We start from the raw sequence: 57671 nt of genomic DNA on the forward strand, positions 1-57671 counted from the left end.
GGTCTTAAAAATCGACTTGAAGGCTGACATAACGGATCTTTATTATTTAAAATCTCTTTCTCGTATGACTTTGTTCCTAAAGAAAAGTAAGCATCGGCAGTTCTAAAAACTTTAGTTGCCATTGTTTGTGGAGTCATTGTATTCCAATACCAAAAATTAGGATTGGAACGAACTGAACTTAACCCTTTTTCAGCACAACATGCTAAATAGGATTCATTAAATTGGTTTCTAGGAAATACTAGAGATTTAAGATTTATGTTGAATTTAGCAGCCATTTTAATTGCCGTATCAATATCATTTGCAAATTGATCTTCATTTTGCCCTGATTCTAAACAATAATAATGAGAATATGTATGAGTCCCTATTTCTTGACCTTTAGCTTGTTGAATCTCTTTAATTAAGTTTGGAGCGAAAAAAAATCGATCTAAACCTGATTTTTTATGCAATGCTCCATAATTATAAGCATCTAACTTAGAATTATGATAAGTTGGCTTGTTTTTAGGTTGATTTGATTCCCACTCTTCCCAATTATCATTAAAAAGCATACCTACAGTAGCCCAAGTGGCCTTTACTTCTTTCTTTTCGAAACTCTCAATAATTTTAGGGATTACATGTAATGTATTGTCAAAATATTCTTTTTTATTATCTATATCTTCATGATCAAAGACACCCCAAATAAGTTCAAAATCAAGAGAAATAACTAGCGTTCCATTTTTCATTTTAATATTATTAAACTGTGGTAACCGATTCAATATTTTTCTGCTTCATTTTTTCCAAATACTTCCATTTTTCTAAACCGAGAAAATAATAAATTACAAAAAACCCAAAATACATTACCATTGATTTTTGTCTCATTATTATACCTAAATTAGACATCACAAAAGTTAAAGCGAATGACGATAATAAAAAAACAATAGCAGACATTTTAACCATATAAGGTGCTTTTAATATAAAACGTACAAAACGCATATTGATAATTTTTGCAAATAATAATAAATAAATTAAATTTTCTATTGAACTAAATTGTCCAACTATCCCAGGTGAATCTATAAATAAGGGTCGAAACCAGAACGTAAACAATTTTAAGGGTAAGGGATAATTAGACATTGAAACTCCTGAATCTGCTGATGACTTTAATTTTGCAGCTGTTGCTCCTGTAAACTCTTCAAAATCTTCTACTACATTTTCAGAATTTTCTAATTTAGCGACTGCTAAAATAGAACTACTTGCAGCGGCTAAAAAACCTATTGAGGCAACTATTACAAGTAGTTTAATACCAATACTGGTCTTTCCTTTGCCAAACAATATTCCAACCATTACACCAACCAAAACAAAAAGCATAACGTGAGGACGAACCATGTAAATAAAAAAACCTCCAATAATTAATGTAAATATTCTTTTTTGAGGAAACTTAATAGCATAAGTAAAAAGCATTAAACCCATAAAAATCATTGATCCTTTTCCTATTGATGCTGTCCAAAAATGCATATTTGGTAAAAAAAGCAAAAGTGTTAGCAAATCAAATCGTCCAAAAACTTTTACATCAATCGGTATGTTTTCTTTAAAATAGACGTAGGCATAAACAAAACCAATATAACCCATCCATGAAAATATAAATGATACTGATAAAAAAGAAAGGCCTATGTTTACTAATGGAGCGGCAAAAAAACTTATGAAAACGGTTCCAGATCTAAATTGACTCCCCCAACTTTCCCCCATATTCAAAGCATCAAAATAATATTCGTAGGAGTCTGATCTATTTGCTAACCCATATATAAAATAAATTACAAAAAAAGCTACATGAAACCAATATAATTTGTTTACTAAGCCTTTATTAAAAAAAGAATGCTTTTTTGCCAAACTATTCAGCAAAATATAATTCACTGCCAAGATGAAAATAAAAACTATGAGAAAATCAATATCTATCATCTAAAATAATTCTAAGTCTCCCAAACTATATTTCCAATTATTAATATCTAAAGCTTTATTTATAAACAAAGTATCTTTTGTAAGTGACTTAAATGTCAATTTTGGTCCGAACTTACCAAAAAATCTAAAAGGAAATAAATCTTTATTTGACAAAGTAGTAATCCAACATCTATTTTGAATTGCATAATCTATGATGGCATTTTGTATCACCTTTTTATGTATGCTCTCATTGGAGCTAATAACCTCAACTACTCTTAATTCTTTAAAAAATCGGCGTTTTTTAATGTACATTGCCACATACGAATCATTAGTAGATACTACTTTATATTTTTGCATAGGATTCTCTTCAAAACGCCACTTCAAATATGTGGCAGACTTTGGTGTAAAGATGCTTTTTTTTTCTGATAAATCATTATTATGAACTTTACAAAGTTCATCTAATTTTTCATTTTGAATTTGGTTTGAATATAGCATTTTTTTTCTAAGAAAAGATAGAAAAATATACAGTATTGTTGGTACAATTGCAATTGGTAATGAATCAACTACAACCCAACCCATTTTTAGATATCCTGGACGGCTTTTGTCATTAGGTGTATTAAAAACAAAAGTTTCTTGATTTTCTTGAACATCATCTAAAGCTTTTAAAGTCAACTTCTTAAAAACCCCTTTTCCTTGAAAATCTGGATGAGTTGCAGTATCAACTGCTCTATAGGCAACCCAAACATCATTACCTAATTGCCAATTCCATTTCATTAAGGCCCTAACTCCTACAAACTTTTCATCATCGGTAGCTACCAAGACATGTGACGAACCAAACGGATTGTCAGCATGCTTGAAATTCCAAATAGTTGAAGATTTTCCTACAACACTTTCTCCTAAACTCAATTTTAGTAATTCAACAATATTGGGAATATCATTTATAGACGCTTGTTTTACTATCATATTTTATTAGAGAGATATAAAGTTTCTAATTCTTGAACCATTGCTCCTAAACTAAATGAAGTCTCTACTCTGCTTCTAGCCTTAGATTGCAAATGAGCCATTTTTGCAGGATTTGCTGCTAACTCTTCGATTGAAGTCGAAAGCTCTTTCCAATCATCAACATCAACCATAAGACCATCTATTTCATGGCGGAGTACTTCTTTGATTCCTCCCGCATTTGTCGAAACTATTGCGCAGTTCATACTCATTGCTTCAAGTAAAGCTATTGGTAGACCCTCAAAAGAAGAGCACATCATAAAAATGTCCATCGCTTCATAATAAGGTTTGACCTGAGCTTGTAAACCCGCAAAAAACACTTTCGATTCTAAATTTAGCTCTGTATGTTTGGCTCTTATTTCATTTTCCAAAACTCCTGCACCAATTACAATTCCATAAATATTTGGATTTTTTTCTATTGCAGTATGCATAATTTCCATCCATTTATCCAAACGTTTTTGAAAACGAAAAACAGCAGTTGTTCCTACAACTATTGCATTTTCAGGAATACCAAATTGTTTTCTGATAGTGATTCGTTCCTCTCCATTCAATCGCACAAAACTTTTTGTATTTACTCCATTGAGAACTGTTTTGCAGGCTAACTTGGGTTGGATATTTTTTTGTATAGATTGAGTAACATCATTAGAAACTCCAATAGCAAGAGTTTGAAAATTAAATGTCCATTTATTAATGTACTTGGTTATAAAATGATACCGTTCCTGAAGATTATGCTCCGTATAAATAACTGGTATTTTAGTTATACTATGAACCAATCTACTCAAGAAGCCAGCCCAAGGTAAATGAGCATGAATAAGCTGTATTTTATGTTCCTTACAATATTTTATAATATTCGAAAAATGTAATATTAATTGAACATTATTTTTAGCAGAAAAGCAAGTCACTTTTCCACCTGCATTTTCAATACTTTCAACTAATTGATTTTTCCACGGTAAAAAATAGATGTAATGGAATTCAAATTGCTCCTGATTATGTTGCTTTAATGTCTCTGGCAATAGCATTTCAGCTCCACCACGACCAAGTGATTTGATTATATGAAGTACTTTAATTTTTTCCATTACTAATTTTTAGATAGGTCTTTTCAAATTGTTGAGCAATGTAATCATTGCTGAAATGTTCTTCAACTAAGTTATAAGCTTTATTAGTAATAGCATTAGTATTTAAATCAATCGCGTTTTTCATTAATGATGCAAATTCCCTTTCGTCTCCTTTTTCAGCTAAGAATCCAGTTTCATTAGATTGTATAATTTCCGAAATACCTCCTACATTATTCGCAACTACTATTGTCTTACAAAACATTGCTTCCAAAAGCACTCCAGGTAAACCTTCAATGATGCTTGGAAGCACTAGCACATCCGCTTTAGCAATATAATCAAGAGGATTAGCAACCCATCCATAAAAAATAACCGAAGATTGTAAGCCATCCAAAGTTACTAAATTCTCCATTTCTTGTCTTAAAGGACCGTCTCCAAAAAGATGTAAGTTGGCATCGGGTTGTTCTTTTAAAAATAATTTCCAAATATTGAGTAATCCTTTGTGATTCTTTTCAAAAGTAAAACCGCCAACATGAATAATATTAAAGGAACTATTTTCAGCTTCTTTCCAATCAACTTTATGAATAATCTGATTCTCTACTCCTATAGGAATTACCGTTGTTTTATTTTTGGTAGCTGGAAATAATTGATTCAAATCTTTTTTGGAATATTCAGAAACCGAAATAATTGCATCTGTCTTAGAATAAAGAAATTCATTAATCTTCCTTGTACTATTTGATTTAATGTAACCGCTAACTGTACTTGCATTTCTAGCTACAATTGAAGATTTCCAACCAAATATTAGCTTAGACAAAACCGCAAATTTTAATGTATCTCCAGCATTACACTGAACTAAATCGGGTTTGTATTCTTTAACTAATTGTGCTAATTTTTTCCAACCCGAAATGTCAAACCAACGCTTCGATAAAGGTCTATTCAAATGAATAATTTCGCCTGAAAAAGGCAAATCGCAAACTCCTTCAAACAAACTAATTAGCACCACTCTATGTCCTAATTTTTGTAATTTTTCAGAAAGCTGGGCTGCAAAAATCTCCGCGCCTCTTTTCTGTGGTTTTTGTATCAGTTGAAAGACAATCATTTTTGAATCAATTTTTGGTACAAATCATACATTTTTTGGTGTACCGATTCAATTTGAAAATTGTCCTTAAAAACTTCTTTACTTTTTTTAGCAAATTGACTTCGTAAATCTGCTTGAGTGACTAATTTCTCTATTGCCTCAGCCAATTGAACTGAATTGTTTAATTCAAATGTTAATGCATTTTCATTCGCTTTTACTACTTCAAGCATCATCGATAAGTGTGTGCAAATAATTGGCAAACCAGAAGCCTCAGCTTCTATTAAAACACCAGGAAGTCCCTCAAATCTAGATGGAAAAACAAAAACATCGGACATTTTTAAAAGTGCAGGAATATCTGTTCTGTGTCCTAAAAAAGAAATAAAAGAACTTATGTTTTTATCTTGAACTTGTTTTTGTAACGATGAAGTTGCTTTACCTTCTCTTCCCACAACTAGTAGATGGATTTTGTCCCGAACATCTTTTTGTAGAATCGCAATAGCATCAAAAAGAACATCTTGACCTTTCTGATATTCCTGACGTGCCACATTAATCAATATCAATTTATTTTCAGGAATTCCAAAATCAGATTTAGATAATGAAGCTACTTCATAATTTTCTCCTCTTCTTCCTCTATGAACTACTGTCATTTTTTTAGGAGAAATTCCGAGAGCTTTCTGATAATGTTCTGCTACAGAAAATCCATTTGGATGAAAATGATCAGTACCAAAAATACTGGTTATTCTATCCAACCATCTATAAAACTCTAATTTATATTTTGTAACACCGGGTTCATTCAAACGATTAGAACTGTAGGTGTGATTGACTAAACTTTCTATATGAACGAATGAACTGTCAAATACTCTGATGGTGCGAACCAATAAATTCGAATTAAAGAGCACCGAATGAACTATATCTGGTTTAAAATCGGCGATGCTATTTTGTAATGCTTTTCTTTTTGCTTTGAATCCTAATTGCGGTAGCGTTTGAATCAAGTTGTTGTCTAATCCAAAAGCATTGGGTTGGTATTCTGGACGCATTTCTTTTGTTTTGCAAATAAGAATAGCTACACCTTTATCTTTTAAATAACTAAATAATTCTAAGGTAGAGAACTCTGCTCCACCCGTAAAAAAAGAATCAATGACTAATAGTATTCGCATATTTATGTTTTCCTTACCAATTGTTGGCTATCGATAAATTGCCAACCATCAGCTTGATTAAAAGTATGTGTTGCTAAATTTTCTTTTCTCCAATTAGGGAAAATGGTATCTACCAGACATTCTTCATATTTGAATTCATCTAAATGTAAAATCTCATACATCTGGATGGCATAACCGTATTTAGGCGCTCCTAATTGAGCCGGTCGAAATGTTCTTCCGTTTTTTGTAACTATTTTTCCTGCTGAACGACCACCTCTAACATCAATTTTTATTGGACTTGCAGGGTGTTCTTTCCACGAGCCTAAAGGTCCATCTTCTAAAATGTAAAGTTGTAATAAATCATTTGGAGTTAATGTAGCTTTGGAACGTTCTGAAGCAAAACAATACCACTTCCCATTGTGCTCAAATGGAGTAGCATCGTACATTTTTTTGTTTTCAACAACTGTCTTTTCTTGCGTCCAATTGTAAGGAAATGATGTTGATTTATATAGGATTACATTACCTGAATCACCAGTTTCAGGCATCATATACCATACGTTTTCATACTCAAAAACAAAAGGATACGACAAATGAAACGATTCTTGTATCACTGTTTTTGGGCTTTGAAAACGTTTCTCTTCCTTTGAATATTTAAAACAAACTATTTTGCCCAAGCCTTTACCAATTATTTCTTCTGCGAACAACCATAATTCATTATTGTGATAAACTGGAAATGGATCCGCCCAACTTATACCTTTAGGAGGAATTAAATTTTGAAATCGATATAAAGACTCCTCAGAATTATTTGTTTTAGAATGACTAATAATCCATTGTTCTTCATAAAAAAGATTTTCGAATGTTCGTTTCAGGATTCGAATTCCAAAATGAAAAATAATACTTAATGATTTTTTATTATCTGGATTTTTAAAAAGTGGATTACTGTAAAAATCGAATGGCTGTTTTTCAGGTATTAATTCTCCCTTAGACAAACGAATCAACTTTTCTTCAAAAAGGCGAACTCCAATCTCGAATAAGTTAACTTGATTTCTATGAAAAGAGAGTAAATCGGTTTTGGTAAAAGCTCTACCAATGACTTTTCCTCCATCTAAATCTTCTGTTATTTGTTGCAGTGTAACACCAGAGATAGGCTCTTGTTGCACTACTTCCCAAAAACCTGGAGGACCTCCACGGTTTACTTCATTATCTCCGTGATGCAAAGACCAAATTCCAAATTTAGGCATTGATAAAATGGGGCCTCTTAAAATCCTAAAACCAAATCGTAAAATTAAATCGGGTTGTTTTTCTCTCAAAAAAGCAACACAATCGTCATCCAACCAATCACTAAATTGTTTCTGAATAGGTGTAGTTGGATAAATAGTAGTATCTAAATTTAAAGTTACTGTTTGAAACGGATTACTTTTAGCTTTAAAGAACTTGCTATCTAAATAGCGTAATCCTCTATATAAAAATGAAGAATTAGAATGTTTTTTTCCTTCATTTACAATAACTCCACTTACAATAAAATGGGGTGATTTAGAGACAAAAGTAACAATATCCGCGACCCATTTTTTTACCTGTTGTCCGTCGTTTAGAATAATTACTTTTATTGGTTGATTCATTGAAATTGGTAAATTATGCTTTACTTGTAATATTCTTTAAACCATTTGATAAACTTAGGAATCCCAAGCTCCAATGGCGTAGTTGCTTTATAACCTAATTTCTCTATTTCGCTTGTATTGGAGTAGGTAGTAACTACATCTCCTTTTTGTGGAGGCATAAAATCGTATTGAAATGGAGTTCCCAATTCTCGTTCCAATAAATGTATAAAATCCATGAGAGCAACAGGACTACCCTTTCCAATGTTTAAAATTTGATACTTTTTATCATTTAACTCACTTTGAGAGACTAAAACAATCCCTTGAATTATATCATCAATATAAGTAAAATCTCGACTTTGTTCGCCATTATTAAAAACCTTGATGGGTTTATGGTCCATACCTGCTTTAGCAAATAATACTGGTGCCATATCTGGTCTACCCCATGGTCCGTAAACTGTAAAAAATCTTAAGCCTGTTATTTTCAATTGATATAAATCAGCATAGGCATGAGCCATTACTTCATTGCTTTTCTTGGTAGCAGCATAAAAACTTACGGGTAAATCGGTATTTTGATTTTCAGAAAACGGAATAGCATCTGTATTACCATAAACGGATGAACTTGAAGCAAAAACAAGGTGGTTTACTGGAAAATTTCTGCAGGCCTCCAATATATTATAAAAACCAATGATGTTACTGTCGATGTAATCTCTTGGATTAGTAATGGAATACCTCACTCCTGCTTGAGCTGCAAGATGAACTACTATATCAAATTTTTGAGTTGCAAATAAAGAATTCAAATTTCCAGCATCTTGAATATCTAATAAAACAAATTGAATATTGTTATTTCCAGAGACTTTTTTATTGTATTCCAAATCATCACGATTAATTCCCAATTGATTCAATCGAGCATATTTCAAGTCCGTTTCATAATATGCATTGATATTATCTAAACCTGTTACTTCATGTCCTAAAGAAGCAAATTTTGATACAGCATGCATGCCAATGAACCCTGCTGCTCCCGTTATTAGTATTTTCATGAGTTGTTTGTAATTACTTTTTGTAAGTTTCAGGCAGTATATCTGCCCATTTTTGAGTAAAACAAGTCAGAAATGGATTTGGAAAAATTTTTTAACCTTTGCTTTCCTTGATTTATTCCAAATTTAAAACTGATAATCTGTTTTATCGCGTAGTATAGGAAAAAAATTATCGAAGCCGAAACCAATCTGTTTTTGCTATAAATATACAATCCGTTTCTAATGGAATAATATTCTCTAACAAGAGCATTATCAGATTTAACCTTTAGAGTCTTATTTGGAACGGCTACCCTATTCCACCGCAAACGATGTTGATAATAAAACGGTCTATCTACCAATAAACTATATCCGATTTTTTTAATTTTCAAATCAAAATCCAGTTCTTCCATGCCAAAGAACAACTTGTCATCAGGAAAAATTTGATGTTTCCTAATCATTTCACCATTTACAATTTTTGACATTCCTCCTGCAATGGTATCTACTTTTAAAACTCCCTCTGATTGTAACAATTCATTTGGAACTCTTTTTACAAAACCTGTATATCGATTAAAATATTGTCCAACTACACCCACACATCCACACTTTTCATCAGATAGAGCTGTATGTAAAAGTATTTTAAAAGTATCTTCAAAAATAGGAGCATCATCATCGTCTCCCCAATATATCCAATCAAAACCTTCTTTACTTAACAGTTCTAACCCTACTTTGGCTGCACCGGCTGGACCTGAATTTTTTCCTACTTTATGATACACCAAGATTGGATTTCCCAATCTCTTTATCATTAATTCTGTCGTATTTGTTACACTATTGTCAACAATGAGTAATTTTTCAGGAGCAATAGATTGTGACAGTATTTTTTGTATGGTTTGTTCTAAAATATCGGCCCGTTCATAAGTCATTAAAAAACCTGCAAACTTTATATTTGATAGTTCTTTATTTACCATCATTCAACCATTTAATTGCATCAAAATAGTTACGGTAAATCCATCTGTATTTGAATGCATCACCAACAAATCCATTTTTTTCAAACTCTTTTAAATGAATAAAATTGGCTAAACCCCCATACTTTTTTGAAACAAATATCACTTTATTTTTTAATGGTAATTTTTCAAATTCTATTAAATCGTTTGGATCTATAAGGTAAGCGTCTGAAAATTTAAAAAATAAGTTATTATAATTCAATCGCGTTTTTCTATAATTCCATTTTGTCATTGCATCTTCGTTGTCTTTTGAATGCAAAAAATGAACTTCTATATCACCTAACTTACCTATAGGATAATGCTTTCCCGAATTCATTATTGATTGATTGGCTACTTCATACTTTGAAACGGATATAAATTCTAAATCTTTTTCAATATAGGTTTTTAAATCTTGTACCAATTTCAAAAAGCAAGACGAATAAAAAAAGAGATTTACCGTAGGCGAAGTATAAGAAACACCAACATCTGTATATACTCTACCTCCCCAACAATCATCAGAAATAATAGAAAAATTCTTATTTTTCAATCGAATTTTAGCTAATCTTTGATGCAGCTGCTCTCGTGAATAATTGAAGATTTTCTTTAACATTATTGAAATTTTAAAGTGTCTGGTCGTAACGTTTTTCCTTTTTTACCTATCAAACCATGATAAATTCCGATCAGTCTGAACTTTATTCTTGTGAATCTATCGGGTGCTGAAAATGACCCGAAAAGGTATTTCATTTGCATCAAAACATAATGAATCATCATATTCCAAGAAAAATATTGACGAAGAATTATCATGTGATTTCTGGAATGATAATACCCTCTCCAAAGTGTCGCTTTAGAAAATTTCTGAGAACCTAGGTGCAAACGATTCACATGATTATTTTTCATTACTCCTATCTTAAACCCTGCTTTTTTAATTCGAAGACAATATTCATAATCCTCGCACATCATAAAGAAGTCAGGATTTGGAGCACCAACTTTCTCTGCTACTCCTTTTCTAACCAAAGCATTATCTATTAAAATATAGTCTACCGTTTGTACTTCTTCTTGAGGTTCAATAGTTACTTTTGTTGTGGTAGTCATCTTGAAACCTGACAATCCAAGCATATCATATTCATAGGATGAAATACCTTTAACTAAAAGCTCAAGTGCATCTGGAATTGGATAACTGTCATCATCCATCATCCAAAAATAATCCGTTTCGAAATCACTAAGTCCCCATATAATTCCTGTTTCTAAACCAGCTGCATATCCTCCATTCTCACTTCTCATGCGAAATTGAATCCTAGGGTCTGCCGATTTCCTTTTTGACAAAACGTCTAAGGTATCGTCTGTACTACAATTATCAATAATAATGATGCTTTCTAAAGGATAGGTTTGTTTTTGCAAACAATCTATTGCTTCGCTTACAACTTTACTTCTGTTGTAAGTTACCATTACTACTGTAATTTTAAGAGATTTCATTTTTTTGTTTTTTTATTTCAATTATTTCCCAATTAAAGGACAACCTTCAATGATCTATGCTTTGTTTACAGAATATTTAATTGCTCTAAACAATGATTTTATATGTTTTGGATTGCTAAAATATCCTTTCCAAATCAAATTTCTACCTTCTTTTTTTCTACCCAACTGCATACAATTTACTCCAGCTATTTGATAGACTAATTGTGCCCATCTTTTGTTTTTTTTGAATAAATTTTGATGTTTACTTAAAACATAATAGGTGAATTCAATTTGATTTTCTTTCTTTTTATCAGTATTACTTGTGAGGTCGTTATCATAAAAAAAATTAAACTTTGAAATATATGAAAATATACCTTTTCGTTCTTCTAGCCTCCATTTTAGTTCCGTATTTTCGCCAAATTTCAGATTGGGGTCGTATTTCCCTACTTCTAAAAACAAATCTTTTTTTACGGCAAAGTTTCCAGATAATAAATCTTGATCTTCATTTTCTGAAATATTATTAATAAGTGTTTTACATCTTACAATATCAGCATTTGATTTCTGAATTTCATTATAAAAATCGATTAACCATGTTTCGCTAACATAATCATCGCTATCTAAAAAAGCTATATAAATTCCTGTTGACTTTTCAGAACCTAAATTTCTTGCAGTACAAACACCTTGATTTTCTTGTAAGTAATATTTTATTCTAAAATCTTTTAAAAAAACTTGAACAATTTCTTTAGTATTATCATTACTCCCATCGTCTACAATAATCAATTCCCAATCTGAAAAACTTTGATTTAAAATAGAATTTAAAGCCCTAGTTAAAATCTCGGCTCTATTGTATGTTGGTATAATAACTGAAAAAAAAGGCATTTATAAATATTTTAAGACTTGAATGAATTATTTTTTAAGTAACTCAGATAACAAATTTACAATAAAATCATTTTTTTCTTTTGCATTTGGGGTAGAATACCAATTAGATATATTTACAAAATGTACCCAATTATCAATTTTTTCATAATAATCAGTTTGCACATTACTAACTTTTGAGTCTCTAAATTTCACAGCACTATAAGTGGCTAATTGACCTGGATAAAGAGTTTTACTCATAAAAACATCCCACAATCCTCCTCCTGTATCTAAATATGAACCTTTTTGAAAAGATTTCGGATTAAAATTAAATCGATAAACATTGACCCTGGACAATAAATCAGATTTCAAAAAATAAAATCCAGCCCATAATGACCAATAAGGATATTCTGAAGTTACTTCTTCATTATATCCATTTGGTAAATAAGAATGAATGACCCTACCGTAAATATTGTTTTTCATTCTATTTAATATTGAATACGGTTCTGTTGGAAAAATATCATGGTCTAAAAATCCAAAATAGAGATTGTTTCGTTTTTTTACAATATTTTTATAAACCCAATGCATAGCTGCAGCATGAGATTTATTTCGAAAATACATATTTATAGGTATACTAACATAATAAACATTATGCGATTTGCATAAATCACTAATTCGCTTTCTAACTTTTAAATCATTAGAATTATCGGCAACAATATAGCTAAACTTATCTGTTATATTTTTCCTTAATAATTGTATTTGGAATTCAATCATTAAAGGATTATTGAATGCTATTGTAACTAAATCTATATCAGAGTTATTTCTATCTAAAAAAAGAATGTCTTTTGACTGATCGTCTGAGGTTTTATTTAAAAATATAAAATACTTAACTTTACTAATTAAATCAAGAAAAAATCTATAAATCAGTTTTAGTTTTTTTATCATTTTCACAAGTTTTATTGAAAAAAATTAAATTATAGCCTTGAGTTTACGAAAATGTTTGTAGGCTGGTATTGCATTATTATAGAAGGATATCATTTTCGCTTTCAGGATAATTTCACCGAGTTTATCTTCAGAGGCTAACATTTTTTGGCTAAATAACATTCTTATTTTATAGTTCAAATACAATAGAGTAGCAAATGATGTTTGTTTAAACCAATTAATTAAGTATTGTGACTCTCGCATATTTTTATTTATAAATAAGCAGCTATATGGTAGCAACTGCCCTGTTCCAGAAGCAATTCCTTGTTTTAATCTTAGATAATATTCCCAATTCATTCTTCCTTTAGGCATAGCATGTGTGAATATTAATCGATGATCATACCAAATTTGGTACCCTGCTAACTGAATTAAATAACACCATTCCACATCTTCTCCAGACACTAAATTATTTCCTGTCCTTCCAGACAAACCCGATTTAAAGCCTTTCTCTAAAAACTGAAGCAATACTGATTTCCTGAAAAATGCACCAGCGCCATAAAGCTCTGCCGGATATTCTGAAATAAGACCATCATTTATCGCTTGTGGACCAACAGCAAAACTATGCCCATATTTATCAAACCATTCAGGTTTCTTATTTTCAAAAACTGGAGTACCACAACCACCCAATGCACCAATAATTGGATTCATTTTCATCAAATCATAACCAATTTGCATATAGTTTATATCAAGTGTATTATCGTCATCACAGTATAACAAAACATCATATTTAGAAGCTCTAAGCCCGCATAATCTCGCCTTAATAAGTCCAGGTTCTGCTTCATGAAGAATTCTAAAGTCAATAGTTGAATCACTTAATAATGATGATGTAAATGCCGCAGTACCATCAATCGAAGCATTGTCAACAACCAACAACTCCCATGAAAATGTAGCTTTTAATTTCAAAATAGCTAAAAGTGTCTCTTCTAGTTTTTGTTTGCCGTTATATGTACAAATAATAATACTGATTCCGTTCATTGCGGTGATGTATTTTCAGAAACTTATTTTATAAACTTTTTTACAGCTTTTTTTATTTTGTTTTTTAAAGACATCGGTTTCTTTTGAACCCCATAACCAAAATTGAGCTTTGGTGAGCAAACGGTTAATTTTTCAAATCCGTTTTGAAACAACAAATCCTTATATTCATTAAAAATCCCAACTAATTCCGGTCTCTTTTCAAATCTATATTCAGGATCATCATTGTTTCTTCCTGTAAAGTTTACACTTCCAGGCTTAAATCCGCTGAAGTGGAAAAAAATCAATTCCTCTGATGTATCATTGACAAAATATTTCCCTTTTGATTCAACTAATTTTCTTTCCGATAAATTCCACCACGCCATATTTAATCCTTTGTGACTTGCTATGTGCAAACCTTTAAAGTAAAGCACCGCTATGTCTACCCATTTTTGATCGACAAATATTCCTCTTGGTTTATCAATCAAACAATGATTTCGTAATCTTTTTTTCCACCAATCTACAAACTGAAGTCCTTCATCGCTATACTTTACACCTATAAAACCGAGATTGAATAAACCATGTCTAAGAGAAGCTAATTCCCCTAAATCAACTTCATTGGGCATTTCGGTTAAATTAGGTGTCAATACAATATCGTTGGCATCTAACAAATTATTTAAATGATTGATATTTGAATACAATTTAATATCTGGATCTATATAATATACTTTAGTTCCTTCACCATGTTTATTTAAAAGATATTGTAAATAATAAGGTTTTACAGCTGTATTAAATTCAATTATATTGTATTTTGATAACATGTCTTCAAAACAATCGTAGCCTATTTGATCGTATTTAATAACCTCAAAACCACTGTAGTCAATGGCTGCATCAAATTGATCTACTAAGCCTATAATAAACTCTGTTTCTGGCGAATATTGTTTTACAGAATCCCCCAATGTTTTGGCATGAGCCAGGTAATTATTAGAGCAAAGAGTAAATATTATTGTTTTCATTTTGTTAATTTTTGAATTGAAAATTTAATTTTAAGCTATTTAAATTGGACTATTTTCTAATTACTTTTTTAATTAAAGCATTTATTTTATACTTTAACCTTTGTATTAAATTGGGCTTGTATTTTTGATATAAATGAGCATATTTTACTTTTCTTTCTTGTAGAAAAGGTTCTGTAATTGATTTTCCAGTAGAAATTCCTCCAGCATTAAAAACGGCAACAATAGTATTTATAAAAGTAAATTTAGACTGTAAACGGCAAGCAATATTAAAATCCCAATCTGATGAAATAGGATATTTTAAATCATATTCAAGTTGGTTTTTTAGTATAAAACTTTTTCTGTAAAACATACTTTGATGGCAAATATTGGACTTCAACAATTTTTGAAAGGAAAACTCTCCGTTATAAACCTGACCGTCAGTTGCCCAACCTGTATTTCCCTTTATCAATACATTGCCATAAAGCACATTATTTTTCATTTTATTTAGTGTTTTAGATAGCGTTTGTAAAACATCATTATTGTATAAATAATCATCGCTACCTATAAAATACAACCATTCGCCTTGAGCATAATGAATACCTTTATTCATTGCATCATAGACTCCCTTATCTTTCTCACTATAAATTTTAATGCGATTGTCGTTTAATTCCTCAACAATTTTTATTGTATTGTCAGTAGATAATCCATCAACTATAAGAATTTCAAAACCTTCATAACTTTGTTTTAAAATACTTTCTAAGGCTATTAAAATAGTATTTTCTGAATTAAAAACGGGTATGATTATTGAAAATGTAGTCATTTAAAAAAATTGAAAATTGTAAAGTTTGTATACTGAGTTGTTTTTTTTACTAATAATTAAATTAAAAACTGAAATAAATATAGAATATTGCATTTTAAATACTTAAAACAGGAGTTAAATAAATTAATAATTTAAAAGTAGTTCGTTGAATATTAACGACGATTTTCATTAAAACCATTTGTATTTTAAGTTGAACTAGGAGAAAAATAAAATGATTGTTTAAATTTTCTAAGCTAATATTTACGCATTATTCTTATAAATAATCTGAAAAGTTTTTTTAAAAGAAACCTCTGTATCCTATATTTTTTTTCGCCACGATACATAAATGCAGGATAGGGTTCAAACATATAATGCCTAACACCTGAATTCCATACATTCTGGAACTTTCCCGACAATTGTAAAACCCACATTTCACAAAAATACCTCCATTTATAATAATCATTGTCAGGAATAATTAGGTAAGGATTTGGCAATAATTTGATATAAGAAGATTTACTCCACCAGAAATTACCACTGTAATGCGGTGGTGGTCCAGAACGAAACCATTTTTCGGGCTGATTTAACTGATTTTTATAGTCGCCTTTAAAATTAACGCCAGTACAGTCATATTCTTTTAAATCATTAATTCGATCCTGCCATTTTTCAACATTAAAGTATGTTAGATATGAAACCCAATTTTCTATAACTTTATTGTTAATATGAGTTACCCCTTTTGTATGAAGATACAATACATAAAAATCATGTTTTTTTGCATCTGACCATAATTCATGTAAGCCAGGGAATTCACAATGATTTATTGATGGTTGTGCATGTATTATTCGAATTTTACCCAAAACATCATTGTAATCAAAATTCAGCAAGTTTTTATCACCATTAACCACCAATATAATTAAATCACAAGCTTCATATAGTCCGCTAGCATTAATCTTGTTAAGCAATCTAAAGAGGATTTTGTTAAACCTGCCAATTATTGCGACATTAATATAGATTCTAATATTCACTTTATTTATTAATATCTTAAATTTAATGGTTTAATAGCAATTATGTAATAACTATTTTAAATTATATTTTGTCGTTATAATTTTAAACTATTTATTCAATAATTTGAAAATAATTAATTCAATTTTGAAAATAATTCAATTAATTAGGAATGAGTTTTTTATAAATAGTTATATAACTAGAGGCTTGCTTTTTATTATTGAATTTATCATGAGCGGCTTTACTTATTTTATCAGAATTAAAAGATGAAATGTTTTGAAAAAATTTTTCAATTGTTTCGTACAAACCATCAATTGATAATTCTGGGCATAAGTATCCGTTGAATCCATTTTCAATAGTTTCTTTAATACCTCCTATTGGAAAACCAATTATTGGAGTTCCGCAAGACAAAGACTCAAGCATTGTATTTGGCAAATTATCTTCTCTTGAAGGCAATATAAATACATCGGCAGCAGCATAAGCAAGTGCCATTAGTCTTTCATCATTTATAGAACCTAGATATTTTACATTTTCTTGTTTATTTGTAGCTGAAACATTACCAATTGCTACTAAAAGAAGATCTTCTTTATCAACAATTTTTTCAAAAGCTCCACTTAATAAATCAAACCCTTTTCTTTCGTTGGTTACTGATTCAGCCACAAAAAGTGCTATTTTTTTATTAGTTGGGAGATTGAATACTTCTCTTGCAAATTCTTTATTTTGAATTTTAAAAACATTAAGGTTTAAACTGTAAGGAATTATAGATACATTAAAATTATTAAAAATTTCTGAATTAGCCGCTAAACTGCCCAACCATTTTGAAGGTGTCACAACATGTAAATTTTTGAAGTCCTTTAGCGTATTTTTTTTTAATAAATATACTTCTTCATCTATTTTTTTAAGCTCATTTTCCTTGTTTGAAACTTTATCTCCTGAATAATGAAAAATACCAAGGAAAGCATTTTCATCATGAAAAGTCCAAACAATTGGTTTTGTTACATTTTTAAAAAAAGTTGAATAATCAATAAAATCAGCAACCCAATGAAGATGAATTATATCGGCTTTACTTATTTCTGACAACAAGTGAAGCTCATCAAATTCTGTATTTGGGAACGATATTACACCTCTATTTGTTATATTTCCAAGATGACGAATTATTCTTTTCCTCTTGACTTCTGTTAAATATTTTCCATAATTTCTATCAAATTTTATTTTCAGATATTTTTTTAAACTAAAGGTTTCATTTAACTTTAGTTTTACAAGATGATTAGGAACAATTATATGATTAATAATGTTAGTTTCTGATTTTTTTATTGTTAAAAAACTTGATTCAATATCGTTCTCTAATAAAGCATTATGTAATCTAATCGCTGCTGTTGCTGCACCTCCAAAATCTATGGTGTTAATATGAAGTACTTTCATGATTTTATAGCTAGTGTATTGAAAAATTTGTTTCGTTTAAATCAACATTAGTAGACTTGTTGAAAAAAAGTAAATTATAGTAACTGCTTATGATTTATCGAGTAAATTTAAAATATTTTATATAATAGGAACATTAATTTAAAATAAATAATTTTTCCTAATAATATATTTATGATAATTCAAAAATATGATAAAAATTGGTTTATTCCGCTTTGGCTCTAAAATTGAATTAATTGATGCTATTCAAATTGATTTTTATAACTACTATATCGGTTATAATGAAATAATCTGTTGACCCAAATTATTTTTAATAAATAATTATTTTAATTTATTTTTTAAAATTATTTTTAATACTTTTAAATACTTTTTGTCTTTATAAAATCGTTTTGAAAAGCTAAAGAAAGAAAAATAAGAAGAACATGGTAATTTATTCATAACTAAATCAGGCACCCAACGAACCATTGCTGAGATAAATATCTCCTTTTTATGCTTTTCAATTACAAGCTTATCTGCACCATTCTTAATCATAATATCATATAATGATGGTAGAATATGACTCATATAAAATGGCATATACTCACCCCAAGAAATATTTGCTGATGAAATTACTAATGGATCACCAATATAATATCCTGGTTTTTTCATTAAATTCAAGGCAATATATAAAGCTTGTGGTATAGAATTTCCAATACTTGAGAAAAAAGGAGCTTGATGATTATATAATAAAAAAACTTTCTCCCAATGTTGTTTGTACATTATTGAATCATATATAGGAGTAAAAATATCAGTCCTTGTTTCTACTAAATCTTTAATATTATTAACATATTTATCCTTAATATGATTTGACCTTACAAATGAATCGGTTAAATCTATCTCGTCAACCTTGTAATTATGATTTGAAGGTGTCCAATAAATATTATTACATAAAATCAAATCAACATTATATTTTTGAATTACTGACAATACCTTTTGTATGGCATTTTTATTAAAAAAATCATCACTACCCATTAACCAAACGTATTTCCCATTTGCTTTTTCGATTGCAAGTTCCCAATTAGGAATCATTCCAACGTTAGTAGGATTTGAAAAAATCTTAAGTGGAATTAGGTGAGTAAGAGTATTAAGATATTCAACAGTTCCGTCATTCGAATAGTTGTCTGAAACTACTACCTCTAACAATGAAAAATTATCTTCGGTGATTTGTTCAACTATTGAGTTCATCAAAACTTCTACAGTATTTCTCTTTTTAAAAGTAGGAATACAAATTGTAAGTAGTGGCTTATTTATCATCAAATAATAATATAGTGATAGGAGAAATAAATATGTTGAATAATTCTAATGTTTGATAATATTTGTTTAATTAAAGTAGACGTCTAAATTATCATTTAACTTGATAAAGTTAAAATTATGTTTCAAAAATATTTCAGATGATTTAATTTTTAAAATTTTCATAGAATTATCTTTAAATTCACCTTTAATTTTTACTAATTGTTTTGATCTAAAATGACAAGCTATCATATAAATAATATCTTTAATTTTAAATGTTTCAGCATATGGTGCATTATAGACATTGTTTTCTATAGGTTCGTTTAATACTGACCACAAACAAAATATTAAATCGTTCACATAAATGTATTGTCTTATTTGCTCGCCTTTACTTACATGAACTTCTAATCCATTCTTTAAATTATTAATCAAATATGGTATGATTCTATTTTCATCTTCGTATTCTCCATAAATAGTTGGTAAAATAAAATGAATAGTAGATTTTGATATATAATTGAAATAGGAGAATGCTTTTTTTGTTAAAATGTAATTTCCCGTAAAACTATTTCTTGAATAAATTATTTCTTCCTCAATCCATTCTTTGTTTGAATCACTATCTCCAATTTCAAAATAAGAACCAAACGTAACCAACCTAACTTTTGTATTTCTCAGAAAACTTGATAATCTAATTGGAAATAGTAAATTAACTTCTGTGATTTCAATAATATTAGTATTACTTTTACTCTGCACACCACAAGCAGCACAATAAAAAACAAAATCATATTCTTTAAAACAACTCAAATCGCTGATTGAAGAAATAGTATACTCCAACCAATTACAATTTAATCCGATAGGTTTTCTTGAAAATGCTGATACATCAATGTTTTTTTTTAATAAAAACTTAACTAATGATTTTCCTAAAAATCCATTTGCGCCAACCACAGCAACATTCATAAAAACACTATTTATTCAAATACTTATTGATGACTTCAACTATATAGTCATAATGATTTTCATTTAGTCCTGGCCATACACCCAGCCAAAAAGAACGATTCATTATAATATCTGTGTTGGTTAAATCTCCTACAACTCTATAATTACTATTTTTATAAGCAGGTTGTTTAATCACATTTCCTGCAAAAAACAAACGTGTACCAATCTTATTATTTTCCAAATATTCTACAAATTCTTCTCTGTTTATATAACTATTTTCGCGTAAAGTTACCATAAAACCGAACCAAGATGGTTCACTATTTGGCGTAGCTTCTGGCAAAATAAAATGATCTTCAAATTGCTTTAATTTGGCATACAACAACGAATGATTGTCCTTACGCCTTTGTACAAAAAAATCAGCTTTTTTTAATTGACTCAATCCAATAGCCGCTTGCATATCAGTAACTTTTAAATTAAATCCTACATGAGAATAAGTATACTTATGGTCGTACCCATGAGGTAAGTCTCCTAAATCCCAACCAAAACGTTTGCCACAAGTGTTATCACAACCAGGATCACAATAGCAATCTCTACCCCAGTCACGGAAACTTTTTGCGATAGCACCAAGTCTTGGGTTATTCACTAATACAGCTCCACCTTCTCCCATTGTAATGTGATGTGCGGGATAAAAGGAAACCGTAGCTAAATCTCCAAAAGTACCCGTCTTTTTTCCATTGTATGTAGCCCCCAACGAATCGCAGTCGTCTTCAATTACCCATAAATTATGTTCTTTAGCAATTTTCATCACTTTTTCTATTTCAAATGGATTTCCTAATGCATGCGCTATCATAATAGCTTTTGTTTTAGGAGTAATTGCTTGTTCAACTAAATCAACCTTAATATTATATGTAGGGAGATCAACATCTATAAAAACGGGAATACAACCGTATTGTATCATTGGATTAATTGTTGTTGGAAAACCTGCGGCAACCGTTATGATTTCATCGCCTGGAAGTATTTGTCTTTTACCTAATTTAGGAGATGTTAGGGTATAAAATGCAACTAAATTTGCAGAGGAGCCCGAATTGACTAATAAAGAAGAACGGGAACCAAACCATTTGGCAAATTCTTTTTCAAATTCTTCTCCAAATCTGCCAGTAGTTAACCATCCATCAAGAACAGAATCAACCCCAAATAATAAATCATCAGCATCTAAAACTTTTCCGGTTACAGGAATATAGTTTTCACCAGGAACAATTACTTGCGTGGTATTTTTTTCTGCAATTTTTCTTAATACATCTAACAGTTCTTGATTTAAATGTTTGATTTCCATATGTTATAATTATTTATTTTGTCCATATTATTTGTTTTTCTACCGCATCTTTTACATAAGTATTCAAATCGTCTTCGGTATTTATTTTATTTATAGTATAAAAATCTTTATACCAGTTAATTGTTTTTTTTATGGATTGATTCATATCCCAAACAGGGTACCAATTTAAATTAATATTCGCTTTTGAGCAATCTAATCTTAAAAAATGAGCTTCATGAGGTTGGTTTTCTAATTTTGGAAAATGAAATTTTAAATTTTCCCATACTAAACTAGATTCTTCTAAAACTTTTTGAACTGTCAAAACTTCACTTTTTTTTGGCCCAAAATTCCAACCATCTGAAACAGAAATATCACCTTCTAATACTTTTTGTCCTAGCAACAAATAACCAGATAAAGGTTCCAAAACATGCTGCCATGGTCTTGTAGCGCTAGGATTTCTTATTTCAGTAGTTTTATTGGCAATACTGTTTTTTATCAAATCAGGAATTAAACGATCTTTTGACCAATCTCCACCTCCAATAACATTACCGGCTCTACCTGAAGCCAAAATGAAATGATGTGAATTACCAAAACTATCAATATTAAAAAACGATCTTCTGTATGATGAAACAATCAATTCGGCAGCTCCTTTTGAAGCACTATAGGGGTCGTAACCGCCCATTCTGTCGCTTTCATTGTAAGCCCAGTCGTTTTCAAAATTCTCATAACACTTGTCACTAGTTACATTTACGATACCTTTTATTGAAGCTAAGCTGCGACAAATATCAAATATGTTTGCTGTACCAATTATGTTTGTAGTAAAAGTTTCTATAGGCTCTTGATACGAATAACGAACCAATGCCTGTGCCGCTAAATGAAATATAATATCAGGCTGAATTTCTTGCAATTTGTTTGATAACTCTTTATAGTTAATAATATCTATAAAACTTTCATCAATATTGAGTTGTAATAACTCAATATGTGAAGGATTTGTGTATATCTTGTCAGAAATACCATATACAATTGCTCCTAATTTTTGTAACCAAAAAACTAACCATGAACCTTTGAAACCTGTATGTCCAGTTACTACTACTTTTTTTCCTTGATATATATTTCCGAATAATTTCATATTATATAATTTACCAAACTTTCCATTTTGCATCTCCTGAATACCACAAATTTTCTAATTCTTCCTTATCTCTCATTGCATCCATGCACTTCCAAAATCCATAATGCTTATAAGTCATTAATTGACTGTCATTTGTTAATTGAATTAACGGATCCTGTTCCCACATAATATTTGTCATGTCCTCTTTTAAATAACTAAAAATCTTTTTATCTAAAACAAAGAAACCACCATTTATCCAATGATTATCATCTTTTGGCTTTTCTTTGAAGTTATTTACTAATCCGTCAGTAGCTATATCCATTGTTCCAAATCGTCCGTCAGGAATTATTGCTGTAATAGTAGCCAGTTTTTGATGTGATTTATGAAACTCAAGTAGTTTAGTAATATCTACATCTGAAACTCCATCCCCATATGTAAGCATGAAAGTATCTTCATTAATATATCTTTCAACTCGTTGAAGTCTACCAGCAGTCATAGTATCTAATCCTGTATCAACTAAAGTAACTTTAAAATTTTCTGCATTTGTATTATGAACTTCTACAACATTATTTTGAAGCTCAATAGTAATATCGGCATTATGAGAAAAATAATTTACGAAATATTCTTTTATGGCATACCCCTTGTAGCCAAGACACAAAATAAAATCAGTAAAACCATGTTTCTCATAAATTTTCATAATATGCCACAATATTGGTTTTCCACCAATCTCAATCATAGGCTTGGGTTTCAAATGAGATTCCTCAGAAATCCTAGTTCCTTTACCTCCTGCAAAAATTACTACTTTCATATAATTAAATTTTTTGGGTTTCCCAATATAGCTTTGGTCTGATTTGTCCAATCCAAACTCCTGTATAATCTTTAGTCATTTCACCTGTTTCATTAACCCCAAAAGACAAAACTTCTTGCACCATAGCCATTTCTGAATTTACTGGAGGAACTAAAAAAGCACTAATTTTATAACTCGATTCGTTTAAAAAATTTGCAGGTATTTTACAAACTGTTCTATATTTTCCTTTTGATAAGGGTTTATTATAATATTCATCAAAATTTATTGAGGATGAAGGGCTATTAAATGTAGCCAAAATACATGTGCCGAGTGAATCTAGTAAATGGATGCTAGGCCATAATTGAATACCTTCCGTAGTAACAGTGTATTCAATTTCAATAACTACATCTTTATCAATCCTAACTGAATTTGATATTTCCCCATCGGAGACAATACGAATTGCGTCAAAATAAGCGTGAGGACATTTTTGCTGGTAAACAATTTGGTCTTTTAAAACTTCCGCTCCACTATTATTACCATCATTAATGTATAAATCAATTATTTTATTACAAGTATCTTGCTTAATTAACAATCCGTTTTTTAAATACATTGCTTTACTACAAAGGGTCGATACCGCTGCCATATTATGGCTAACAAACAATACGGTCCTACCTTCACCTTTAGAAACGTCACCCATCTTACCTAAACACTTTTTTTGAAACTCAGCATCTCCTACAGCCAGTACCTCATCAACAATTAAAATTTCACTTTCTAAATGCGCCGCCACTGCAAAAGCCAAACGGACATACATCCCCGATGAATAACGCTTTACAGGGGTGTCAATATAACGCTCTACACCTGAAAAATCTACTATTTCATCAAATTTTCGAGTAATTTCATGCTTACGCATACCTAAGATAGCTCCATTTAAAAAAATATTTTCCCTACCAGTCATTTCAGGATGAAACCCAGTTCCTACTTCCAGCAGAGAGGCAATTCTACCTTTAGTATAAATTTTACCTGTCGTAGGCTGAGTGACTTGACTTAATATTTTTAGAAGTGTGCTTTTACCTGCACCATTTCGTCCAATAATACCCACTGAATCCCCTTGATTTATTTCAAAATTTATATTTTTAAGACTCCAAACATAATCACTTTCTCCCTTTAAAGATCTATCGTTTGAATCTCCGATTTTTAAAAAAGGATCTTCTTTACCTCTAACATTATAGTACCATCTTTTTAGGTCATCTTTTACAGTACCTGAACCAACTGACCCTAAGCGATACTGTTTAGATATATTTTCAGCTTTAATTACTATTGACATGTTTTTATTTTATATTTAAATTTTATACTTTATTTACGATTTAGGTTCTAATCAAAAATTTTAAACGGTATCCATAAAGGTCTTTTGAACTTTATTAAATATTACTACTCCTATGGCTAAAATAAATACAGAAAACAAAAATGAATATATTAATGATAATGGATTGAAATGACCTACACCTAAATAGGCAAATCGCATATATTCAAAAATTGGAGCTAATGGATTAATTTGTACTAACCATAGATATTTTTCTGGTACTGTAGAAACTGGATAAATTACTGGAGAAGCATACATAAAGAGTTGAATTCCAAAAGAAATTAACATAGACAAATCTCTATACTTTGTTGTTAATGAAGATAATATCAACCCTAATCCAAGAGACAGAATTGCCATAATTAACAAAATAAAAGGAATAAATATTACCCAAAGATTTGGATGCACCAACCCTTTTAAATAAAAATAGACAATAAAGCACAAAAACAGGATATATTGAATAAAAAATCTCATCAAATGAGAAACAATAGTCGTTAATGGCATAATTAATCTAGGAAAATAAACTTTACCAAAAATCGATGCATTGCTTTGAAAAACGTTTGAAACATCAGTAAGACAAACTGCAAAATAATTCCAAATGGTTATTCCGGCCATATAAAAAACAAATTTAGGCGCACCATCTGTAGAGATTTTTGCTAAGTTCCCGAAGATAATTGTAAATGTAATTGTTGTTAAAATTGGTTGAATAAAAAACCACAATGGCCCTAAAATGGTTTGTTTATATCCAGCAATAAAATTTCTTAATACAAACAATTGTAATAAATCTCTATATCGCCAAACTTCTTTAAGTCGTAAATCAAAAAGCTTACTTTTTTCTTGAATTATTAAATCCCAATTTTCATTATCTTGATTCATATTTTTTTTTTGAAATGATTAATTTTATTGATTTTATTTGTGAATTTTAACTTCTATTTATCTCCTCATCTTATTTTTATAATAGTTTAAGCAATAATCAGGAAATGATAATTGTCTCATTTTATTTAAAACTAAATCTATATCATAAATTAATGATTTCATAGCTACCGATTTTAAATCAGCATCATAAACTAAATAATTAATTTCATTAATAAATTTTCTATTTTGTCCTACACTTCCTGAATTAAATAAAGTAAAATTATTATTTGAATATTTGAACTGATGATGTGAATGACCAATAATATAATTGTTGTCTAAGAAAACTTGTGTTTCAGGAAAGATGTAGTTATCATTGATAGTATGCGTGCAAATAAATGTATCTAATTTTGTTTGTGTTACAAAAGATGAAATGATTTCTTTTTTTTGAAAACTTGGATAAGTCATTTTAAAAAAATCTTGAACTAAAGGATTTGTTCCTGGATAGAATCCGTTTATAAATGCTTCTTCGTGATTTCCCATAATCAGGGTTGAGTTAGGCAACGAGATTGCTAACTCTACACATTCGTTACTCCATGGCCCGTAATTTACTAAATCACCTAAGCAAATATACTTTTCACAGGCTTTTTCTTTTTTTATCATTTTTTCAAACGCGGGTAAATTTCCATGTACATCACTGTAGATTAACACTTTCATATTTTTTTGAGTTAAACTATATTATTTTAAAATTTCATATTATTGTTTAAAAAAATTATTGATTTGTATTTTTACAATAGCCTAGCACTACAGTTTATAACAAAATAGCCCCTCTGAATTTTTTTTAAACAATTTGTTTCATAAACCACAGTTTAAGTTTATAAAAATATTTATATTTTATTTTTTTTAATCCTCTAAATTCTACCTCTTTTCCGTTTGCTCCATTAATACCGCTATACAAAGGATATTCTGGCCAAGGTTCGTAAATTCCTCCCTCTGCCATTAATAAGTGTACACTTCTTGCCAATACGCTCTCAAAATACAATTTCGACGGCTCATCCAAATATTTTTCTAGGGTTGGTTTGAAATAAGAAGAGTAAAAATCAGGTCTAAAAATAATCATTCTACTATCACTTCTGGTGGTATTCAGGCCAAAATTTACATGAACATCCGCATTAGAATGCTGCACTTTTTCAATTATTTCTGTCAAATTATTGATGCGGTATCTACCTGTAATTTTAATAATAAGATTCGCATTGGAAATTAAAATGGAGTGCTGGATTGCATAATCTAAAATCTCTTTTTCGCCATGGCCTTTGCCTAAATGGCTGTTTAAGGAGGTAAACGTATGGTACTCAAAATTCTGTATAGATTTCCCGACATGCTGTATAGCTTGAGAAAACGTATTACTGCTATCTACAAAAACAACGGGATAGCCCAAACCTGCATAATATTTTAACGCATACAGATACTGGCTTTCCCTTTCTTTATTATCCTGTATAGCAACATCAGGAGTATTTGTAGGGTTTATACTTGAGGTAAGAAGTAAAACTATTTTATGCTGTGAATTCATGTATTAAGTCGTTGATATATTAATTCTTAAAGTTGGTAAAAAAAATGTGTTTGATTTTAATTTAATCTGATATAGAAATAATAAATTATATCCTAATTACCTAAGTGTAAATTTTATTATAAATCAGAAATATGATATTTAAAAACGTCTACAGATTAAAATAATCTTTTACAAAGAATATTTGTTATTTAATGTTACTTTATTAACTTTAATTGCAATATTATTAAGAATACATTCAATTTTATTATTATTGAGTAGAAATTAATTATAAAATTGAATGTATTCTTAATAATAATGAACCAAGGAAATTATGCTATTATTTTCACTAACAGTAACTTTAAATTTTTGTAGTTCGTTTAAAAAATTACACATTATATTAAATAATAATAAGCAGGCTAAATATAATAAAAACTGCATTATTGTAGGGATTATTTAAACTAAATATGAATCCCAAATTTTAATTCTATAAGTTAAATATCTCTTCTATCTCTTTATAAAATTTATCTTTCTCTAATAATACTCTTCTTTTATAAAATTGAAAATCTTTTATATTTTCTTCATAATTTAGAATTGTATCTGTAATTCTTTCTGTAATAAAATTAATTTCATCCTCACCAAATTTATACTTTTGGGGTATAGGTATATCTTCAAAAAAAGCTGATGCGCCTTTTTTACCAACAATTATACAACAATCATAAAGTGCTGCTTCTCTTGGCAATCTATCTTTTCCGGGATGATTACCAAAATCAATATAAATTTTAGAAATTTTAAAATAATTAGCTAACTCTTTTCTTGAAAGATTTACTAAAGGAATAAATCTATATTGAGAAAGTAATTTTATAATTTTTTTTGTAAATTTTAATCCTTTTGCTGGATTATACAAAATTATATCTTGTTTTTCACTTTTAATATCGCCCTCTAGAAAATCCGAATTAATATAATCACTCAATGGTAAAATATCACTTACTTTATTTTTCAACAAAGTACATTTTGCATAAGTTGACTGATATACATGTAAAAAATTATTTTCAAGATTATTTAAATCTTTAAATCCTATCCCTGTTAAAATATTTTTTTTATTTATTAAACGACCATATATAGTTTTAAAAATAATTGATGGATTCGAAAATTTAATCATTTCATATAATGAAGATCTGTAGTAAAAATTATCAACTGACATCCACCATAGAATAAACTGAATATGTTTAAACTTTTTAATAAAATGAAAAGTTGTTTCAGGAATTATTATAATATTTTTCATATTATCTATGGGTTGAGAAGCAATAGAAATATTATATCCCTTAAACCCAATTGGTATTTCTCCAATTGTAAAATCTCCATTTTTTAAATACACAATAAATGCATCAATTTTTCTATTAATTAAAAAATCAACTAATTGATGTGCTAATTCAGTTCCTCCAGTCTCAATTTTTTCTGGACATAATACAAAAATTTTACTTTCTTTTTCGAAATTTATCATAATTTTTTTGTCATTTGTAAGGCATTATCAATTACTTGATGCATGTCGTAATATTTATATTCAGCTAATCTACCACCAAATATTACATGAACATCAGTAATTGAAAGCGCAAGATATTTTTCGTAAATTGTTTGATTTTTATTATCATTTATAGGATAATATGGCTCATTATCTTTTGAATACTCATCAGGATATTCCTTTGTAATAACTGTTTTTAATTGCTGTCCAAATTCAAAATGCTTATGCTCAATAATTCTTGTATATGGAATCTCTTTTTCGGTATAATTAACAACTGCGTTACCCTGATAATTCGGAATGTCCATAATTTCATGCTCAAAGTGTAGACTTCTATATTCTAACTTGCCAAATCTAAAGTCATAAAATTCATCTATTTTGCCAGTATAAAGGACTTTATTTGCAAGATTATTCCACTTTTCTTTATCATCAAAGTAATTGACATTCTGAATAACTTCAATTCCCTCTAACATTTTTTCGATAAGTTTGGTATATCCATCAATAGGTATTCCTTGATAAATGTCATTAAAATAATTGTTGTCAAATGTAAATCTAAATGGCAATCTTCTAATAATAAAAGAGGGGATTTCTGTAGCAGGTCTGCCCCACTGTTTTTCTGTATAACCTTTAATTAACTTTTCATAAATATCTCTACCTCCTAAAACCAATGCTTGTTCTTCAAGATTTTTTGGATCAATAATATGTCTGAATTCTGCTCGTTGCTCATCAATTTTATTTTGGGCTTCTTGTGGAGTTTTCACCCCCCACAACTGATAAAAAGTATTCATGTTAAAAGGGAGATTATACAAACTTCCCTTATAATTTGCAACAGGTGAGTTAGTAAATCTATTGAATTCTACAAATGAATTAACATAATCCCAAATTTCTTTATTACTAGTATGGAAAATATGTGCCCCATATTTATGAACATTAATACCCTCAATTTTTTCAGTAAAAATATTTCCAGCTATATGGTTTCTTTTATCAATGATAAGACATTTTTTTCCTTTTTTCGTCATTTCATAAGCAAAAACGCTGCCAAATATTCCAGCGCCTACAATCAAATAATCATATTTTATATTTTCCATTATATCATCTAAGTATTAGTTAAAGTTTAATATTATATCTAGCTCCAAAAATATCTATTACAAAATTAAATTCTTCTTTGAGATTTAAAAACTTTTTAAACATCGTAATAAAAAATTGATGTTTTATTATTTTCTATAGAATTTTTAAAAGGTTTAATTCTGTAATTTATATATATAAATTTCTTTCTATACATTTATTCATAAAATACTTTCGTATTGACGAATTTTCAAGAATAATAATTGAATTTTACGGTTAGTTCTACAAAACGATTAAAAAACAGTTATTTCCCCTCAAGGGCCCCATCGGGCAATATAACATTTAAACCAGACAAACTCCATTTCAAAACGATTTGTCCGTAAACTGTAAAAAAAAGTTTGCCGAAAATGTAAAAATAAGGATTCATTTTATTCTGTGTATAGAAGTGTTTAAACGAACCTAGGATTGACAAAGGTTCGCTTTTGTATAATTTATCTTTTCTATTCTCATAGCCGATAACGGATAACCCAAAACTGATAATTCATAACCCGTAACTCACAACCCAAAACCTAAAATAAAAAATCCTCTATATTTTCCCTTTGGATAATTTGAAATTGGCTCCCTTTATATGTGTCTAAAAACAATTTTGGTGTCTTGGATTTCGCTTTTGGATTCCACTTGAATTCAAAATCCATTAAACTGGTTTAAAAATATAAACATAACCGTTTTTAAAATACTTAACTGAATCTACCACTTTATAATTTTCGAGATTATTTCTTTCTTCAACATTCAAATCCTTACTAATTAAAATGGGCATCGGTTTATTTTTAAATTTGGGATTGTCATTTAATCTGTCTTTTAAGAATTCCCATTGAAAAGTATCCCAAATTAGGGGGTTGTAATAATTAATAAAACCCGTAAGCATGATATCGCCTGGCATGGCATACATACCAATGATTTCCTTTCTGTTTGGAGACGATTGGGTTAATTTAACTTTTAGGTTTTTCAGGTAATCTGCCTGATTTTTTTCTAATTTAATCCATTTATCATTTCCATATTTGTAGGCCACAAAGTTAGTAGATAATTTGGGTTGATTGTCTGGATTTGCTATAACATTATTATAAATCTTAGCTGATATAAAACTAGCGAAAATAAAATACCATGTTAAAATATAGCGCTCTGGCATTTTATTACCAATAGATTTACTATAAACTAAAAGTAAAAACCAGAAAAAAAGATATTGTTGGCTTGTTCTAAAAAAATATACATTTGAACCAATAGTACAAATGAATGGAGCTAAAAATAATAAAATGATAATGAATCTATTATGCCAAGAGCATTCTTGTACCTTTATAAAATAAATAAAAAAACCGATAGCTATTGATGCCGTAATCATTAAGCCATATTGAAAAACATCAAACTCATTGCTTGAACGATGACTGACAAAAAAATAAGCCAACAAAACAGCAATTGCCATTAGTGATATAACTTTTGCTTTAAGAGTTACGGTAGCTTTATTTAATAAATAAGCAGCAATATATCCCACAATATTTAAAATAAAAACCCATTTAAAAGATGCTACTATTCTTTTAATTAAAATAGACTTATCATAAGCTCCATAGTAGGTAGATATTTCTAAACTATCCTTTAAAACTGTAAGAAAAGCATAGTCAGAAAATATAATTTGGAAGACCATTTGAACTGACACATAAACCAATAAAATTAATGAAAATTTAAATATTACATCTTTCCATTTAAACTCAGATAAGCTAATAGTTGTTAAAACAAAAATCATTCCTAATAAAACTAAACTGAGCGGTGGTTTTACGAAAAAACACAAACTTGATAAAACAGCCATCAACAAAGACCATAAATACTGTCTAAAAGCTGAAGATTTTTGAAAGTTTGTATACATGTATATATAAGACAAAACTAGTACAAAGCTTATTGTATTGTACGACAAAGATTGTGTTAGGTAGGTATAACAAGAAAATATTGCTACCGCTAGAAACGATTTATCTAAAACAGAAAAATTACTTCTGCGAAAAAAAGGCAAACCCAAAACAAAAAGAAGAACCAATGAACTAAGTTTAAGCAATCTCAAACTTATGATGCTGAACTCAAATTTTGTGATTTTATACAAAATCTTAAAAAACAAATCATAGTTAACCAACCCATTATTATTTATTGTATTTGGGTTTGAAAAAGCAAAATGCAATCCTTCATCTGATAAATCAATTCCTTTGTTAATGGACCAAAATAAAATGGTTAAAATAATTACAACGAATAAAATTAATATAGTAACTGCCCAACGGTTCAGATTAAAATGAATCTTATTTATAATCATAATTTGGTATAAAAGATTATTAACATGTTATAATTCAAAAGTTAAATTCAATTCTTAATTTATATTTTTAATACTTGCAATTATATTTTGAATGCCCTCTACATCTAATTCATAAAACATAGGCAATCTTACTAAACAATCTGAAAAATTGTCTGAATTGAATAATGCCCTTCCATCATGCTTATCCTTATAAAAATCACTGGAATGTAATGAAAGATAATGAAAAACAGCATGATAGCCGTTACTCTTTAATTGTTCTATTAATGCCATCCTATAGTTCATATCTTTACATATTATATAAAACATATGCGCATTATTTGTAGCATAATTGGGAACTATTGGCAAATTAAAATGCAATGAGTCTATCGCTTTTAGTCCACTGTAATAGGTGTTCCAAAGACTCTTTCTTTTATTTTGAATGACTCCTAAATTTTCAATTTGAGCCCACAAAAAAGCAGCTATTACTTCTGAAGGTAAAAAGGAAGAACCTGTGTCTACCCAACCATATTTATTGACTTCTCCTCTAAAAAACTCAGCTCTGTTTGTTCCTTTTTCCCAAATAATTTCAGCTCTTTGTATAAAACGTTCGTCATTAATCGTTAGCATCCCTCCTTCTCCAGAAATTATATTTTTGGTCTCATGAAAAGAAAAAGCGGCTAGATGACCAACGCTACCTAATGCTTTTTTAACGCCATCTTTACCTGTATAAAAACTATCAATGGCCTGGGCAGCATCTTCAATTACCAATAAATTGTACATGTTGGCTACCTCCATAATTTTATCCATATCACAGGCAACACCCGCATAATGTACAGGTATTATCGCCTTTGTCTTATTGGTTATTAAGGCTTCAATTTTACCCGCATCAATGTTGGGATTATCTGAATAGGAATCAGCGAAAACAATTTTGGCACCTTGTCTTATAAAAGCAATAGCTGTAGAAACAAAAGTGTAACTAGGTATGATTACTTCATCGCCGGGTTCAATATTAGCGAGCATAGCAGCCATTTCTAGGGCGTCTGTGCACGAAGTAGTTAACAATACTTTTTTGAAACCATATTGACTTTCAAAAAAATTTTGACATAATTTTGTATATTTACCATTACCAGAAATTTTTCCCGAGTTTACAGCATCATAAATATAATGGGTTTCTTTACCAGTCAAATATGGTTTGTTAAATGGGATTTTCATTTATACTATTTTTATAACTGTTCCTCCCCAAGAATACCCTACACCAAAACCTGCCAACAAAATAGTATTGTTTTTTTGTAATAATTTTTCTTTTTGTGCGTGATACAAGGCTATAGGAATTGTAGAAGAAACTGTATTGCCGCAATTACCAATATAAATGTAAAATTTATCATTTTCTATTTTACATTTTTTTCGTAAACTGTCGAGCATAAATTTATTTGCTTGATGCAAAACAAACAAATCGATATTTTCCTTAGTTAAATTATTTTTCTGAATGGTGTTTTCAATTAATTTTGGTACAGAAGCTAATGTAAATAAAAATATTTCAGAACCATTCATATATAAATAATCATCGGAAAGATAATTTCCATATTCGTCTTGAGATGCTTCCTTGTTCGTCTTCAGATTTCTCATCGCGCCATTTTTCACAATAAGATTCTCTGCTCCTTTACCGTCTGTTCCATACTCAAAATTACCAATTTCAGCAAAACCATCCTCCGAAGAAATCAAAGTGGCAGCAGCGGCATCACCAAAAATTGTCTTGTTACTTTTATCTTTTGGATGAATAAATTTAGAATACGTCTCTGAAGTTACAAATAAAACATTTTTAGCTTGGCCAGAAGCTATTAATCCTTTAGCTAACCCAAGCCCATATATGTAACCCGAACAACCTAAATTCATATCAAAAGCTCCTACACTGGTCGATAATCCTAATTTTTCTTGAATAATACAAGCGGTTGTTGGCAAAAAATAATCAGGACTTTGAGTACATAAAATTAAATAATCAATAGTAGATTTATCAATATTATGTTCTAAAAATAATTTTTCGGCTGCTTTTACCGCCATATCACCAGCCGTTTCATCAGATGCTGCAATATACCTGCAATCTATCCCGGTTTTATCAGCAATTTTATCAATGCTCCATTCCGGAAAATCTTTTTCAATTACAACGTTATTTAACTCATATTGAGGTAAATGATATGAAATAGCTTTAATATTTGCTGTCATAATTTTTTAATTTAAAATATTGGATCTTCCGCCATCAATAGTTATTGTTGTGCCAGTTATCCAACTGCTTTTGTCAGACAGTAAGAATAATGCTAAATGTGCTATATCTTCTGGTTTACCATATCCTAATGGGTATTTTTTTCTGTCTACTATAATTGCTTCCGCCGATACTTGTTTTGCAACTGATTCTGTTAGTGTAGTTTCTACTTGCCCTGGGGCTATACAATTTACTCTTATGTTTTGTCCTGAAAGTTCCGATGCAAATACTTTAGCACTTGAATTTAATGACGCTTTGGTAGATGAATAAATAAAATTTCCTTTCATTCCAACTTCTCCAGCTATTGAACTGATGAAAATTATTGAAGCGTTTTTGTTTATAAGTTTCTTTTTCAATAGTTTAGATATTATCAAAACTATTGAATCATAGTTTATAGTGCGAATTTTATTCAATAAATTCATATCCAAAAACTTAATGGGTTGCAATTGTACAATTCCTGCAGCATGTACAATTCCATCAATTGGAATTTTTATAATTTCGATTAAATTTTCTAACTTATCCAGATTTTCTAAATCATATAATACCCCCTTAAAATGAATTCTTTTTGTCATTTTATTGGCCAAATCGTTTAGTTTTTCTTGGTTTCTACCCACTGCAATAATATTTCCATTAAAATTTGCAATTTGCATACAAATTTCATATCCTATTCCTGATGTAGCGCCAGTAACTAAAATTGTTTTTCCAGAAAAATTTATAAATTCAATCATGAAATAGTTTCTAAATATTTTTTATGAAATTGTACAATTCGTTTTTCTTCGGTTCCTAAAAAATAGGTTTGATTCACAAATGGCATATTTTTTTGTACTTGCTCCAAAACCACTTTGTCTTCTAAAAGTATTTTATTTATACTTATTTTAACCATTTCTAAAAATGCATCATGAATTGTTTTTTTTGGTTCAAAATCATTTTTAAATTTTGAATCATAAAAACGTTTTCTTAAAATCGTTTTTTCCGAATTTATGGGCAAAATATTTCCCACATAAATGCTCGTTGCTTCTGTGGAAGAAATTAATAAATTTGGAAAAATGAAATAATGTCGAAAGGTTTCATGTTGAAATTCACGATTTTGCAAATATTTTAAAATTTTGTTTTCAGTAGAAGCATCATCAATTTTAGGATAATCTGCTACGGAATGTCCGTTATAATATTCATCATTAGCTTCGGGTTTTCTACAAAATCCCATTCCATAGAGGGTTTCTTGATGAATAGCTGGACAATGATAGGCTTCGATTACATTTTCGACAACAATTTTCCAATTAATCTTTTGAACGTCGTCATCAAAATAAAAATTATTATTGATCGCATTGCTGATCTCCAGAAGTTTAAAATAAAAAATTCCCAAATACGATTCAATTGTTGGTGCATTTGGATTGAGTGTAAAAAATATAAACTTACCCACTTTTGCAAGCGATAATGATTTGACTTTTAAACAGTTAAATTCATTACAATTAGTATCAAATGTGTGCTTTTGCGGAATTGTTTTTGGTTTTCCGTCCTTGTCGAAACTCCAATTGTGGTATTTGCAAATAAAAATACCGTTGCCTTTGGTTTCGGTATGGATTTTATTAAATCGATGCGGACAAATATTTTGAAATGCTTTTAATTCGCCTTTAAAATTTCGTATAACTATTGGATATTCAAATATTTCTAATGTTAGATATGAATTGTTTTCAGTCAAATCGCTTTCCATTGCTGCAAAAATCCAATTGTTTGAAAATATTTTTTCAAATTCAATTTTTTGGATTTCAATACCAAAATATTTCGATGGATGGATTAATTTTTGACTTTGCACTACAAATAACTCATATCAAATTGAACTGATTTTTCGATTTTCATTGAAACTGCTCCCCATGATAATCCTACGCCAAAGCCACACATTACTGTAGAAATATCATTTTCGAGTTTAATTTCGATAAAAGTTTGAACGATAGTTAATGGAATAGATGCACCATTAGTGTTTCCAAAATTTTGTATCGAATTTGGTGTTTTTTCTTTTTTGGCTTTTACTTTTTTACGAATGGTTTCATTCATAAATAAATTGGCTTGATGCAGAAAGAGATAATCAACATTTTCAATGGTTTGATTGGTATTTTCTAACAATTCAATTATTGATTTTGGAGCAATTTTTATAGCAAAATTAAATACATCTATTCCTCTTAATTGCAAATCAATATCCCGCCTTTTGCCAATGCTTTCATCTTCAAAATCAATATTTTGAAACAATAATGAAGAGGAATTTGTTCGGTTTCTAGCTCCGCCGTCATTTATTTTTATGGCTTCCAATCCGCTTCCGTCTGAACCAATTATAAATGACCATTTTGAAGGGTTTTTGTTTTGATATTCAATAGCTGTGACCGTTCCTGCATCGCCAAAAAGCGGGTAAACACTTTTGTCATACTCTGACGTATATAGACTTATGGTATCTCCAACCATCAATAAAGCTTTGTTTAAATTTTTATTTTGTAATAAATTGGAAATTAAATTTAAGCCATAAATATAACCCGAACAGCCCAATGAAATGTCAAGACAAAAACAATTTTGAGACAATCCCAATCGATTTTGCAATAAATTTGAAGTTGCTGGTAGTATGTAATCTGGTGTTTGGGAAATAAAAATTAACACATCTATTTCGTCTTTTTGCCAATTTAATTTTTGAATAATATTTTTTGCAGCTTGTAAGCAAAGATCTGAAGCACATATCGTTCCGTCAGAAATATGGCGTTGTTTGATTCCTGTATTCTGTTCAAAAACTTGAGCTTCTTTTTTAGAAAAAATTTCTAAATCGGAAGTTTTTTGAATTTTTTTAGGAACACAGGCTGCAATTCCTTTAATTGATATATTTACTGCCTCTATAAATGCCATTGGTTTTTATTTTGAAACTATTGCATATAAATCTGCTACAGTTGTTGTGGTTTTAAAATCATTTGCCGATAAACTAACTCCGTAAGAGTCATCAACAAATGCTATGACAATCAATGCCATCATTGAGCTCCATTCGTCTAAATTTTTATATTCAGTATCAAAGTTAATTAAACTTGGATCTGTATCATCAAATTGTTCTTGAAAACCATGTAAAAATTTTTCTTTTTCCATTTTTTATCTGTTTAGAATTTCTTTTATTTTTAAAGTTTTTTTCCTGTAATTTTCTGGTTTTAATATAAAAAAGACAACTTCATCAGTGCTTTTTTCTTCATTTTTTATGCAACCTTGTGCTATGCTTGATGAAATGGCTTTTTGATTTGTAGCTTTTACTTGAGAATAAATATGATCTAATTTCAAATCATCAAAAATATAATCATTAAAACATAAAACTATTCGAGCTACAATATCAGTGTTTTCAAAGTCTGAAGATGCCAAATAAATTCCACCTTCGCCTACATTATCTATTATATTTTTAACATTGATTAATCCTACAGAAACGTTATTATAATTGGCAACAAAATAATAGTTTTGATTATTATTAATCGTTTCAAACCATTTTTGTTGCATTTCTTCGGTAATAAAATCAGTATAAAGCATTTTGCTACTTACAAATTCTGAATTTCGCCAATTTCGGAGCATTTCCAAATGATTTTTATCTACTCTTTCTAATGATATATTATAATTTTTAATTTTCATACTGCTTTAATTTTTAATTTTTTATAATTTTATCAATGATATATGTAGGTCTGTTTTTAGTTTGCTCAAAAACCTTTCCTACATAAATTCCTACAACGCCCACTACAGTAATTATTATACCTGATAAAAACCATAAAGATATTATAATAGAACTATATCCTGAAACTTTTATGCGATCTTCTAAATATAAATAAATATTTATTATGCCCCCTATAAACGCCAAAAAAGAAATTAGCATCCCAAATTTTACAAATATTTTTAAGGGCTTATTTGAATAGGAAATAATGGCGTTGAATGCGAGCGACATAGATTTCGATAAACTATATGAAGAAGTTCCGCTATATCTGTCGGCATGCTCTACAGCAATAGAAGTTGATTGATAACCAACATGATTTACAAATAAAGGAAACGCTTTGATGTGGTCTCCTATTTGTAGAACTGCGTCAATGACTTTTTTATTGTATATTCCAAAGTTTGCAATTTCATTATTAAAATGAATATCAGCTAAATAGTTGAATATTATGGTGTAAATTTTAGATGCTAATTTCTTAAAAAAGCCATCTTTTCTGTTTTCTCGTCGTGCCAAAACTATATCAAAGCCTTCAATGGCTTTGTTGTAGATTTTGACAATTTCTTTGGGCTGGTCTTGTAAATCACAATCCATAACTACAATCCATTCTCCTTTTGCTTCAGAAAGTCCAGCCATTATTGTAGGATGTTGCCCAAAATTTCTGCTTAATCTTAAGCTCTTTACTTCAGAAAATTTTGAAGAAAGTTGCTGCATAACTTCCCACGAGTTATCTGGACTTCTATCATCTACTAGTATAATTTCATAAGTAACATTCATTTGGCACATCACTCTTTGAATCTCATCTACAAGTTTTTCGAGTATTTTTTCAGCTTTATAAACTGGGCTTACTATTGAGATATGTGGTACTTCTTTCATAATTAATTAATATTTCACTGTAACTATTATCCCCATAATAATTAATCCTAATCCTAACAATTTACCAATACTAAAGGTCTCTCCTAAAAATAGTATTCCAATTACAAAAACCAAAGCTGGTGCCAAACTCATAAAAGGATAAGCTTGGGTAATTTCAAACTTGGTCATGGCTGCCATCCAAAAGAGGGAAGCAATAAATGCTGAAGCAAAACCAGAGAATATAAAAGGATCAAAAATTAGCTTAGTTAAATAGACTATTTTTTCTGAAAATCCTTCCGGTAAAATAACTTTCAGTCCTGACAACCTCCATTTCAATACGATTTGTCCGTAAACTGTAAAAAAAAGTGTGCCGAAAATGTAAAAATAAGGATTCATAAGGTTTTAGTTCTTTAACATTTAAAACTATTAACTGCATTTATAACTATTGCAACTTCTTTATCAGTCATTACCGGGCTTATAGGCAAACTCAAAACTTCATTATGAATTGAATTAGTTATTGGAAAATTTAATTCATTCATTTCTTTATAAGCTAATTGCTTGCTTGCAGGTATTGGATAATGTATTAAAGTTTCGATTCCGCATTTGGTAAGATAGTCTTGTAACTGATTTCTTTTTGAATGTCGAATTACAAATAAGTGCCAAACATGTTCCTTATTATTTTCAACTTTTATAGCGTTGTTGCTTGAAAATGGCAAAACAACATCTTTATTATTTATTTTGTTTAAATATATAGATGCAAGTTGCCTTCTTTGTTGATTTTCGTTCTCAATATATTTTAATTTAATATCTAAAAAAGCAGCTTGCATTTCGTCTAACCTACTATTAAGTCCTTGATATTCATTAAAATATTTTTTTTTGCTTCCGTAATTACCTAATGCTCTAATAATTTCCGCCAACTCATTATCATTTGTAGTTACGGCTCCAGCATCGCCTAATGCTCCTAAATTTTTTCCGGGATAAAAACTAAAACCTGCAGCGTCTCCTAAAGCTCCAGTTTTCACACTACCATACTGAGCGCCAAAAGCTTGAGCATTATCTTCAATTATTTTTAAATTGTATTTTTTGGCTAAATCTTTAATTGAATTACTCCAACATACTTGCCCATATAGATGCACTATCATTATAGCTTTAGTTCTTGTAGTGATATTCTTCTCGATTAAATCAATATCGAGATTAAAGGTTAAATTATTGGGTTCTACTAAAACTGGCTTTAATTTATTTTCAGTAATGGCTAAAATGGAAGCTATATAAGTGTTTGCGGGAACAATAACCTCATCTCCTTCTGACATATACCCTAATTCGATATAGCCTTTAAGTATTAATCGAAGCGCATCTAAACCATTTCCTACTCCAATTGCATTTGATGAACCTATATATGTAGCTAAGTTTTTTTCAAATTTATTTACTTTTTCTCCCATCAAAAACCAACCAGAATCAATGACTTCCGAAGCAGCTAATTTTAATTCGTCTGAGTAAGTTGCATTAATTTTTTGAAGGTCTAGAAATTTAATCAAAATTAAAAACTATATTAAATATCATATATATAGGTGTCATAACAAACTCCTCTTGCACCAAAGCCTTCTTTCTGAAAAATTAAATTTTCATTCAGAACAGCCCCCATTTGTTCTGTTGATTGCCCAAAATCGAAAAAATCTTTATGATTGTATTTTTCATTTATTAGATTTTCAAATAATAAATCTAATGCGCCAATCTCTTTCCCTTTTTCATTTGCTGAAATGTACTGAACATGAACAACATTTTTCATTATAAAAAGAACACAACCCGCAATAACTTTTGAATCCAGCATACAAGTATAACCAACAATATTATGAGGAAATTTTTCATGAAGAAATGTTATCTCATTTATAGTATGTACTGGCTTTACTTCGTGATTTGCTATTAGGTTATCTTCTAAAACAGTCCAAAAGTCTGAAAAATTAGTAGTTTTTATTATTTCTACATTATTTACTTTAGCTTTTTTGAATCCTCTTTTCCGCAATTCGGTAAAAGGCAATTTATTATTTTGATAAATAGTTGATGAAATATTACAACCTATCTTCTGGGAATTTAATCTAAATAATGCATAAACATCTTCTTGTGATGGTAGTTTATGATATATATATGGAATTGACTTATAAATTACTTGTTTCAAACCATTCTTCTTTAAAAAAATGTTTATAGAATTAAAATAATTTATAACATCTATCGTTTTTGAATGTAATGATGTAATTAAACCTCCATAAGTTAATCCTTGATGAGAATAGAAAATATTATTTTCAATATTTCCTGGAATTACCGCGTCTAATTTACCCTTTCTATAAATCATTAGAGAAAAATCAACGAACTTATGAGAATGATACTCCATGAAACTTCTAAAAAAAATAAAGGAATCTATTCTTGAATTAGAAATAAAATAATCCCATTCGCTACTTCTTGATGATTCATATTTAATTATTTCAATCATAAATTAAAGAACTTCTTTTTATGATTTCCATTCTAAATAATTTTCATAATCTCTTATATAGTCTTCTTCATTAAAATCATGTGAGGCTAAGACCAAACAAATTGCCCCACTAGAAAAATTCATCTCAGACGCCCAAATTCCTGGAGGAATATGCAATCCTACGTCTGGCAAATTTAAAAGTACTTTATGTTTTGAAATACCGTCATCTAACAATACTTCAAATGAACCACTTGCTGCAACTAAAAACTGATGGCATTCCTTGTGAGCGTGAGCACCTCTTGAATCTCCTCCTTGAATGTCGTATAAATAAAAAACACGTTTAACGGCGAAAGGAATTTCAATATTATTATTTATTGCAGTAATGTGCCCATTTCTATTTCCAATTTTTGGTAAAACGATAGTATTACAATCACTGATTTGTATAGGAATCATTTTGATAATTTTTTAAACAATTCAAACTCCCTGACATAATCTTCTTCAAAAAACTCCTTACTAGATAAATGTAGACTTAGTGAATTTGTAGAGAAATTTTCCATATATCTCCATGTTAATTTGGGTAAGTAAAGCCCATAGTAAGACCTGTTTAAAGAAAATTTTTCTGTTTTGCCTAATAAATTTGTAACAATTACATCAAAGCTACCACTTAATGCAATAATGATCTCTTCCTGTGATTTATAAGCATGTCCGCCTCTTATCTCTCCACCTGGTATATCATAAGTCCAAAAAGTTCTTTTTATTTCAAAAGGAACATGATCAGGATTCTGAATAAAAGTTAAATTCCCTTTAGGGTCTTGAATTTTTGGAAACTGAATAATTCTAGGCGTATTAAAATCATCTTTAAAATCCATTTTTAAATTGATTGATTGATTTTAATTTTACCTAAAAATATACTAGCTTTTTTAACTCTAGTACTATTCATACTGATTGTTATAATACTTTTGATAACTACCACTGGTTACATTGTTTAGCCACTCTGAATTTTCTAAATACCAATCGATAGTTTGCTCTAACCCTTCTTCAAAAGTTACAGATGGACTCCAACCTAACTCCTTATTAATTTTATTAGCATCAATAGCATATCTCAAATCATGACCTGGTCTGTCTTTAACGTAAGTAATTAATTTTTCAGAAGTTCCTGTTGCTTTTCCAAGTTTTTCATCCATTTTTTGGCATAATAATTTAACCAAATCAATGTTTTGCCATTCATTAAATCCGCCTATATTATAGGTTTCGTGATTTACTCCTTCATGAAATACTAAATCTATCGCAACTGCATGATCTTTTACAAACAACCAATCACGAGTGTATTTTCCGTCGCCATATACAGGCAGTGGTTTATTTTGGATAATATTATTGATTAATAATGGAATTAATTTTTCGGGAAAATGGTTAGGCCCGTAATTATTAGAGCAATTTGTTATAACGTAAGGCAAACCATAGGTTTCTCCATAAGCCCTAACAAAGTGATCTGAACTTGCTTTGGATGCTGAATAAGGAGAATTTGGTGCATAAGGAGTAGTTTCTGTAAACAATCCTGTTGCTCCTAATGTTCCGTATACCTCATCAGTACTTACATGATAAAATCGCTTTCCTTCGAAATTATTATGCCATATTTGCTTTGCGGCATTTAATAAATTCATAGTTCCAATTACATTTGTTTTAACAAATGATAGAGGGTCAGTAATTGAACGGTCTACATGTGATTCAGCTGCTAAATGGATTACTGCATCGAACTGATGGTTTTGAAAAAGTTCGTTGATGAATTCCTCGTTAACGATATCTCCTTTTATAAAAGTATAATTGGGTTCGTTCTGAATATCTGCAATATTTTCTAAATTCCCTGCATAAGTAAGAGCGTCAAGATTATATATTTGATATTCAGGATACTTTTTTACAAATCTTCTTATAACATGAGAACCTATAAATCCAGCTCCCCCAGTGATTACTATTTTTTTCATTGTATGGAATACTTACTAATTAAATTATCTTATTTTTTTAAATGGCTTCGCCCTGTCAGTCACATTTATAACCAACTAGGACTTATAAACTTTACTTTAAATTATAGAATTTCTTCTTTTGTTAAAGTAATTAAAAAACCCAACTCTTTAAGAATTAACTGTAAACTATTTTTATTTATATGTTTTACTATACCTTCTTTGCCTTTAAAAGGACCGCTAGGAATATTTAAAATATCGCCAGTACTAATTGAAGTAACTTCAACTGAAGACATAACTCCTTTTAAACTTTCTTTTAATATTTCAATTTCTTCATTGCGAACTTCTGCAGGTTTTCCTAACCAAAATAGATACCTAACTACTCCCGAAACCTGAAACACATTTTGCCTTTCATAATCTTCTAAACAAACAAAAAGGTATGAATTAAAAAGCGGTATTTGCACTTTTTTTTTTCTATCAGACCATTGTTTTATTTGAGTAACTATAGGACAATATACAATTATTCCAAGTTTCTCTAAACGTTCGGCTACTTTTTTTTCATTTCGCGGCTTTGTATAAATGACAAACCAAGGCATATTTATATGTTTTTAAGTCGCTTCGTAAATTATTAATTCTTTACTATTTTGGTACTCATTTATATAAAACTTTATTTTTCGTTTTATTTTATTTTCAATCTTTATAGCTAAATTATCAATGTATATAGCATTTAAATCTTCTCCAATCAAAACAACTTCAATTAATCCGCTATCCTTACCGTTTGCATAATCACCAATCAAAACTACTTTTTTAATTGTGCCTATTCGTTGTAGAATTAACTCAACAATATCATCAATACCAATGTGCTGACGAACAATTTTTTGTATAATAGTAAATAGGGGATGTTTGGTATTAGCTTTATAGATTACTTTATTATTTATAGCTTCTTTCTCTAAAAAACCTGCCTGTAGTAAATTATTTAATTCTTTTCTGATGGAGTTTGTAGATTCATTTAGTTCTTCTGCAAGACCTCTTAAATATCCATCATTAGCAACGTTTATAAAAAACTTTACTAGGATACGAATTCGAGTTTTAGATGTAATTAAAGTTTCTAACATATCAAAGCTTGAGTAACAAAAGTACTCAATATTTTAAAAAAACAATTAATTCAAGAAAAAAATTACTTTTTCTTAATACAAGCTATATAAAAACAACAAAATCTTACTAATTTAAAAACAAAAATTTAATACTTAAAATCATTTAACGTTTGTATTTTACTATCCTTTACTCATTTGCACCACCGATGGCATTGAAAATAAATCCAATTTCAGTCATTTTTTTAGCATCTAAAATATTTCTACCATCAAAAACAAAGGCTGGCTTTTGCATGTTGTTGTATATTTTTTGCCAATCATATTCTTTAAATTCATCCCATTCTGTTAAAATGGCTATAGCGTGTGCATCTTTACAAACTTCATACGGGTCATTATAAACAGTTATCCCTTTTTTAATATCTTCAATAGATCTTGATTTTAAATAAATTAAATCGTTAATTATTTGTTTTTCTTTTACCCTAGGGTCAAACACAGCTATATTTGCCTGTTCGTTTAATAAAAAATCCGATACATTGATAGCTGCAGATTCTCTAGTATCATTAGTGTCTTTCTTGAAAGCCCATCCTAAAAATGCAATTTTTTTTCCAGAAACGGTGTTGTATAATGTTTGTACAATATTGTTAGAAAAACGTCGCTTTTGATGATCATTCATAATAACAACTTGTTCCCAATAATCGGCTACCTTATTTAAACCATAGGTTTTTGCAATGTATACCAAATTTAAAATGTCTTTTTGAAAACAAGAACCTCCAAAACCTACAGAAGCTTTAAGGAATTTGGGCCCAATTCTGCTATCCATGCCTATTGCTTTAGACAATTCATTAATATCTGCACCTGTCTTCTCACACAACTCAGACATTGCATTAATAGAAGATACACGCTGTGCTAAGAAAGCATTCGCTGTCAATTTTGACAATTCTGAAGACCAAAGATTGGTTGTTAAAATTTTCTCTTTGGGAACCCAATTTGCATAAACTTCAACCAAAGCATCGATTGCTTCTTGGCCATTAGTAGCATCCCCACCGATTAAGACTCTATCGGGATGTAATAAATCTTGAACCGCTGTACCTTCAGCCAAGAACTCAGGATTTGATAGAATTTGGAATTGAACACCATTTCCTGTATTATCCAATATATTCTTTACGGCTTCTGCAGTTCTAACAGGCAAAGTAGATTTCTCAACAACAATTTTATTTTCTTTTGCAACAGCCGCTATTTGTCTAGCACAAAGTTCAATGTACTTTAAATCAGCTGCCATTCCTTTTCCTAAGCCATAAGTTTTGGTTGGCGTATTTACCGAAATAAATATCATCTGTGCTTCATCTATTGCTTTTTCAACTTCAGTTGAAAAAAACAAATTTCTTCCTCTAGCCTCTGCTACTAAATCACTTAATCCTGGCTCGTAGATAGGTATATTATTAACATCTTCATCATTCCAAGCAGCTATTCTTTCTACATTTAAATCGACAACGGTTACCTTTATATTTGGACATTTTTGAGCAATAATAGCCATAGTTGGCCCACCAACGTATCCGGCTCCGATACAACAAATAGAAGTAATTTTCATATCAAACTTATTTTTTATTGTTTTTTTATTGTTTTTTATAATTTCCCGTCAGCTAGATTTCCTAAAACACCTTTAACATCATATAATATAGAATTTTCTTTTTTAATAACAGAATAATCTATTTCAGAGAACTCATTGTGAGCAACGCCAAGAATTATCGCATCGTATTTTTTTAACGGTAAAGTATTAGTAGTCACTATACCGTATTCATGCTTCACTTCCGAAGGATTTGCCCAAGGATCGTATACGTCTACAACAATTCCGTATTCATTTAACGCTGCAATGACATCAACGATTTTAGTATTTCTAACATCTGGGCAATTTTCTTTGAAGGTTATTCCTAACATTAACAAACTTGCCCCACTTACAACGACACCTCTTTTTATAATTAGTTTTACTACCTGAGAAGCAACGTACTCGCCCATACTATCATTAAGTCTTCTTCCTGCTAAAATAATTTCAGGGTGATAGCCCATTTCCTGTGCTTTTTGAGCCAAATAATAAGGATCTACACCTATACAATGTCCTCCAACTAACCCTGGTTTAAATGGAAGGAAATTCCATTTTGTTCCTGCAGCTTCAAGTACATCATGAGTATCTATTCCAAGAATATTAAATATTTTTGATAATTCATTAACAAATGCAATATTGATATCTCTTTGTGAATTCTCAATTACTTTAGCAGCTTCAGCAACTTTAATTGTTGGAGCTAAATGTGTACCTGCTGTTATAACTGATTTGTACAAATCATTCACTTTTATACCAATTTCAGGAGTTGAACCTGCAGTTACTTTTAATATTTTTTCAACAGTATGTTGCTTGTCTCCTGGATTAATTCGTTCAGGAGAATATCCTGCAAAAAAATCGATATTAAATTTTAACCCACTTACTTTTTCAAGAACCGGAACGCATTCGTCTTCTGTAACCCCCGGATATACAGTAGATTCATAAATAACAATATCACCTTTCTTTAATACTCTTCCAACTGTTTCACTAGATTTATATAAAGGAGTTAAATCAGGCCTGTTGTTTTTATCGACTGGCGTAGGAACGGTTACAATATAATAATTACAGTCTTTTATATCTTCTAAATTTGTAGAACATATTAATCCTGTAGCATTTTGTGTTGATTGCTTTAATAGAACAGACTCTAATAAAGATTTGTCAATTTCTAGAGTACTATCGATACCTGAATTTAATTCGTTAACTCTTGATTGATTGATATCGAATCCAACTACTGAATATTTTGTCGCAAACAATCTTGCCAACGGTAATCCAACATATCCTAAACCAATAACTGCTATTTTCATTTATAGAGAATTAAAAATATTATTTTTTTAAGTTAGACCAATACCATTTTACTGCTTCGTCCAATCCGTTTTGCATTGAAAATAATGGTTTATAGTTTAACAATCTTTTTGCTTTGTCTATACTGGCTAGAGAATGAGGAATATCCCCCGCTCTATTTGGACCATGGATTATTGGTAAATTTGCAATTGCTTTATCGTACTTTGAAAGTGATTCTTTTAGATATTTAACTAAATCATTTAATGTTGTTCTATCCCCGTAAGCAGTGTTGTATACGGTATTAATTGCATCAGAATTTGTTGTTTTTATTGCTAACTCATTCATTTGAATTACATTATCGATATAAGTAAAATCTCTAGAAAAATTCCCGTCTCCATTAATAACAGGGCTTTCGTGCGCCATTAATTGCATTACAAATTTTGGAATTACAGCTGCATAAGCACCATTAGGATCTTGTTTCCTGCCAAAAACATTAAAATAACGTAATCCTATGGTTTCTAAGCCATAACTTTTACTAAAAATTTCGGCATACAACTCGTTAACATATTTAGTAATAGCATATGGAGATAATGGTTTGCCGATATTTTCTTCTACTTTTGGAAGACTTTCAGAATCGCCATAAGTTGAGGAGCTAGCGGCATATACAAATCGTTTCACTTTTGAATCACGAGAAGCTACAAGCATATTTAAAAATCCTGAAACATTTACATCATTAGTTGTGATGGGATCATTAATAGAACGAGGAACCGAGCCTAAAGCCGCTTGGTGCAAAACAAAATCTACACCATCTACAGCTTTGTTGCAATCAGACAAATTTCTTATGTCACCCTCTATCAAAGTAAAGTTTTTATTATCAATGAATGAACTTAAATTGTGTCTATGTCCAGTTGCAAAATTATCTAAACAAACCACTTGATACTCTTTAGATAAAAAATACTCACAAAGGTTAGAACCAATAAAACCTGCTCCTCCGGTAATTAAAATTTTTATGTTTATATTCATTCTAATTTTATTTTTTTTTAATAAATCTTGATTTCATTTTATTAAAAATATTTTTGTCATTATCTTCTTCATGATACCCTTCAGCATAATTTCCGTAACCATAGCCATAACCATAACCATAGCCATAGGCCGTGCCGTATTTTGCTTTATTTTGAAAGCCATTAAATATAATACTTATATTCATTAACTCCCCTCTTTTAAGTCTATTGTTTAATAAAGTAATCATGTCTTTCTTGGTGTAATTCTGTCTCATAATGTACAAAATAACATCTGAATATTCTGCTAATTCAATAGCATCAGACACTAAACCAACTGGCGGTGTATCTAATATAATATAATCGTATCTTTTCTTTAATAACTCCATGAATTCCCGCATACTGTCACCAATTATAAGCTCAGAAGGATTAGGAGGTATAGGCCCTGATGTAATAACATCGAGATTAGGAATATGTGTTTTTTGAATTACTTCATCAATTGACTTCTGTTTAATGAGATAGTTTACAACTCCTATATCATTTTTGATTTTAAAATCGTCAAAAATCCTTGGCTTTCTAAGATCTAAACCTACTATTACTGTTTTCTTTTCACTTAATGCAAAAACAGTTGCAATATTTAATGAGCAAAATGTTTTGCCCTCACCACTAACAGAAGAGGTAATCATTAATGTTTTTGAGCCCTCAATTTCTTGTTTTTTATATAAAAACTGCAAAGAGGATCTAATAGCTCTAAACGATTCTGATAATGCCGATTTAGGCTTTTCAAAAACAGACAAATTAGAACTTCCATATTTGATTCCAACCACTCCTATTAAAGGAATACTTGTCAACTTACTAATATCTTCAGTATTAAGAATGGAATTTTCTAGAAAAAATATTATAAAAATAATTACTAAAGGTATAAGTAGTCCTAAAAATAATGCAAGAACATAGTTTACACTTGTATTTGGTCCTATTTTGCCTCCTCCAGTATCTTTAGCTGGATCTACAAAATGAATATCGGACAGATTTGCGGCTGTTGCAATTTCCGCTTCACTCCTTTTTTGTAAAAAAGTATTGTAAATATTATCGCTTAAATCATACTTTCTTACTATCTTAAGATATTCTTGTTTGTCGCTTGGTAATTTTTTAATTTTACTATCTAATTCTATAATTTTATTATTTACTAAAGCTAAATCATAAATAAGTGAACTATTTGCTGAAGCTATATTTTCTAACAAAACATTCTTTAAGGCTTCCATTTGATTGTCAAATTCTTTAAAAATTTTTTCGCTTTTAACAGAATAAGCTAATTCTGATCTCTGTGCCGATAAGGCTATTAATTTAGAAACATTAGTAACAACATTTGGATCCTCAATACCTGCTACTGTAGGAGCAGGAAGCCTAGAATAATCGATACTATTTTTTAAATATGATTTTAATGCATTGTAATATGTAATTTTCCTTTGTATTTCATCTTTATTTATTTCATAACCTGATAATTTAGAAGAAACTTCAACACCTCCATCTTCAATTTGAAGCATGTTATTATTTTTATTAAAGGATTTTAATTCATCGCCATTATCCTTTAACTGCTTTCCCATTAAAATCAGTGTACTATCAATGAACTTTATTGTATTAGTTGCAAACTGATTTTTTCTATCCAATTGTAATTTAATTAACATTTTTACTGTTGCATTCAAGTAATCTACCAATCTGTTTTTATTTGGTCCAATTAATGAAAGTTGCAAAATTGAAGATGCTTTAGCGTCTACATCAACACTTATGTTTTGGTACTTGGAAACAACATCATCAAAATCATTAAATCGAACAAAATATTCATTCCCATTATAAATCCCTGGATTATTATTAATCTCTAATTTCCAATTTATGAAAGGCAACGATACTTTTTCTCCAACCTTATACTTTTTTACAAATTCACCTTCAACAACAGAAGTGTTGCTGGTACTATTATCAGAATATCTAATGAGAGAAACACTAGAGTTTTCAAACTTTATTTTAATTTCATACTCCGATTCGCTTAAAAATTTTATTCCAATTAGACTATTTGCTAATTGGTCTCTATTTTTATCAATTTGTATACAAAAGGGAATTTTCCCATAAACATCTTTATAATTATATTTTCCTTGTTGTAAATAATCTATATAAAACTGAAGGTCATTTACAACAATTTCATTGTGTGATCTTGAACGTAATGTATTTGAAATAATCTGAACTTGATCTGATGTTCCGCCCCAATTAAAAACTAAATTTGTAGAAGCGGTTAAGAAAGGATTATTCTCCTCTTTTATTGCAATAGATGTTTCCATTGCATAAATTTTTTCTTTCCTAATATTTACTTGGTGTGCAATTGTTAAAGTAATAATTAAACTAATGATAAACCACTTCCAATAACTAGTGATTTTTATTAAAAATCCTTTGAAATCGAAGCTGTTTTGGCTTTCTAAAAAAGAAAAATCTTTAGTATCAATCATACTTTATTTAGTTTCTTAAAAGTAAAAAAGTTGTTGTTGCTAATGATAAAAGAGTAATTAAAGTACCCAAGGATTGAATTCCAGTAGTTCCTGTTCCCCAAGTTTTTTGTTTAAGTGGTTTTATATAAATATAATCGTTGGGCTGAATGTAAAAATAAGGCGATTTCATTGCATTTATATCTGTCAAATCAATGTCGTGCATTTCAGTACCATAAGGAAATTGCCTAATAACTGTAACCGCTTTTCTATCACCAGTTATAGTTATATCGCCTGAATTTGCAATTGCTTCTAGGATATTAACTTTATCTTGATATATTACTTTAGTACCTGGTATAGTTATTTCCCCATTAACAGTATATCGTAAACCTGCTAATTTAATAGTAACAAAAATATTAGCCTCTTTATTAAAATATTCTTCTGACAATTTTTTTTCAACTGTTTTTCTGACTTCATCTATTGTACTGCCTATAACTGAAACTTCACCCAAAACAGGAATACGAATATTACCATGGTCATCTACGGTATATCCTTCAAAGTACAATCCTATATCAGTTTTTGTTGCTATATTTGATTCTGAAGAATTGAACATGGCTACTAGTTTTTGATCTAAAGCCTTTATGGATATACTAACAACATCATTTACCTGCAACCTATATGGTTTTGCAACAATTTGATTTACAATAACATTTTCGTTGTCTTTTTTTTGCAAGTATATCAAATCATTTGTCGGCACACATGAAGTACACACAAATGCAAAAAACAAAAATAATTTTATTGATATTCTATTCATTTAGAAAAAAAATTGAAAACAAAGATAGGCTTTCATTTATTAATAAAAAAAGGTATGTATTTAATTTGAACTAATTGTTCTTAAATTCATTCTCAAAAGGAATTCGATGTAAAATACTTCGTCCTAAAGTTACCTCATCTGCATATTCCAATTCATCACCAACTGATATTCCTCTAGCAATTGTTGATGTAATTATATTGCTCTCTTGTATCTGTTTATAAATATAAAAATTAGTTGTATCGCCTTCCATTGTAGAACTTAAAGCAAATACTACTTCTGAAACTGCTCCTGATTTTACCTTACTAACCAAAGAGTTTATATTTAATTGACTTGGCCCAACTCCATCTATTGGTGATATTTTTCCTCCTAAAACATGGTAAACTCCACGATATTGTCCGGTATTTTCAATAGCCATAACATCTCTAACATCCTCAACAACACATATTATTTTGTGGTCTCTATTTTTGTTAGAACAAATTTCGCAAATTGTAACATCAGAAAGGTTATGACAATTTGAACAAAACTTTATTTCTTCACGCATCTTAAGTAATGCTTGAGATAAAAAAACGGTTTGCTCTTTGGGTTGTTTTAAAAGATGTAAAACTAATCTCAAGGCTGTTCTTTTTCCTATACCTGGCAATTGAGAAATTTCGTTAACTGCTTTTTCTAATAATTTGGATGAAAATTCCATAGACAAAAATTTACATTTTAAAATTAAAAAATTACTGAAGTTAATAACTACTTACTTGATATTGACAACTAGAAAAAAATTAACTTTAGAAATACTTATTCTAATTTTAATGTTTTAAAATCAGTTAAATAAAAAAAAGTTCATGAGAAATTAATTCTTATAAACTTTCCGAAAATTTAAATTAAAAATTAAAAATTTAAAAACTTTTGATACCATGAAGTTTTTATAGTTTTTTCTCCATAACCATATCCGTATCCGTAACCTTTCTTGGTGTCAGTATCATTTAGAAGTAAACACATATTAGGAAGTTTATTTTCTTTATATAATGAGTTAGGAATTGAAAGCATTCGTTTTCCTAAATAATTAGCACGAAAAACATAAACAAAGCAATCAGCATATTTAGCAATTAAAATCGTGTCGGCCACAACGCTTACTGGTGCTGTATCTACAATGATATAATCGTATTGTGTTTTTAGAGTTTCAAAAAAGGTTTCTACTTTTTTACTCATGAGCAGTTCTGCTGGATTTGGAGGAATATTACCTGCTGACAATACATATAAATCGTCATAACCCTTTTGCTTAACTATTAAATCTTCTGGTTTTAATTCACTAGATGATAAATAATTTGTTACACCTCTTTCCGGAACGTCTAAATATTTATCTAATCTTGGGCTTCTAATATCCATTTCTACTAACAATACTTTTCTACCTGAAAGAGCATAAGTAGCTGCTAAATTTGCAGAAACAAACGTTTTACCTTCTTGAGGCACAGTAGACGTTACGAAAATAGTTTTTGCTCGACTTCCTATCTCTTTATTAACCATGAAATCTAAATTAGACCTGATAATTCTGAGTGCTTCCGCAGAACTAGTTCTGCTATTAGGCATCATGATTTCAAAAGGGGAATCTGAAGTTGGTATATCTCCAATAAATGGAATACTTGTTTTCCCTTCTAAATCTAATCTGCTTTTTAACTTGTTATCTAATAAATCAATTACATATATAATGACAAATGGAATAAAAAGTCCTAACAATAGGGCAGCAAAATAAAAAACATTTTTTTGAGGAGAAACAGGATCTTTTAAAGCTTTTGCTAAATCAACTACACGAGCATTAGGTTCTGTTGCAGAAAGTGAAATAGCTGTTTCTTCTCTTTTCTGTAATAAATACAAATATAGTTCTTCCTTTACTTTTTGCTGTCTTGCAATAACTCTAAACTGACGTTCTTGAACAGGGATTTTGCCAATTTTAGAATTAAAGGAACCCTCCTTGACTTTTAAATCTCTTTTTTGAATCGTTAAATTTGTTTGTACTCGTTTTAAACTAGAAGTGACATTTGCTTTTAGAGATTCAATTTGTTGATCTATTTTAACAACAACTGGATTTAAAGATGTTGCCGATTTTAAAATTCGATTTCTGTCTAAAATCAATTCATTGTAGGAGTTAATAAGACTACTAGCATCTCTCTCTCCAGAAACAATATTTGTTGGTAATAAATCAGAATTTGTTGATTTTTTCATAAAATCCAGTAAAGATGAAACGACATTCAACTGAATTTCTGCTTCTAATATTTTTTTATTGTATTCACCTGATCCTTCTATAAATAACTTTGCTTCTGCCTCGATATCAGTAAGATTATTTGTTTTCTTAAAACTCTCAACATCTTGTTCTACACCATCTAACTCTTGTGTTATTAACTTCAATCGATTAGCAATGAACTCTGATGTTTTTTCAGAAATTAAATTCTTATCAGAAACGGCATTTTCATTATAAATTTGTATTAGATTGTTTAAAAAATCTTCTGATTTTTCAATAACTGGATCTGTAATTGATACAGAAACTACACTACTTGTTTTACTCAATGATGTTACTTCTAATCGATTTTTAAAACTATCAACCACTTCATCGATGGGTGAAATAATTATTTTTATTGAAGCGCCATTACCTCTTGAGTCATTCTCTTGAGTTAATCTATTTATTATTAAATCGCCATACTTTGTTCTAATTGTTTCACCATAAAAAAATTCTTTTTTATTGTTTAAAATAACATTCAATTCTTCAGAACCAAAATTACTTTCTAATTGAAACTTATCTTTTTTTAGTTCAAGAAAATCAAAAACTATATAAGTCTCATAAAATTTATTTTTTCTGTTGATGAAATTAATTTCAATTGGTGCATTTTTATATGTTTCTCTGTCATTGATGCTTCCTTCAACAAACATACAAATATTTAAGTCTAACATTTTAACCGTACTTTCAACTAAGGTTCTAGACTTTAAAATCTCAATTTCATTGTCAACATTACTTTTAAGACCTCCAACTAATCCTAAATCGGCGAATGCAGACAACTCAGAAAGCATTCCACCCTTTTTTTCATCTTTAACTAATATAGTTGTTGAAGCACGAAACTCTGGAGTTGCATATCTTAAATGCAAAAAAGTGGCTATCAGGCAAACCGTTATTCCTAAAGCAAACCATTTCCAGTGAATTATGTATTTAGCCAAAATGTCTTTTAGATAAAACTCTTCTTCTTTAATTTGATTTTTATTTGATTTATTTCGTGACATTGCATTTTTTATTTTGAAGACGTAACAATTAATGTAATTAAAGTAATTAACAATGAAGTTATAGAAATAATAACTCCTGTATTTGGACCAATAGCTGCACCATTAATTTTATTTTTATTTGGCTCTACATAAATCACATCATTCTGAGCCAAATAATAAAAAGGTGAATTAATAAAATCCGCTTTTGTAATATCTACTCTATTAAATGATTTTATACCATCTGTCTCTCTAATTATTAAAATATTATCTCTTTTCCCATAAATAGTTAAGTCTTTAGCCATTGCTAATGCTTCGATTAATGTTATTCTTTCAGAATTAACTTGATATGTTCCTGGTAAATTTACTTCTCCTTGAACTGAGATTTTAAAGTTTGTTATTCGCAGATTTATTATTGGATTTTCTATGTATTTTGATATTTTTTCTTGAAACATTTTTATCACATCGATTTTAGACAATCCACTAACTTTTAGTTTTCCTAAAACGGGAAAATCTATAAAACCATTAGCGTCTACTAAGTAAAGCTGAATAGATTGCTGCCCTACTGCAATATCTAGTTGTTTTATATTTGTAGCTCCAAATGTTTTTAAATTGAAAGGATTTGCTGTTTCAGCATCTTCTGCAGAAACAATAATCATTAATAAATCGTCAGGCTGAATTTTTATTTCAAAAGAGCTCGGATTTTGTTTAGAACTCAATGAATCTATATTTTGGTAATAAACTAAATTTTCTCTAGAAGCACAAGAAAAAAGAAATAGTGTTAAAAAGAAAGGAGTTATTTTCTTTATTAATAAAGAATATTTCATAGATATAATTTATTTGTTATAGATCATATATAGTTTCCATTTTTACTCACTTTACCATTAGTCAGGTTTGTAAGTATTTCTTTGGTAATCTATTTGTCAATTGCGATTTATAATTATTAATTTTTTAAAGCCACAAATATAGTCAATATACATTAACAAAATTTTAAAAATAAATATACAAAAACGTTTACTTTTTTACCATATTTTATCAGATTTTGAAATAAAACCTTTTTCAAACAATTAATACGCATTGTTTTCTCCACGAAAAAAATTCAATACAGTTCTATATATTATTTTTAAATCCAAGACAAAGCTCCAATTTTCGATATACCAAATATCATAATCTACTCTATCTTTCATATTAATCAATTCTTTAGTTTCTCCCCGAAAACCATTTACTTGAGCCCATCCAGTAATTCCTGGTTTAGCATAATGACGAACTAAATAATTATTAATTAGCTCTGAATATTGTTCGGTATGTTTCAACATATGGGGCCTTGGTCCTACTACTGACATATCTCCTAGTAAAACATTTATAAACTGTGGTAATTCGTCAATATTAGTTCTTCTCATGAAAGCTCCAATTTTTGTTACTCGAACATCACCTAGAGTGGCTTGAAGCTCATCAGCTAAAGTGTTAGTGTACATAGTTCTAAATTTAAAACAACTAAACGCTCTATTGTCTCTTCCTGAACGCTCTTGTTTAAAAAAAATTGGACCAGGTGAATCTAGTTTTATTATAATAATCAGTATTGGAAATAACCAAGGAAAAATCAAAACAATTACAAGAAAAGAGAAGCAAACATCAAACAATTTCTTCTCTATGCGATTAATTGTCAACTCTAACGGTTCTTTTCGCAACATAAGTACCGGAGTGTTTTCATAAAAACTAATTTCAACTTTTCGTGATTTAGTATACAACTGAAAATCTGGAATAAATTTTATACGAATCATACTCCGCTCACAAAGTGCTGTAAGTTTATTGATTGTTTTTATATTATCAATATGAAGTGCGATGTACATTTCATCTATTTTATGATTGGCAATAAACTCTGGAATATCATCAAATCCTCCTAAAATTGGTACTGAAATAAATGCAAAAGGATCAACAGACTCGTCAAAAAAACCTAACACTCGGTATCCATAACTTAAATCTTTTGATAATAATTTACGAATATGCTCACCAGTATCATTTGCTCCTATTATAATTACGTTTCTAAAATTATATCCTTTAGCACGAATATATTTTAAAATTTTCATGAACAATACACGAGAAATAGATAGCAAAACAAAGAAGATAACATAAAATATTAACAACCGTAAACGCGAAATTCGATAAAATTTTAAAGCAATTACGAAGGTTGCAATTGTTACTGCGTGTATCAATACTAGTCGAATAGTTCGTATTAAAATAGACTCGATTCTTTCTATTCTAATTATTCGATAGGCGTCTTTATAAAGCAACAACACAATCCAAAGCACATTAGTTAACAGGGAAATAGTTTCTACTTCCTTTAAATTAACATCATTAAGATTTCCGTTTCTAATTAAGAAAGAAAGGACTATAGCTAGATTTAATAGCACTAAATCCCATATGAGAAAGCAAATTTTGAAGTAACGATAAAAACGATAAGTGGCAAGGTTTTGTAAAAGAGACATGTAAAATTAAATAGATTTAATTTTTTTTAAAAATACAATTTCATTACATATAAACTAAAAAAAAATAGATTTTTTTTTATACAAATTTATTTTTTCTTCTAAAATTAACTTTATAAAAACGGGACCAAAATACAAGTACCTTTTCCACATTCGTTTAGGTTCTTTTACTAAAC

56 protein-coding genes (2 of these 56 cut by a window edge) are annotated in these 57671 nt (G+C 29.5%); all 56 read right to left on the minus strand.

The genetic code is table 11. The annotated features are described in order from the left end of the window. On the minus strand, positions 1 to 719 hold the 5' portion of the coding sequence (locus tag ACFQ0S_RS03715; RefSeq protein ID WP_379754034.1) for a polysaccharide deacetylase family protein. Its footprint begins 238 nt before the window's first position; only the first 719 of its 957 coding nucleotides appear in the window; it begins with the start codon at positions 717 to 719; its stop codon lies off the left edge, out of view. Positions 720 to 729: 10 nt separating this feature from the next. Further along, the gene (locus ACFQ0S_RS03720) at positions 730 to 1929 is read right to left on the minus strand and encodes a hypothetical protein (protein ID WP_379754037.1); all 1200 of its coding nucleotides are present in this window, start codon (positions 1927 to 1929) and stop codon (positions 730 to 732) included. Continuing rightward, the gene (locus ACFQ0S_RS03725; protein ID WP_379754040.1) at positions 1930 to 2871 is read right to left on the minus strand and encodes a GNAT family N-acetyltransferase; all 942 of its coding nucleotides are present in this window, start codon (positions 2869 to 2871) and stop codon (positions 1930 to 1932) included. After that, positions 2868 to 3983, minus strand: coding sequence for a glycosyltransferase (locus ACFQ0S_RS03730; RefSeq protein WP_379754043.1), 1116 nt, complete (start codon positions 3981 to 3983; stop codon positions 2868 to 2870). The genes ACFQ0S_RS03725 and ACFQ0S_RS03730 overlap by 4 nt, the downstream gene beginning before the upstream one ends. Further along, a complete protein-coding gene (locus ACFQ0S_RS03735) occupies positions 3970 to 5058 on the minus strand; it encodes a glycosyltransferase (RefSeq protein ID WP_379754046.1) in 1089 nt (362 codons plus the stop codon). The genes ACFQ0S_RS03730 and ACFQ0S_RS03735 overlap by 14 nt, the downstream gene beginning before the upstream one ends. Further along, entirely contained in the window at positions 5055 to 6194 is a 1140-nt protein-coding gene (locus ACFQ0S_RS03740; RefSeq protein ID WP_379754049.1) for a glycosyltransferase family 4 protein, read from the minus strand. Before ACFQ0S_RS03740 ends, ACFQ0S_RS03735 begins: the two co-directional genes overlap by 4 nt. Positions 6195 to 6196: 2 nt before the next feature. After that, positions 6197 to 7792 (minus strand): glucosamine inositolphosphorylceramide transferase family protein, encoded by a 1596-nt coding sequence (locus ACFQ0S_RS03745; protein ID WP_379754052.1) that lies wholly within the window; start codon positions 7790 to 7792, stop codon positions 6197 to 6199. Positions 7793 to 7812: 20 nt separating this feature from the next. Beyond that, positions 7813 to 8808, minus strand: coding sequence for an NAD-dependent epimerase/dehydratase family protein (locus ACFQ0S_RS03750; protein WP_379754054.1), 996 nt, complete (start codon positions 8806 to 8808; stop codon positions 7813 to 7815). Between the two features lie 29 nt (positions 8809 to 8837). Continuing rightward, positions 8838 to 9749, minus strand: coding sequence for a glycosyltransferase (locus ACFQ0S_RS03755; RefSeq protein ID WP_379754057.1), 912 nt, complete (start codon positions 9747 to 9749; stop codon positions 8838 to 8840). Next, on the minus strand, positions 9739 to 10374 hold the full coding sequence (locus tag ACFQ0S_RS03760; protein ID WP_379754060.1) for a DUF1919 domain-containing protein: 636 nt from the start codon (positions 10372 to 10374) through the stop codon (positions 9739 to 9741). The genes ACFQ0S_RS03755 and ACFQ0S_RS03760 overlap by 11 nt, the downstream gene beginning before the upstream one ends. Next, entirely contained in the window at positions 10374 to 11237 is an 864-nt protein-coding gene (locus tag ACFQ0S_RS03765) for a glycosyltransferase (protein WP_379754063.1), read from the minus strand. Before ACFQ0S_RS03765 ends, ACFQ0S_RS03760 begins: the two co-directional genes overlap by 1 nt. Positions 11238 to 11291: 54 nt before the next feature. Then, positions 11292 to 12095: a glycosyltransferase family 2 protein gene (locus tag ACFQ0S_RS03770; RefSeq protein ID WP_379754066.1), complete on the minus strand. Its 804-nt coding sequence runs from the start codon at positions 12093 to 12095 to the stop codon at positions 11292 to 11294. A 27-nt stretch (positions 12096 to 12122) separates the two neighbouring features. Next, complete coding sequence (locus ACFQ0S_RS03775) at positions 12123 to 13016, minus strand: hypothetical protein (RefSeq protein ID WP_379754069.1); 894 nt, start codon at positions 13014 to 13016, stop codon at positions 12123 to 12125. Positions 13017 to 13040: 24 nt separating this feature from the next. Continuing rightward, on the minus strand, positions 13041 to 14027 hold the full coding sequence (locus ACFQ0S_RS03780; protein ID WP_379754072.1) for a glycosyltransferase: 987 nt from the start codon (positions 14025 to 14027) through the stop codon (positions 13041 to 13043). 23 nt (positions 14028 to 14050) lie between these two features. Then, complete coding sequence (locus ACFQ0S_RS03785) at positions 14051 to 15019, minus strand: hypothetical protein (RefSeq protein WP_379754075.1); 969 nt, start codon at positions 15017 to 15019, stop codon at positions 14051 to 14053. Positions 15020 to 15068: 49 nt separating this feature from the next. Further along, positions 15069 to 15818 (minus strand): glycosyltransferase family 2 protein, encoded by a 750-nt coding sequence (locus ACFQ0S_RS03790; RefSeq protein WP_379754078.1) that lies wholly within the window; start codon positions 15816 to 15818, stop codon positions 15069 to 15071. A 233-nt stretch (positions 15819 to 16051) separates the two neighbouring features. Continuing rightward, complete coding sequence (locus ACFQ0S_RS03795) at positions 16052 to 16756, minus strand: hypothetical protein (protein WP_379754081.1); 705 nt, start codon at positions 16754 to 16756, stop codon at positions 16052 to 16054. 202 nt (positions 16757 to 16958) lie between these two features. Next, positions 16959 to 18218, minus strand: coding sequence for a glycosyltransferase (locus ACFQ0S_RS03800; RefSeq protein WP_379754084.1), 1260 nt, complete (start codon positions 18216 to 18218; stop codon positions 16959 to 16961). A gap of 318 nt (positions 18219 to 18536) precedes the next feature. Then, positions 18537 to 19508, minus strand: a complete 972-nt coding sequence (locus tag ACFQ0S_RS03805; RefSeq protein WP_379754087.1) for a glycosyltransferase family 2 protein — start codon at positions 19506 to 19508, stop codon at positions 18537 to 18539. Between the two features lie 66 nt (positions 19509 to 19574). Then, positions 19575 to 20438 carry an NAD-dependent epimerase/dehydratase family protein gene (locus ACFQ0S_RS03810; RefSeq protein WP_379754090.1) on the minus strand — a complete coding sequence of 288 codons (864 nt, stop codon included), beginning with the start codon at positions 20436 to 20438 and terminating at the stop codon, positions 19575 to 19577. Between the two features lie 7 nt (positions 20439 to 20445). Then, the gene (rfbH, locus tag ACFQ0S_RS03815; protein WP_379754093.1) at positions 20446 to 21750 is read right to left on the minus strand and encodes a lipopolysaccharide biosynthesis protein RfbH; all 1305 of its coding nucleotides are present in this window, start codon (positions 21748 to 21750) and stop codon (positions 20446 to 20448) included. Positions 21751 to 21763: 13 nt separating this feature from the next. Beyond that, positions 21764 to 22858, minus strand: coding sequence for a CDP-glucose 4,6-dehydratase (rfbG, locus tag ACFQ0S_RS03820; RefSeq protein ID WP_379754096.1), 1095 nt, complete (start codon positions 22856 to 22858; stop codon positions 21764 to 21766). A 10-nt stretch (positions 22859 to 22868) separates the two neighbouring features. Further along, a complete protein-coding gene (rfbF, locus tag ACFQ0S_RS03825) occupies positions 22869 to 23645 on the minus strand; it encodes a glucose-1-phosphate cytidylyltransferase (RefSeq protein WP_379754099.1) in 777 nt (258 codons plus the stop codon). A gap of 4 nt (positions 23646 to 23649) precedes the next feature. After that, on the minus strand, positions 23650 to 24948 hold the full coding sequence (locus tag ACFQ0S_RS03830) for an ABC transporter ATP-binding protein (RefSeq protein ID WP_379754102.1): 1299 nt from the start codon (positions 24946 to 24948) through the stop codon (positions 23650 to 23652). Positions 24949 to 25008: 60 nt separating this feature from the next. Further along, on the minus strand, positions 25009 to 25857 hold the full coding sequence (locus tag ACFQ0S_RS03835) for an ABC transporter permease (protein ID WP_379754105.1): 849 nt from the start codon (positions 25855 to 25857) through the stop codon (positions 25009 to 25011). A 57-nt stretch (positions 25858 to 25914) separates the two neighbouring features. After that, the gene (locus tag ACFQ0S_RS03840; protein ID WP_379754108.1) at positions 25915 to 26550 is read right to left on the minus strand and encodes a metallophosphoesterase family protein; all 636 of its coding nucleotides are present in this window, start codon (positions 26548 to 26550) and stop codon (positions 25915 to 25917) included. 124 nt (positions 26551 to 26674) lie between these two features. Next, positions 26675 to 27403: a hypothetical protein gene (locus ACFQ0S_RS03845; protein ID WP_379754111.1), complete on the minus strand. Its 729-nt coding sequence runs from the start codon at positions 27401 to 27403 to the stop codon at positions 26675 to 26677. A 463-nt stretch (positions 27404 to 27866) separates the two neighbouring features. Continuing rightward, positions 27867 to 28883 (minus strand): hypothetical protein, encoded by a 1017-nt coding sequence (locus ACFQ0S_RS03850; protein ID WP_379754114.1) that lies wholly within the window; start codon positions 28881 to 28883, stop codon positions 27867 to 27869. Continuing rightward, positions 28880 to 29986: a UDP-galactopyranose mutase gene (gene glf, locus ACFQ0S_RS03855; RefSeq protein ID WP_379754117.1), complete on the minus strand. Its 1107-nt coding sequence runs from the start codon at positions 29984 to 29986 to the stop codon at positions 28880 to 28882. The genes ACFQ0S_RS03850 and glf overlap by 4 nt, the downstream gene beginning before the upstream one ends. Before the next feature lie 671 nt (positions 29987 to 30657). Beyond that, positions 30658 to 32310, minus strand: coding sequence for a hypothetical protein (locus ACFQ0S_RS03860; protein WP_379754120.1), 1653 nt, complete (start codon positions 32308 to 32310; stop codon positions 30658 to 30660). A 54-nt stretch (positions 32311 to 32364) separates the two neighbouring features. After that, positions 32365 to 33501: a dTDP-4-amino-4,6-dideoxygalactose transaminase gene (gene rffA, locus ACFQ0S_RS03865; protein ID WP_379754123.1), complete on the minus strand. Its 1137-nt coding sequence runs from the start codon at positions 33499 to 33501 to the stop codon at positions 32365 to 32367. Continuing rightward, positions 33502 to 34509 (minus strand): 3-oxoacyl-ACP synthase III family protein, encoded by a 1008-nt coding sequence (locus tag ACFQ0S_RS03870; RefSeq protein ID WP_379754126.1) that lies wholly within the window; start codon positions 34507 to 34509, stop codon positions 33502 to 33504. It abuts the gene before it with no gap. A gap of 6 nt (positions 34510 to 34515) precedes the next feature. Continuing rightward, positions 34516 to 35274, minus strand: a complete 759-nt coding sequence (locus ACFQ0S_RS03875) for an SDR family NAD(P)-dependent oxidoreductase (protein ID WP_379754129.1) — start codon at positions 35272 to 35274, stop codon at positions 34516 to 34518. Beyond that, positions 35271 to 36359: an aromatic ring-hydroxylating oxygenase subunit alpha gene (locus ACFQ0S_RS03880; RefSeq protein ID WP_379754132.1), complete on the minus strand. Its 1089-nt coding sequence runs from the start codon at positions 36357 to 36359 to the stop codon at positions 35271 to 35273. Before ACFQ0S_RS03880 ends, ACFQ0S_RS03875 begins: the two co-directional genes overlap by 4 nt. Beyond that, on the minus strand, positions 36359 to 37429 hold the full coding sequence (locus ACFQ0S_RS03885) for a ketoacyl-ACP synthase III (RefSeq protein ID WP_379754135.1): 1071 nt from the start codon (positions 37427 to 37429) through the stop codon (positions 36359 to 36361). Before ACFQ0S_RS03885 ends, ACFQ0S_RS03880 begins: the two co-directional genes overlap by 1 nt. Before the next feature lie 6 nt (positions 37430 to 37435). After that, a complete protein-coding gene (locus ACFQ0S_RS03890) occupies positions 37436 to 37660 on the minus strand; it encodes an acyl carrier protein (RefSeq protein ID WP_379754138.1) in 225 nt (74 codons plus the stop codon). A 3-nt stretch (positions 37661 to 37663) separates the two neighbouring features. Continuing rightward, complete coding sequence (locus ACFQ0S_RS03895) at positions 37664 to 38185, minus strand: GNAT family N-acetyltransferase (RefSeq protein WP_379754141.1); 522 nt, start codon at positions 38183 to 38185, stop codon at positions 37664 to 37666. Positions 38186 to 38198: 13 nt separating this feature from the next. Then, positions 38199 to 39131, minus strand: a complete 933-nt coding sequence (locus ACFQ0S_RS03900) for a glycosyltransferase family 2 protein (RefSeq protein ID WP_379754144.1) — start codon at positions 39129 to 39131, stop codon at positions 38199 to 38201. Between the two features lie 6 nt (positions 39132 to 39137). Next, entirely contained in the window at positions 39138 to 39506 is a 369-nt protein-coding gene (locus tag ACFQ0S_RS03905; RefSeq protein WP_379754147.1) for an EamA family transporter, read from the minus strand. Positions 39507 to 39520: 14 nt separating this feature from the next. Then, positions 39521 to 40645 carry a DegT/DnrJ/EryC1/StrS family aminotransferase gene (locus tag ACFQ0S_RS03910; RefSeq protein WP_379754150.1) on the minus strand — a complete coding sequence of 375 codons (1125 nt, stop codon included), beginning with the start codon at positions 40643 to 40645 and terminating at the stop codon, positions 39521 to 39523. 14 nt (positions 40646 to 40659) lie between these two features. Beyond that, positions 40660 to 41595: a GNAT family N-acetyltransferase gene (locus tag ACFQ0S_RS03915; protein WP_379754153.1), complete on the minus strand. Its 936-nt coding sequence runs from the start codon at positions 41593 to 41595 to the stop codon at positions 40660 to 40662. Between the two features lie 18 nt (positions 41596 to 41613). Then, a complete protein-coding gene (locus tag ACFQ0S_RS03920; protein ID WP_379754156.1) occupies positions 41614 to 42027 on the minus strand; it encodes a sugar 3,4-ketoisomerase in 414 nt (137 codons plus the stop codon). Further along, entirely contained in the window at positions 42024 to 42443 is a 420-nt protein-coding gene (locus ACFQ0S_RS03925) for a sugar 3,4-ketoisomerase (RefSeq protein ID WP_379754159.1), read from the minus strand. The genes ACFQ0S_RS03920 and ACFQ0S_RS03925 overlap by 4 nt, the downstream gene beginning before the upstream one ends. A 63-nt stretch (positions 42444 to 42506) precedes the next feature. After that, on the minus strand, positions 42507 to 43553 hold the full coding sequence (rfbB, locus tag ACFQ0S_RS03930) for a dTDP-glucose 4,6-dehydratase (RefSeq protein WP_379754162.1): 1047 nt from the start codon (positions 43551 to 43553) through the stop codon (positions 42507 to 42509). A gap of 101 nt (positions 43554 to 43654) precedes the next feature. Beyond that, the gene (locus tag ACFQ0S_RS03935) at positions 43655 to 44125 is read right to left on the minus strand and encodes a UpxY family transcription antiterminator (RefSeq protein WP_379754165.1); all 471 of its coding nucleotides are present in this window, start codon (positions 44123 to 44125) and stop codon (positions 43655 to 43657) included. A 12-nt stretch (positions 44126 to 44137) separates the two neighbouring features. Beyond that, complete coding sequence (locus ACFQ0S_RS03940) at positions 44138 to 44644, minus strand: ArsR family transcriptional regulator (RefSeq protein ID WP_379754168.1); 507 nt, start codon at positions 44642 to 44644, stop codon at positions 44138 to 44140. A 166-nt stretch (positions 44645 to 44810) separates the two neighbouring features. Further along, positions 44811 to 46208 (minus strand): UDP-glucose 6-dehydrogenase, encoded by a 1398-nt coding sequence (locus ACFQ0S_RS03945; RefSeq protein WP_379754172.1) that lies wholly within the window; start codon positions 46206 to 46208, stop codon positions 44811 to 44813. Positions 46209 to 46243: 35 nt separating this feature from the next. Beyond that, positions 46244 to 47518, minus strand: a complete 1275-nt coding sequence (locus tag ACFQ0S_RS03950; RefSeq protein ID WP_379754175.1) for a nucleotide sugar dehydrogenase — start codon at positions 47516 to 47518, stop codon at positions 46244 to 46246. A 19-nt stretch (positions 47519 to 47537) separates the two neighbouring features. Then, the gene (locus ACFQ0S_RS03955; protein WP_379754178.1) at positions 47538 to 48518 is read right to left on the minus strand and encodes an SDR family oxidoreductase; all 981 of its coding nucleotides are present in this window, start codon (positions 48516 to 48518) and stop codon (positions 47538 to 47540) included. 7 nt (positions 48519 to 48525) lie between these two features. After that, the gene (locus tag ACFQ0S_RS03960; protein ID WP_379754181.1) at positions 48526 to 50988 is read right to left on the minus strand and encodes an exopolysaccharide transport family protein; all 2463 of its coding nucleotides are present in this window, start codon (positions 50986 to 50988) and stop codon (positions 48526 to 48528) included. A gap of 7 nt (positions 50989 to 50995) precedes the next feature. Next, complete coding sequence (locus ACFQ0S_RS03965) at positions 50996 to 51778, minus strand: polysaccharide biosynthesis/export family protein (protein WP_379754184.1); 783 nt, start codon at positions 51776 to 51778, stop codon at positions 50996 to 50998. Between the two features lie 70 nt (positions 51779 to 51848). Then, positions 51849 to 52469 carry a recombination mediator RecR gene (recR, locus tag ACFQ0S_RS03970; protein WP_379754187.1) on the minus strand — a complete coding sequence of 207 codons (621 nt, stop codon included), beginning with the start codon at positions 52467 to 52469 and terminating at the stop codon, positions 51849 to 51851. 188 nt (positions 52470 to 52657) lie between these two features. Continuing rightward, entirely contained in the window at positions 52658 to 55036 is a 2379-nt protein-coding gene (locus tag ACFQ0S_RS03975; RefSeq protein WP_379754190.1) for a GumC family protein, read from the minus strand. Positions 55037 to 55044: 8 nt separating this feature from the next. Next, complete coding sequence (locus ACFQ0S_RS03980) at positions 55045 to 55839, minus strand: polysaccharide biosynthesis/export family protein (RefSeq protein ID WP_379754193.1); 795 nt, start codon at positions 55837 to 55839, stop codon at positions 55045 to 55047. 240 nt (positions 55840 to 56079) lie between these two features. Beyond that, the gene (locus ACFQ0S_RS03985; RefSeq protein ID WP_379754196.1) at positions 56080 to 57423 is read right to left on the minus strand and encodes an undecaprenyl-phosphate glucose phosphotransferase; all 1344 of its coding nucleotides are present in this window, start codon (positions 57421 to 57423) and stop codon (positions 56080 to 56082) included. A gap of 129 nt (positions 57424 to 57552) precedes the next feature. Beyond that, positions 57553 to 57671, minus strand: the end of a protein-coding gene (locus tag ACFQ0S_RS03990) for a WecB/TagA/CpsF family glycosyltransferase (RefSeq protein WP_379754199.1). Its footprint extends 637 nt past the window's final position; 119 of the gene's 756 nt are visible here — the last part of the coding sequence; its start codon lies off the right edge, out of view; the stop codon is at positions 57553 to 57555.

The organism is Flavobacterium myungsuense, assembly GCF_042677265.1.
GTDB classification, from domain to species: domain Bacteria; phylum Bacteroidota; class Bacteroidia; order Flavobacteriales; family Flavobacteriaceae; genus Flavobacterium; species Flavobacterium myungsuense.

Bases quoted from the DNA above. Each gene is read 5' to 3' on its own strand.
- ACFQ0S_RS03720 (WP_379754037.1), bottom strand. From the start codon at position 1,929: ATGATAGATATTGATTTTCTCATAGTTTTTATTTTCATCTTGGCAGTG.
- ACFQ0S_RS03725 (WP_379754040.1), bottom strand. From the start codon at position 2,871: ATGATAGTAAAACAAGCGTCTATAAATGATATTCCCAATATTGTTGAA.
- ACFQ0S_RS03730 (WP_379754043.1), bottom strand. From the start codon at position 3,983: ATGGAAAAAATTAAAGTACTTCATATAATCAAATCACTTGGTCGTGGT.
- ACFQ0S_RS03735 (WP_379754046.1), bottom strand. From the start codon at position 5,058: ATGATTGTCTTTCAACTGATACAAAAACCACAGAAAAGAGGCGCGGAG.
- ACFQ0S_RS03740 (WP_379754049.1), bottom strand. From the start codon at position 6,194: ATGCGAATACTATTAGTCATTGATTCTTTTTTTACGGGTGGAGCAGAG.
- ACFQ0S_RS03745 (WP_379754052.1), bottom strand. From the start codon at position 7,792: ATGAATCAACCAATAAAAGTAATTATTCTAAACGACGGACAACAGGTA.
- ACFQ0S_RS03750 (WP_379754054.1), bottom strand. From the start codon at position 8,808: ATGAAAATACTAATAACGGGAGCAGCAGGGTTCATTGGCATGCATGCT.
- ACFQ0S_RS03755 (WP_379754057.1), bottom strand. From the start codon at position 9,749: ATGGTAAATAAAGAACTATCAAATATAAAGTTTGCAGGTTTTTTAATG.
- ACFQ0S_RS03760 (WP_379754060.1), bottom strand. From the start codon at position 10,374: ATGTTAAAGAAAATCTTCAATTATTCACGAGAGCAGCTGCATCAAAGA.
- ACFQ0S_RS03765 (WP_379754063.1), bottom strand. From the start codon at position 11,237: ATGAAATCTCTTAAAATTACAGTAGTAATGGTAACTTACAACAGAAGT.
- ACFQ0S_RS03770 (WP_379754066.1), bottom strand. From the start codon at position 12,095: ATGCCTTTTTTTTCAGTTATTATACCAACATACAATAGAGCCGAGATT.
- ACFQ0S_RS03775 (WP_379754069.1), bottom strand. From the start codon at position 13,016: ATGATAAAAAAACTAAAACTGATTTATAGATTTTTTCTTGATTTAATT.
- ACFQ0S_RS03780 (WP_379754072.1), bottom strand. From the start codon at position 14,027: ATGAACGGAATCAGTATTATTATTTGTACATATAACGGCAAACAAAAA.
- ACFQ0S_RS03785 (WP_379754075.1), bottom strand. From the start codon at position 15,019: ATGAAAACAATAATATTTACTCTTTGCTCTAATAATTACCTGGCTCAT.
- ACFQ0S_RS03790 (WP_379754078.1), bottom strand. From the start codon at position 15,818: ATGACTACATTTTCAATAATCATACCCGTTTTTAATTCAGAAAATACT.
- ACFQ0S_RS03800 (WP_379754084.1), bottom strand. From the start codon at position 18,218: ATGAAAGTACTTCATATTAACACCATAGATTTTGGAGGTGCAGCAACA.
- ACFQ0S_RS03805 (WP_379754087.1), bottom strand. From the start codon at position 19,508: ATGATAAATAAGCCACTACTTACAATTTGTATTCCTACTTTTAAAAAG.
- ACFQ0S_RS03810 (WP_379754090.1), bottom strand. From the start codon at position 20,438: ATGAATGTTGCTGTGGTTGGCGCAAATGGATTTTTAGGAAAATCATTA.
- rfbH (WP_379754093.1), bottom strand. From the start codon at position 21,750: ATGGAAATCAAACATTTAAATCAAGAACTGTTAGATGTATTAAGAAAA.
- rfbG (WP_379754096.1), bottom strand. From the start codon at position 22,858: ATGAAATTATTCGGAAATATATATCAAGGAAAAAAAGTAGTAGTAACT.
- rfbF (WP_379754099.1), bottom strand. From the start codon at position 23,645: ATGAAAGTAGTAATTTTTGCAGGAGGTAAAGGAACTAGGATTTCTGAG.
- ACFQ0S_RS03830 (WP_379754102.1), bottom strand. From the start codon at position 24,948: ATGTCAATAGTAATTAAAGCTGAAAATATATCTAAACAGTATCGCTTA.
- ACFQ0S_RS03835 (WP_379754105.1), bottom strand. From the start codon at position 25,857: ATGAATCAAGATAATGAAAATTGGGATTTAATAATTCAAGAAAAAAGT.
- ACFQ0S_RS03840 (WP_379754108.1), bottom strand. From the start codon at position 26,550: ATGAAAGTGTTAATCTACAGTGATGTACATGGAAATTTACCCGCGTTT.
- ACFQ0S_RS03845 (WP_379754111.1), bottom strand. From the start codon at position 27,403: ATGAATTCACAGCATAAAATAGTTTTACTTCTTACCTCAAGTATAAAC.
- ACFQ0S_RS03850 (WP_379754114.1), bottom strand. From the start codon at position 28,883: ATGATAAATTTCGAAAAAGAAAGTAAAATTTTTGTATTATGTCCAGAA.
- glf (WP_379754117.1), bottom strand. From the start codon at position 29,986: ATGGAAAATATAAAATATGATTATTTGATTGTAGGCGCTGGAATATTT.
- ACFQ0S_RS03860 (WP_379754120.1), bottom strand. From the start codon at position 32,310: ATGATTATAAATAAGATTCATTTTAATCTGAACCGTTGGGCAGTTACT.
- rffA (WP_379754123.1), bottom strand. From the start codon at position 33,501: ATGAAAATCCCATTTAACAAACCATATTTGACTGGTAAAGAAACCCAT.
- ACFQ0S_RS03870 (WP_379754126.1), bottom strand. From the start codon at position 34,509: ATGACAGCAAATATTAAAGCTATTTCATATCATTTACCTCAATATGAG.
- ACFQ0S_RS03875 (WP_379754129.1), bottom strand. From the start codon at position 35,274: ATGATTGAATTTATAAATTTTTCTGGAAAAACAATTTTAGTTACTGGC.
- ACFQ0S_RS03885 (WP_379754135.1), bottom strand. From the start codon at position 37,429: ATGGCATTTATAGAGGCAGTAAATATATCAATTAAAGGAATTGCAGCC.
- ACFQ0S_RS03890 (WP_379754138.1), bottom strand. From the start codon at position 37,660: ATGGAAAAAGAAAAATTTTTACATGGTTTTCAAGAACAATTTGATGAT.
- ACFQ0S_RS03895 (WP_379754141.1), bottom strand. From the start codon at position 38,185: ATGAAAATTAAAAATTATAATATATCATTAGAAAGAGTAGATAAAAAT.
- ACFQ0S_RS03900 (WP_379754144.1), bottom strand. From the start codon at position 39,131: ATGAAAGAAGTACCACATATCTCAATAGTAAGCCCAGTTTATAAAGCT.
- ACFQ0S_RS03905 (WP_379754147.1), bottom strand. From the start codon at position 39,506: ATGAATCCTTATTTTTACATTTTCGGCACACTTTTTTTTACAGTTTAC.
- ACFQ0S_RS03915 (WP_379754153.1), bottom strand. From the start codon at position 41,595: ATGATTGAAATAATTAAATATGAATCATCAAGAAGTAGCGAATGGGAT.
- ACFQ0S_RS03920 (WP_379754156.1), bottom strand. From the start codon at position 42,027: ATGATTCCTATACAAATCAGTGATTGTAATACTATCGTTTTACCAAAA.
- ACFQ0S_RS03925 (WP_379754159.1), bottom strand. From the start codon at position 42,443: ATGGATTTTAAAGATGATTTTAATACGCCTAGAATTATTCAGTTTCCA.
- rfbB (WP_379754162.1), bottom strand. From the start codon at position 43,553: ATGAAAAAAATAGTAATCACTGGGGGAGCTGGATTTATAGGTTCTCAT.
- ACFQ0S_RS03935 (WP_379754165.1), bottom strand. From the start codon at position 44,125: ATGCCTTGGTTTGTCATTTATACAAAGCCGCGAAATGAAAAAAAAGTA.
- ACFQ0S_RS03940 (WP_379754168.1), bottom strand. From the start codon at position 44,644: ATGTTAGAAACTTTAATTACATCTAAAACTCGAATTCGTATCCTAGTA.
- ACFQ0S_RS03945 (WP_379754172.1), bottom strand. From the start codon at position 46,208: ATGAAAATTACTTCTATTTGTTGTATCGGAGCCGGATACGTTGGTGGG.
- ACFQ0S_RS03950 (WP_379754175.1), bottom strand. From the start codon at position 47,518: ATGAAAATAGCAGTTATTGGTTTAGGATATGTTGGATTACCGTTGGCA.
- ACFQ0S_RS03955 (WP_379754178.1), bottom strand. From the start codon at position 48,518: ATGAATATAAACATAAAAATTTTAATTACCGGAGGAGCAGGTTTTATT.
- ACFQ0S_RS03960 (WP_379754181.1), bottom strand. From the start codon at position 50,988: ATGATTGATACTAAAGATTTTTCTTTTTTAGAAAGCCAAAACAGCTTC.
- ACFQ0S_RS03965 (WP_379754184.1), bottom strand. From the start codon at position 51,778: ATGAATAGAATATCAATAAAATTATTTTTGTTTTTTGCATTTGTGTGT.
- recR (WP_379754187.1), bottom strand. From the start codon at position 52,469: ATGGAATTTTCATCCAAATTATTAGAAAAAGCAGTTAACGAAATTTCT.
- ACFQ0S_RS03975 (WP_379754190.1), bottom strand. From the start codon at position 55,036: ATGTCACGAAATAAATCAAATAAAAATCAAATTAAAGAAGAAGAGTTT.
- ACFQ0S_RS03980 (WP_379754193.1), bottom strand. From the start codon at position 55,839: ATGAAATATTCTTTATTAATAAAGAAAATAACTCCTTTCTTTTTAACA.